The following is a 56,637-nucleotide window of genomic DNA, read 5'->3' as shown; positions in this document are numbered from 1 at the left end:
TCATGGTCGTCGGTGGGTTGCCTGCCGGGGACAAAGACATCGTCGCTGCCCGGCAGCGGGTAGCAGACCGACTTGGCGATCTCGTCCCCATTGCACGCGACCACGGGGTCCGTCTGGCACTCGAACCAATGCATCCACTGTTCACCGCGAACCGAGGAGTACTCACGACCTTGGAGCAATCCCTCGACATAGCGGCGCCGTTCTCCTCTGACGAAGTAGGGGTTGTCGTCGACACCTACCACGTCTGGTGGGATCCCAAAGCCCGCGAGTCCATCGCCCGAGCCGGCCGAGAGGGACGCATCTCCAGCTACCAGATCTGTGACTGGATCCTACCGCTGGCCGCCGAGACCCTGAACTCGCGCGGATTCCCCGGAGACGGGTACATCGATTTTCCGACCATCACCGAATGGGTTACCGAGGCTGGTTACACCGGCTCGGTCGAGGTCGAGATCTTCAACGAGGAGATCTGGGCGATGCCAACTCGTCAGATCGTCAAAAGACTTGCCACCAGGTACGAGGAACTCGTCCTACCCCACCTGTGAGACGAACGGCCCGGTCGCTTCCTACGACCGGGCCGTTTCCTGTCTGACTGTCTCACACCGTTCGGAGCCTCAGCTGAGCAGCCAGTTCACCTCATTGGAGAGGAATGCGCGACGCGACGGCGACGAGTACGACCTTGCGTCATGGCCCATACCGTCATAGATGACATTGTTGCCGTGGGCCCACCCCATCACCTGCCAATTTTCACTAAGTTCATGACGGATGAGAGGAGTGGAGTCCGCGTGGACGACTAGGTCGGAATACCTCTCGTCGTAGACGGTGACGACGTCGAGCCCCGCCCAGACCGGATGGCCCTCGGCCCCGGGAGCCTTCTCGAAGGTCGCAATGCACCGCTTGGGGTGCCAGCTCGTACCGCGCACCCACTGTCCGCCAAGCAGGTCGGGCCACTCAGGCCAGTCCGGGAAGGAGTTCGCCGCGGTGTGTACGGCGAGCACCCGCCCGCCGTCACGAATCCACTGTCCGAACTCGTGCTGGGCGGCGGCCCACTGGTCGTCACGTTCCAGCTCCACCTCGACGTTGCCGCCCAGGTTGACGACGACCAGGTCGAGGTCGTCATACCCCCTCAGACATGAGACGTCATCGTCACGAACCTCGACGCGGTGACCGTCCGCCTCCAGGATCTCGCGGATTGCCGCCGATCCCTCGGCGAAGGGATGCCATGGATCGGTGTATCGGCCATGGCCAGACAGAACTCTGATGGATGCCACGATGTCTCCTCATCGAGTGGGTGGTCAGCGGATATTGTGGTCGATCCGGTAGGTCTTCCAGACGTTCTCGAAAAACTCGTCCTCAGTCGGAATGGGACGCACCGGATCCCAGCGCGCGTGAATGTCCTCCCCTGCGGCGTCCACGGACACGCGCTGGGTGACGCCGTGGTGGGCCCTGGAGTCCAGACGGTGCCGGAAGATGTCCTCGACGTCGAGCTCGGCGCCGTCGTCCCACCAAGAGACAGGCAGATCACCGTCGGGGTCGGTATAGAGCACCGATCCTCGCGATCCCACCCCATGATCAAGATGGTCGAGCATGGCTGCCACGTAGACGGCCTGGGCGTCGAGGATGTCGCGGACCAGGAAAAGCCTATCGACGCTGCGTCTGCTCGTCGGGTCGACGACACATTCTTCGACGATCTGACGACGCCATTCAGCGACCTTCTTTGCCAGCTCCTCAAGCCCCTGACGGGACCGCACAAGCCCGGCGTTGTCGCTCATCGCGCGGGTCGACTCCGCCAACAGGTCGTCGACCTGGACGGCGTCACGGCGACCACAGGCAGTGTCGAGGAGGTCCCGAGCCTTCTGCAGCGCATCACCCGCCAACTCCTGCCAACCCTCATCAGTGCGAGCAGCACCATGCTCACGGGAGGCGATCCACTGGGCTGCCCTCGTTGCCCCGACTTGGGCCGAGTTGAGGGCGGCGCCACCCGGACGCGCCACTCCATGGGCTCCAGCGGCCTCTCCCACCGGGAACAGCCCAGCAATGGAGGATCGCCACCACAGGTCAACGTCTATCCCGCCATTGTTGTGCTGGGCGCACACCTCGATCTCAAGGCGATCGGTGGCCAGATCAATGCCCGGATTGCGGTTGAGGTAGAACTCGTATGCCGGCTGGTTCATGTGCCGCAGGCGCTCGATCGGCGTCTCCAAGCCGAGAACACCTACAGACTCCAGGTATCCGCGAGCCTCGCCGTCGAGCAGATTCGGATCCCAGCCCGGCTGATTGACGCGGAAGTCGAGGAAGACCCGACGCCCTCGCATCACCGTCTCGCGGTAGGTGAGAATGTCGATGAGGCTCGAGCCCTCATGGACCTTGTCGATGTCGAAGGGCCACTGGTAGCCCTTGCGGAAGATAAGGCTGGTGAGCGCGCAAGGATCGTCTATAACCTCGGCCAGAAAGTCGTGCTCGGTGCTGTCGGGGTCCACCGAGACGAACGCAGGCACCACCTGCATGTAGGACCCCGAGACATTCCAGCGAGGCCGCAGGGAGGCCATTCCGAACTGGAACTCAGGCAAGTTGTGGCCAACGGCACCTGCGCGCAGGGCGGCACCGGTCGCACCCCACTGACCGTGGGGCCACACCGAGTCAGCGAACATTCCGGCCGGTCCACCGGTGGCCAGGACGACATTGCGTGCGGCAACGAGGACTAACGGACATTCCTGGTCGGCAACGACGTCGCGTCGCAGGCCAAGGACACCGACACACCGAGGGGTTTCCCCGGATCGATCGACGAGGAGGTCAACAACCCGGACCCCATCGAGGATCTCGGTCCCCCGGGAGCGCACCCGTGCCTCGAGACAATCGACCATCGATTTCGAGGTGAAGGGCCCTACCGAGGTCGCTCGCTGCCGAGGATCGTGGTCGGTCTTGTAGCCGACGAACTGCCCATGACGGTCGCTGGGAAATTCGACCCCGGCCTCCACCAGGTTGTAGAAGCACCGTGCCGAGAGCGCCGCCTCTGTCAGGGCGATGTCGCCGTCCATTGCTCCCCCGTCGAAGAGGGTGCGGGCCATCTCGCCCACTGAGTCGGGACCGTCCCCGGCGAGGGTCAGTTTGTAATAGGTCTGCTTGTCAGACCCAGCATTGCGGGAGGCCCCGGCATGGATGGCGTCTGCAATGACGAGGACGTCATGCTGTCCAAACTGGGCTAGTCGGTCTGCCGCACAGTATCCGGCAGATCCGGTCCCGACGACGACGGTGTTGACGCTGGCGACCGGGACGTCGATCCCGGCCAAGTGCATGGTGGGCAGATCCATCTCACAACCTCGCGATGTGCATGCCACCGTCGACATTGATGACCTCGCCAACGGAGTACCTCATCGAACCGATGGCCAAGTTGACGACAGCTGCGGCGACATCCTCGGGACGTCCCCAGCGTGGCATCGGTGCGACCCCCTCGGCAAACTGACGGTCGTACTTCTCCTTGACCCCGACCGTCATGTCGGTGGCGATGACACCGGGACGCACCTCGTTGACGAGGATCCCCTCTGGAGCGAGTCTGGCGGCCCAGAGCTGGGTTGCCATCGAGACGCCGGCCTTGGAGATGCAGTACTCACCACGGTTGAGGCTGACCATTGTCGAGGAGCAGGAGGCCACATTGACGATGGCCCCGACGATCCCGCCAGTGGTATCAGTGGTTCCGTCTCCTCGCTGATCGATGAACTGGCGGGCGACGGCCTGAGTGAGGAAGTACGGCCCACGCAGGTTGATCCCCAGTACCCGGTCGAAGGACTCGACGGTGGCGTCAAGGATGTCGTCACGGCTCGTTGGTGCCACGCCGGCATTGTTGACGAGCACGTCGACACGACCCCAGCGGTTCAGTGCGTCACCGATGAACCGTTGATGGGCGGTCAGGTCGGAGACGTCGCCACGAGTGTGACTCACCTCGCCCATATCCTGCAGTTCCGTCAGTACCTCCGGTGCCAACTCGCTTCGCGACAGGATCTGCACCGCATACCCCTGCTGCAGCATGGCCTTGCTGATGGCCAGACCGATACCACGGTTTCCCCCGGTAATGAGCGCAACCTTTGTCATGCCGACTCCCTCGTCGTGTGTCCGTGGCGTTCATTATTCCCGTCCGGAACATCTTCGGCAAGCGCTTGCCGCTAGTATTTGAGCGGATCGAAGAGACTGCCACACCGTCACCGCGAGTCGACGGGAAACGGTGGCAAGACCTCGCCACCCCAGCCCCCTCGGGGACGACAATTGACGCAAACCCCCAACGTCGGAGATCACAAGTGAGCAACGAAGCACTCGACAAAGTCCTGACGAATCTCGTCATCCCGGTGGTCGTCATCCATGAGGCCGCCACCACCCCGGCCGTCACCGACGGTCTCGTCGACGGCGGGCTCCCCGTCGCCGAGGTGACCTTCCGCACCGACGCCGCACCCGCCGCCATCGAGTCGATGGCCGAGGACGGGCGCGTCATGGTCGGAGCCGGAACCGTTATCAATGCCCGTCAGGTCGACGAGGCGGTGAGCGCGGGAGCGACCTTCGTCGTCTCTCCCGGCCTGTCCCGTGAGGTCGTCGACCGCTGCCGACACCATGACATCCCGATCCTGCCGGGAGTCATCACCCCCGCTGAGATCATGGCCGGTGTCGACATGGGGCTGGACACCTTCAAGTTCTTCCCGGCCGGAAACTACGGCGGTGCTGCCACGATTTCTTCCCTGGGCGGCCCCTTCCCGAACCTACGTTTTGTCCCCACTGGCGGAGTCAAGCCGCACAACCTGGCGGACTTCCTCTCCCGCCCCAACATCCCTGCGGTCGGTGGCACCTGGCTCACCCCAGCCGACGCCGTCGCTGCCCGGGACAGTCAAACCATCGCCAACTTGGCACGCGAGGCCGCCCGCAGTGCCCACAGCATCCTCGAGGAGCAGTCATGAGCATCACACTTCGTTCCGCAGACCAGTGCCGTTACGACATCGTCTCTCTCGGCGAGGTGATGCTCCGCCTCGATCCGGGTGAGCGTCGCATCCGCACCGCCACGTCCTTCGATGTCTGGGAGGGCGGCGGCGAGTACAACGTCGGCCGTGGCCTGTCCCGGGTCTTCGGCAAGCGTGCCGCCGTCATCACCGGTCTCGTCGACGACCCGGTCGGCCACCTCGTTGGCGACCGCATCACCGCCGGCGGAGTCGACGACCAGTTCATCACTTGGGTGCCTTCCGACGGAGTCGGTCGCACGGTGCACACCGGGCTCAACTTCACCGAGCGTGGCTTCGGTGTTCGCGGGGCCGTCGGCGTCTCGGACCGCGGCCACACCGCTGCCAGCCAGCTGCGCGCCGAGGACATCGACCTCGACCGCCTCTTCGGGGAATTGGGAGTGCGCTGGCTGCACACCGGCGGCATCTACACCGCCCTGTCGGAGACCAGTGCCCAGACTGCCAAGGCCGTCATGGAGGCCGCCCACGCAAACGGGACGATCATCTCCTACGACCTCAACTACCGACCCAGCCTGTGGAAGTCGATCGGCGGTCAGGAGGAGGCCCGCCGCGTCAATCGCGAGCTGGCCAGCCTGGTCGACGTCATGATCGGCAACGAGGAGGACTTCACGGCCTGCCTCGGCTTCGAGGTCGAGGGGAACGACGAGAACCTCTCCAATCTCGACGTCGATTCCTACGCCAACATGATCGACAAGGTGGTCGAGGAGTTCTCGAACATCTCCGTCGTCGCCACCACTCTGCGTCAGGTGCGCACTGCCAGCCGCAACGACTGGTCGGCCATCGCGTGGTCGAAGGACACCGGCCTGGTGCGCTCGGTCGAACGTCCCGACTTGGAGATCCTCGACCGTGTTGGCGGCGGCGACTCTTTCGCTGCTGGCCTGGTGGCCGGAATCATGGAGACTGGAGACCTGCAGAAGGCCGTCGAGTGGGGGGCTGCCCACGGCGCTCTGGCCATGACCACCCCTGGCGACACCTCCATGGCCACCCGCTCCGAGGTGGAGAATCTCGCTGCCGGAGGTTCTGCCCGAGTGAAGCGCTGACTGGCACCGGACTCATATCGGACGGCGAGCCCGAAGGGCTCGCCGTTCTTTTTGGCCCCCAGCCACGAGCAGGTCCTGGGACGGGTAGATTCGTGCTCACCATCCCGTCATGACAGGAGCCATCCGTGAGTGAGCCCAGTGCCGTCGATCCCACAGCCCGCGACATCGCCGAGAAGCTGGCCCCGGCCTACCGCACCATGCTCAACGCGATCGCACAAGTTGAGCCCCGGATTGCGGAGGCCACCCGAGCCGAACTGACCGACCAGCGTCATTCCCTCAAGCTCATCGCCTCCGAGAACTACGCATCCCTGCCAGTCCTTGCGACCATGGGTACCTGGTTCTCCGACAAGTACGCCGAGGGCACCGCCGGTCACCGCTTCTACGCCGGCTGCCAGAACGTCGACACCGTTGAGGCGATTGCTGCCGAGCACGCCTGCACCCTCTTCGGCGCTGAGCATGCCTACGTGCAGCCGCACTCCGGTATTGACGCCAACCTCACTGCCTACTGGACGATCCTCGCCCATCACGTCGAGACCCCGGCCCTCGAGGAGTTCGGAGCGCGCACCGTCAACGACCTCACCCAGGCCGACTGGGACACCCTGCGCCACCGCTTCAACGACCAGCGCGCCATCGGCATGAGCCTGGACACCGGCGGCCACCTCACCCACGGTTTCCGTCCGAACATCTCGGGCAAGATGTTCGACCAGCGCTCCTACGGAACGGACCCGCAGACCGGTCTGCTCGATTACGACAAGGTCGCCGAGCTGGCCCGCGAGTTCAAGCCCCTCGTCGTCGTCGCCGGGTACTCCGCCTACCCTCGCCGGGTGAACTTCGCGAAGATGCGCGAGATCGCCGACGAGGTCGGAGCCGTCCTCATGGTCGACATGGCTCACTTCGCCGGCCTGGTGGCCGGCAAGGTCTTCACCGGTGACGAGGACCCGGTCCCCCACGCCCAAGTGGTGACGACGACGACTCACAAGTCCTTGCGCGGCCCGCGTGGCGGCATGGTGCTGACGACCAAGGAGTATGCCGCCGACGTCGATCGTGGCTGCCCGATGGTCCTCGGTGGCCCGCTCTCCCACGTCATGGCAGCCAAGGCCGTCGCCCTGGCCGAGGCTCGTACCCAGGCATTCCGCGACTACGCCCAACGTGTCGCCGACAATGCCAAGGCCCTGGCTGAGGGACTTATGAAGCGCGGCGTCAAACTCGTCACCGACGGCACTGACAACCACATCAACCTGCTCGACGTCACCACGAGCTTCGGACTGACCGGTCGGCAGGCCGAAGCTGCCCTGCTGGATTCCGGCGTCGTGACCAACCGCAACTCCATCCCGGCCGACCCGAATGGCGCCTGGTACACCTCGGGCGTGCGCATCGGCACCCCGGCCCTGACCTCGCGTGGGTTCGGGGCCGATGAATTCGATCAGGTTGCTGAGCTCATCGTCACCGCTCTGAAGGCCACCACCCCGGTGACGGCTTCCAGTGGCAAGCCGGGCAAGGCCAAGTACCAGATCGCCGACGGCGTGGCCCAGAAGGTCCATGATGCCGCCGACGAACTGCTCGGGAACTTCCCGCTCTATCCGGGGCTGGATCTGGCCTGAGGGTTTTGACCTCCTCTCACCGGAGTTTTGGGCAGAATTTTCCCCCAACGGAGTTGTCACACAATGTGATATCGATCTTTCGACGGCCCGTGTTCCACGAGAAGAACACGGGCCGTCGAGTTCTTGTCGATGCCTTCTGATGGAGCAAAAGACATCAGGACACTGGGTTCGTCGGAGATTGAAAGGACTCTCCGAAACTGCCCCCGTGTGGACCCATCCCCGGAGGACCGGGAGTACTTCTGAGGCGAGGTCTTACCACACGGTTACGTTGACTATTCCACCGCCCCATGCCTTTCTGACCCGTTGTGGAGCCACTTCTCCCCAGATGATGAGTCGCCCCGTCCCGGCGTTAACATTCCCGTACCGGACCAGACGGCCCCGTCACGAGGAGGTTCTTTATGCAGGAAGGTGATCCCAGCGCCAAGCCAACCGGCACCACCGTTGACATGGGTGACGCTGGCTACGACAAGGCCCTGAGGAACAGGCACCTGCAGATGATCGCCATCGGCGGTTCCATCGGCACCGGACTCTTCCTGGGAGCAGGTGGACGTCTGGCTCAGGGAGGTCCTGGGCTGGCCCTCAGCTACGCAGTGTGCGGCATCTTCGCCTTCCTCATGGTTCGGGCCCTGGGCGAGATGGCTATTCGGCGTCCATCCTCGGGCGCCTTCGTCTCATACGCCCGTGAATTCATGGGCGAGAAGGGCGCCTACGTCACCGGGTGGTTCTTCTTCCTCAACTGGTCGGTCACGGTCATGGCGGACATCACGGCCGTCGCCCTGTACCTGCACTATTGGAAGATGTTTCAGCCCATTCCACAATGGGTTCTCGCCCTCATCGCGTTGGCTGTTGTGTTCACCCTGAACATGCTCAGCGTCAAAATGTTCGGCGAGGCGGAATTCTGGTTTGCCGCCATCAAGGTGACGGCCATCGTCCTGTTCATGATCGCGGCGATCTGGGCCGTCGTCACCGAAGCGCCGGTCGGCCACGACACTGCAGGATTCCACAACATCTCCAGCCATGGCGGGTTCTTTCCCGGAGGCATGACGCCAGTCGTCGCCCTGACCCTTGGCGTGATCTTTGCTTTCGGCGGCACGGAGATGGTCGGCGTCGCCGCCGGCGAGACGAAGGACGCCGAAAAGATCTTGCCCAAGGCGATCAACTCGATGATCTTGCGAATCTTCGTCTTCTACGTTGGCTCGGTCGTCCTCATGGCCCTCGTCCTCCCCTACACCGCCTACTCGGCCAATGAGTCACCGTTCGTGACGTTCTTCACCGGGATCGGTATTCCCCACGCCGGCGACGTCATTCAGATCATCGTGCTCACCGCGGCCCTGAGTTCGCTCAACGCTGGCCTCTACTCCACCGGACGCACATTGCGGTCCCTCGCAATGGCTGGTGAGGCTCCGAAGATCGCCGCGAAACTCAACCGACATCAGGTTCCTGCCGGCGGGATCATCATTACGGCGTCGCTGGGTCTCATTGGCGTGGCTCTCAGCGCCTTCCTGCCTGAGAGCGCATTCGAAATCGTCATGAACCTGGCCGGCATCGGTATCGCCGGGACGTGGTGCATGGTGCTCCTCACCCATACCCGGTTCCTGCGCCTCGTCAAGAGGGGAGAAGAAGTGCGACCCGAGTACCACATGCCGGGTGCGCCAATGACGAATTACGTCTCCCTGGCCTTCCTCATCATCGTCGTCCTGTCGAACGTCACGTCGGAGTCGGGGCGCTGGACACTTCTTCTGTTCGCCCTCGTAGCGATAGCGATGGTCATAGGCTGGTATGCCGTGCGAAACGATGTTATGTCTGACAACGCTGTCAAGGACTCTCCAGGGGATTGAGCCATGCGTACCCACATCCTCTACACCGGGGGGACTCTCGGCATGGTCCCCACTCCGGACGGACTGGCACCGGGGGCCGACCTGACGGGATGGCTCGATCAGCTGCTCTCGGGCACAGAACTCGCCGGAACGTTTGAGACCCTGAGCTTTGAGCATCTCATCGACTCAGCCAATGCGACTCCGGCCGACTGGGGTCGAATCGTTGACAATCTGTGGGCACATCGGGAAGAGGCCGACTCCTTCGTCGTCCTGCACGGCACCGACACCCTGGCCTACACCTCAGCCGCCCTGTCCTACGCCCTGACAGATTTCGGCAAGCCGGTCGTCGTCACCGGGTCGCAATACTCGCTAGGAGTCGTCGGGACCGACGCCGCCCCCAACGTCACGGGCGCGCTGAGAGCTGTCACCAGCGGACGTCTCCACGGCGTGGCGGTGTTCTTCGGCCACAAACTGCTGCGCGGAAACCGCGTCACGAAGTCGTCCTCGTGGGCCTACAACGGCTTCGACTCCCCCGCTGCCCCCCAACTGGCACGCACCGGGGCTCCGTGGCAATGGATCGAGAATGACTCGACCGGCTGTGGTTGGCTGGATCCAAGACCGTACCGCCGCCATGACGTCCTCGTCGTCGACCTCTCCCCGGGCCTCAGCGCCGCACGCCTCCGGGCCGTCCTCGATCCGTTGCCTGAGGCCGTCATCCTGCGAGCCTTCGGCGTCGGGAACGTCCCCAGCGATGAGCCCGGCTTGGTCGACGTCATCCTTGACGTCATCTCCGCCGGCACCCCCGTCGTCGTCGCTTCCCAGTGCATGCAGGCCGACGTCCTGCTGGGGCATTACCAGTCGAGTCATGCCCTGGCCGAGGGGGGAGCCATCAGCGCCCATGACATGACCCTCGAAGCTCTCTATGCCAAACTCGTCTTCCTGCTGTCCCAGGGACTGCGTGGTAAGGAGTTGGGACGGTGGGTCGAGACGGACATCGCCGGGGAGATCAGTATGTGAACCGCACTTTCCCATCAACACCGCAGACGACTGCACGTTCGTCGCGAATTGATGTGAAATTTCACGCTGCGGCTGGCCAGTGCTCTCCCCCGTGAACAATGATGGATTCATCACAGGTGGTAGCGAAGGCATCGTTGCCCTCCACCACCACATTCCACAATGACTGACGAGGCGAACTCATCATCTACGCGAGGAGAGGTGTTGATGGTCATCAACAAGAAGGTTCTGGTCTGCTGCGGCACTGGCATCGCCACCTCCGTCCAGGTGGCCAACAAGTTGCAGCGGATGCTGCGTGATCGAGGCGTGGCCGCGACGATGAAGGAGTGCAAGACGGCCAACGTCCCGGCCCAGGTGGAGACCTTCCAGCCGGACGCCATCGTCGTCACCACTGCGATCAATCCCCCTGACGAGGGGGTCAAGGTATACCGAGGCACCCCTCTGCTGACCGGGGTAGGTGCCGACGAACTCGCCGACCAGATCGCCGACGACCTCAAGGGGCTGAATGACTGAGCCACGTCTCATCATCGCGAACTTGGGCGTCGAGACGTCCCACGAACTGTTCGCCGCTATCAGTTCCCGGCTTGCCGATGAAGGGCTTGTGAAGGCGTCATTCCTGTCCGCGGCCGAGGCCCGGGAGGCCACTTATCCCACTGGGTTGGATTTCGGGCACATACAGGTCGCGATCCCCCACGTCGACCCGGACCATGTCGTAGCTCCCGGTCTCCTCCTGTGCCGCAACGCTCACAAGACCGTGTTCCACGCCATGGACGACCCCGAACGAGCGCTCGACGCCCGGCTGAGCATCTGGCCTCTGGTGACCGCCCCGCACAACCAGGTCCGGATGCTCGGCGCTGTGATCGACCTGCTGCAGGAACCGTCGTACTGCCAGCTCCTCCTGGACGGCGACGAGGCCGATGTCAGATCTGCTCTGCAGAAGGTGTTGGACTCCATCGAGCCAGCCGACTGACGCTACGTCACCGACGCGCACTATGGTGGAAACATGACTGCAAAGCTCATCCTGCTCCGCCACGGCGAGAGCGAGTGGAACTCCAAGAACCTCTTCACCGGCTGGGTGGACGTCGATCTCAACGAGAAGGGCGAGGGCGAGGCCCGTCACGCCGCTGACCTGCTCAAGGAGGAGAACCTCCTTCCCAACGTCGTCCACACCTCTCTGCTGCGTCGCGCCATCCACACCGCCTACCTGGCCCTGGACGGCTGTGATCGTCACTGGATCCCGGTGCGTCGCTCCTGGCGCCTCAACGAGCGTCACTACGGCGCTCTGCAGGGCCTGAACAAGGCCGAGACCAAGGAGAAGTACGGCAACGACCAGTTCATGGCCTGGCGCCGTTCCTACGACGTCCGTCCGCCGAACCTCGAGCACGATGGCGAGTACAGCCAGTTCAATGACCCGCGCTATGCCGACATCCCGGAGGCCGAGCGGCCCGTCGCCGAGTGCCTCAAGGACGTCGTAGCCCGCATGGTGCCGTACTTCACCTCCGACATCGCTGCTGACCTCAAGGCCGGTAAGACAGTGCTGGTGGCTGCCCACGGCAACTCCCTGCGCGCCCTCGTCAAGCACCTCGACGAGATCAGCGACGAAGACATCGCCGGACTCAACATTCCAACCGGTATCCCGCTGCTCTACGAGCTTGACGACGACCTCAAGCCCGTCACCAAGGGTGGCCGCTACCTCGACCCTGAGGCTGCTGCCGCTGGCGCCAAGGCCGTCGCCAACCAGGGAAACAAGTGAGTTCGTGACGGCATCCAAGTCCTGGAACCACATGGAGCGGCGCCCCGGAGATGATCTCTGGGGCGCCGCTCCATGTGCAGATGAAGGTGGGATCAGGAGATCACACCGAACTCGTAGCCCTCGCTCTTGAGCCACTTGAGGATGGACGGCATGGCTTCGGCCGTCATCTGCTTTCCGTAGGTGTCGTGGTTGAGGATGACGACGACATTCGGGTCACCAGACTCGTTGATGGTCTTCTTGACCATCTTCAGGTAACCGTCGACGGTCTTGGGACGCTGGACGTCAGCGTCGCCGCTCATGGCGTTCCAGTCGATCCAGGCAACGCCGCGCTTGGCCAGAGCCTGGTCAGCCTGGGACAGCTTGGTCCAGGACATGTGACCGCCCGGGTAGCGGAAGGCCGAGGAGAAGTAGCTCGATCCCAGGATTGCCCGCGACTGGGCAGTGGCCCAGTCCCAGTCACAGCTGATGTGCTTGGCGCTGGCGGCGTGGCCGGGGTAGAGGTAATTGTAGTCGTGCGAGTAGGAGTGCACAGCTAGGGCGTTGCCCATCTTGAGCGAACGGCTGAGCATCTCCTTGTTCACGTCACGCAGCTGCGGGGCGATCATGAAGAAGGTCGCGCGGGCACCGGCCTTCTCAAGGTTGTCGAGCTGCTCACCGGTGAACTTGGCCGTCGGACCGTCGTCGAAGGTCACGAAGACGATCTTCTTGTTCTTCGGCTGGGTGGAGGGCTTCTTCAGCCACTGATTCACAACAGCAGCCGGGTAGGCGTACTTGTCGGCAGCCGTTCCATGGTTCGTGCCGGGCTCCAGACCGTCAATGTCCTTGACGACGGTGCCGGGGGCCTTGAGGGACGAGTAGCTCGACGGGGGCTCCGTGCAATCCGGCTTCGTCACAGCGGCACCGACGCCGTACTTGCCGGCAGGCACCGGACCACTCGGCATTCCCGCTGGCGCACTCGCGCCACTCGAGACGCTGGGCTTGGCCGCGGGAGACTTGGATGCCGGCGCCTTCGAGGACTGGGCCGCGCTGGCAGCCGACTTCGACGGGGAGTTGCCAGACTCCGGATCGTTCGTGGCACATCCGGCGATGGCCATCGAAACGGTGGTGACGAGAACGACAGCTCCAGCCATCGTTTTTCTGCGGAAGGCAAAAGCCATGTGACAAGACCTCACTGACAATAATCAGCCGTGTACCACGGCGAGTTGGGCCTCTCGATTGTACGTACTGAGTACAAGCGATCCCAATTCGAAACCCGACACCCCCATTTCGCCGACGGAACACACCGGCGTGGGGGTCGTGACGTGCCGATGTGATCAGTATGCGCTGGGCCAGTCCTCGCCAGCCGGCGCCTTGCCGGTGACGATGTAGATGACTCGGGAGCCGACGGCAACCGCGTGATCGGCGATGCGTTCGTAGTAGCGACCGAGCAACGCCGTGTCGACCGCGCTCTCGACGCCGTAGGTCCAGTCATCGCCCAGGAGCAGGCGGAACTGGTCGCGCCGCAACTCATCCATCTTGGAATCCTCGGACGCCAAGAGCTCCGCGGCCTGCGCGTCACGATCCGCCAGCGTCTTCTCGGCTTTCGCGATCATGGAATTCGCGATCCTCGACATCTCGACGAACTGATCGGCGACCTGCGGAGGCACCGCGACCTCGGGGAAGCGAAGACGGGCGATCTTCGCGACGTGGGCAGCAAGATCTCCCATGCGGGCCAGCTCGTAGCACATCCGCAGGACCGCGACGACCGTGCGCAGCTCGCCGGCGACCGGAGCCTGACGGGCAAGCAGGTCGAAGCAACGACGTTCGATCTCCTCGTTCAGGGCGTCGACCTTCGAGTCATCGGAGATGACGCGCTCAGCGGTGGTCAGGTCCGCACCAATGAGAGCCTCAGTGGCGTCCTTGACGGCAACCCGAACCAACTCGGCCATCGTCAAGATCCTGCCGCTGGTGGCATTGAGCTCGTCGTGGTAGCTCTCACGCATGCCGGTGTCCTTCCGTAGTGGGGTCTCGTCAAGCCTATCGACCCTATCGACCAGGACATTTCCCCCGAGTGGCAAGACAGTGAACCTTGGGTGAACGACCAGTGATCACGGCATCACTTTGTGACGTGCGGGTGACGAGGATGACGACCTTCCCCCTATTATGCAAAGCGTGGGCATGGTTCTGGCAGCGATCATTGGTGCAGTTGTCGGCGCCGGATTGACGGTCCTCATCATTCAAGCGGTGGAATCATCTCGTCACCCCGTTGACACCCTCGCCACCGACGTTGAGGCCCTTGAGGTCGATCCAACTCTCGCCCGAGCACTCGACCTGGCCACTGAAGCGGCCGTCATCGTCGGCCCCCATGACGAGGTGCTACACACCACCGTGGGCGCCCGGTCAATGGAACTCGTGCGCGGCTCACGAATCGCCGACGCCGCCCTCCTCAATTTGGTCCGCACCGCGCGACGAGAGGACCGCGACATTGTCGACACCATGGAGTTGAAGCGGGCATCCACCGGAGCCAACCTCATCCTCACCGTGCGCGTGGGACCTCTTGACGGGCACGGCAACGCGATCATCTCTGCGGAGGACAGCTCCCGACACATCAGGCTTGCCGAAACCCGCAGGGACTTCGTCGCCAACGTCTCTCATGAATTGAAGACCCCCATCGGCGCCGTCTCCATCCTCGCCGAAGCCATCGAGGGTGCCGCCGATGACCCCGATGCCGTCCGCCATTTCTCCCAGCGCCTGACCGCGGAGTCAACGAGGCTGTCCGCCCTCGTGACACAGATCATTGACTTGTCCCGATTGCAGGCGGACGAACCCCTGCTTCGCGCCGAACCAGTGCCCGTTGCCGACATCATCGACGAGGCCGTCTCTCGTCATCGTGAGCTCGCGACCACCCGGGAGGTCTCCCTGGTGGCCCGCTGCGACGACGACCTGTGGGTTCTCGGGGACCAGAGTCAGCTCACCGAGGCCATCGCCAATCTCGTTCAGAATGCGATCGTGTACTCCGAGCCGAAGGCGCGGGTGGCGGTCTCGGCCAGACGAGTCCATGACGTCGACACCGACGTCATCGAGATTGCGGTGGCCGACAACGGAATTGGCATCGGCGAGGCCGACCAGGAACGCATCTTCGAACGGTTTTACCGGGTTGACTACTCCCGATCCCGGGAAAACGGTGGAACCGGCCTGGGGTTGTCGCTGGTCAAGCACACCTGCCAGGCGCACGGGGGATCCGTCGACGTGTGGAGCAAACTGGGCCAGGGGTCCACGTTCACCCTTCGACTACCCACCCTTGACGCCGACCACTACAACGAATCCGATCAGGAGGAGTCATGACCCGCGTACTCATCATCGAGGACGAGGAGTCCTACCGCGAGGCCACCGCCTTCATGCTGCGCAAGGAGGGATTTGAGGTCGACACCGCGGCCAATGGTGCCGACGGACTGGAAAGCTACTCCCGCAATGGCGCCGACATCGTCCTGCTTGACCTCATGATGCCGGGAATCCCGGGGACCGAGGTCTGCCGGCAGCTGCGTCAGCGTGGCAACGTCGGGATCATCATGGTGACGGCCAGGGATTCCGAGATCGACAAGGTCGTCGGTCTGGAGCTGGGAGCTGACGACTACGTCACCAAACCCTTCAGTCACCGCGAGCTGGTAGCACGCATCCGCGCCGTCACTCGCCGAGGAGGCCCGGAGATCGAGGTCTCCCCCGACGTCCTTGAGGAGAACGGGGTGCGGATGGACGTCGAGCGCCACGAGGTCAGCGTCAACGGAAAGACCGTGCGCCTCGCCCTCAAGGAGTTCGACCTGCTCGAGGTGCTGCTGCGCAATGCCGGGCGTGTCATGACCCGCGCGTCCCTCATCGACCGAGTCTGGGGAGTCGACTACGTCGGCGACACCAAGACCCTAGACGTCCACGTCAAGAGGTTGCGCGCGAAGATCGAAGAGGATCCCTCGCATCCGGCGCGGATCATCACCGTGCGTGGACTCGGCTACAAGTTCCAGGCCTGACACGGTCTCCACGAAACGACAAGCGCGGCCCCCGGTTTTGACCGGGGGCCGCGTCGTATGTTCAAAGAACCCGTCAGGACTGGGCCGACGGGGACCCCGAGGGAGCATACTTCTCGAAATCCGGGTGGGTGGACGGCACGACCGGTGCATCCAGGGTGATCGGTGCAGAGTTCGCGAACTTGATCGTCACCTTGGCCAACAAGCCGTCCGAGAGTCCCTCGACGGGAGCCTGAAGATCGGACTTGGTGAGATTGACCGAGGCGTGAGCCGGAAGATCGACACCGACCGGAGTCACGGTGAAGGACTGCCCTGCCAGGGAGTTGTCCGACTTGAGCGGCTGACCAGTGATTCCGACAACCTTGTCGTTCTTGCTGGAAATGACGGCGGCGGAGACACGAGCCTGACCGTCACCATTGATGAGCAACAGGTTCTGCACCTTGACGGTGTCGGACTCGCCGCTGACACCGGCCGCAGGGGTGTAACTGGTGAGGACCTTGGGATCGGCGCCACAAGCCGCCAACCCAAGAACCCCGACGGCAGCAAGGGCAGCAGTCGTCCGGCGACGGTCGATCATCGTGGAATCTCCTCTTCCGGGGTGCATGATCGCTGCTGAGTTTAGCTGAACTGGCGTCACCGGGGGTGCCGATCGGTTCCAGCACAGTCGACGAGTGAGCAGACTTCTCGAAATCACTATTTCAGTCGACGGCGTCGAGGACCTCCTTGGAGAACACCCTAGAGACATTCAAGATCTCGGACATGAGAATGCGAATATTCTTGTCAATGTCAATATTGATCTCATGTGACAATTTTGTAATTCCGGTCGCTGTGGTGAATGCGTAGATCGCCTCGTCATTGCGAACATTTCCAGGGCAGGAGGGCCACGGCGTCAGCGATCGGGCGTTGGCCGGTCTCTTTTCCACGATCATCGCATCTCATCCCCACACGGCGAAGCGGGACCAGACCGTTCCCGCTTCCCAAGGCCAGATCCGAGGGACTTCCGCAATCCCGACGGCCCGACAGTGAGAGGCAGACCGTAGCACCATTTCGGACGCCCACGCGAATTAATAATTGACTTCAACAATTATTATGTGATAGAATTAATCCCCGAAAGGGGCCGCACAAATGACTTTCAACGTTGGTGAAACCGTTGTCTACCCGAATCATGGCGCTGCTGTGATCGAGGACGTCGAGACTCGCACTATCAAGGGCGAGGAAAAGCTCTACCTCGTTCTGAGAATTCTTGGACAGAACGATTTGGTTGTGCGAGTGCCAGCCAGCAATCTTGATCTTGTCGGCGTTCGTGACGTCGTCGACGACGAGGGCCTTGAGAAGGTTTTCGAGGTTCTTCGCAAGACCAACGTCGAGGAGCCGTCCAACTGGTCTCGTCGCTACAAGGCCAACCTCGAGAAGCTCCACTCCGGCAACGTCCTCAAGGTCGCCGAGGTTGTTCGCGACTTGTGGCGCCGCGAGCGCGACCGCGGCCTGTCGGCTGGCGAGAAGCGGATGCTCTCGAAGGCTCGTCAGATCTTGGTCTCCGAGCTTGCCCTCGCCAAGAAGGTGGAGGACGACAAGGCCGAAGAGATGCTCGACGAGGTTCTCGCCTCCTGAAGCTGTTCACCTTAATCGTGAAATGGGGGTGCACCAGAAATTTGGTGAACCCCCATTGCTCATGTCACGAAGTGTCACCGCAGGATCACGACGACTTCAGCGCGTCTGCAATCTCGTCAGCCAGCCGTCCTTCATCAACGCCGGTCAGGAATGCAACACCGCGAAACATCTTGACATTCTCGTTGGGCTGCTTCACTGCAGTCGTCGAGACGATTGCGTCAGGGGTGAATTCCTCGATGACCCTCGGCACTTCTGCGACGCGACAGTGCTCCATCTTGGCATTGACTCCACGCTCACGCAGCAGCCGCTGAAGCTTATTGGCGACCTGTACCGACGTCGCGATACCGGTGCCACAGCAGACGAGAATCTTCTTCTCGATCATGGTGACCACCCCTCCCTCAGGGAAACCTCATTGCCCTTGGATGTGGCCCACCAAGGGATTCCTCCACGATGTTAAACGTATCCCGTCCATGCCCCTTCGGTGGGGTGGGTCCCGTGGTGATCACGGGTCTTTGGGAGACTGGACGGGATGGTACCGTGCCGTCAAGGGCACAGCGCCCGTCTCGAGGAGGGTCCGCCATGGCGACTACGTCCAGCACACTGTGGAATGCCGTGGTGCTCCGCGCCGGCAAGGGAGCTCAGGACATGCTGGACACCGGCGTCATCGTCCTGTTCGGCGAACCTGTACCTGATGCTCTGTCCGACATCTGCGTGCTCCACAACCGCGGCGGCCGCTCCCCCATGACGCCCAAGCGCGAAATCGTTCCTGGCGACGTCCTCAACATCGCTGGTACCCGTTACACGATCGATGAGGTCGGAGAGTCAGCCACCTCAAACCTCGGTGACCTCGGCCATGTCGTGTTGTACTTCAACTCCCCCGACCAGTCGCTGCTCGCCGGAGCCATCAAGGTTTCCGGGCCGCAGCCGCAGCTGCCCAGCCAGGGCGCGATCCTCACGATCGAGCCTGCCGAGTGACAAGGGCTGACGCGATCGCTGCCACCCCTTCACCGCGGCCGGTGAATCCGAGATGATCGGTCGTCGTCGCGGACACTGACACTGGAGCACCGACGGTCTGCGTCAGCGTCGCTACCGCCTCAGCGCGCCGGGCCGCCATGCGCGGACGCTGCCCCACGATCTGCACCGCTGCGTTCTGGACCGCCCATCCCTCGGCAGTGACGAGCTCAACGACATGGCCCAGTAGCGCCACTCCGGCAGCTCCGGCCCATTGCGGGTCCGAGGTTCCGAAGACGGAGCCAACATCCCCCAGGCCGGTCGCGGAGAGCAAGGCGTCACAAATGGCGTGGCAGGCGACGTCACCGTCGGAATGGCCAGCCAAACCGACCTTCTCGTCGGGGAAGTGAAGGCCAGCAATGTGCATCGGCACGCCTTCACTCAGCTGATGGACATCGGCCCCAATACCGGTCCGGATCTCCATCATTCCTTGCCCCCGTGACCCAACTTGTCGGCGACGTTGCTCGGGGTGACAGCCCGCAACATCCGGCCAACTCGACGACCGGAGTGGTGACCGGCTCCAGCCGCAGCCTTGGCCAGGACCTCAGCAATGTCGAGATCGACCGGCTCGGTGATCTTGAGCGACATTCGGGATCCTTCCACCAAGGTGGCGCGATGGCCGTAACGCTCACAACACGAAATGTCATCGGTAACCGTCCCACCATCACGGGACAACTGCTCATGACACTCCGTGATGACGGCGCGATCAAACCCTTGCGGAGTCTGGACCGCGCGAAGAGCGGAACGGTCAATGACGCGGGAACCCTCACCGTCGATCTGCCGAATGGTGTCGGTGACCTCGACGACAGGTGTCACCGCGACAGCCCCGGCCTCTACCGCACCAATGACATCCTCGACGATGTATGCGGGAACCAACGGGCGGACGGCATCATGAATGAGAACAGTGGTGGCCTGACTGAGATGCTCATCGTCGGCGATGTATCGCAGCCCATTGCGCACCGAATCCTGACGAGTGTCCCCTCCGGTCACGAAGTGAACAGGGATGGGAGAGGCAGCCAAAGCCAGTTGCAGATGGTTGTGCATACCCTCCTTCACCACCACGACGGCCTCGTCGCAACCGCCTGCAGCTAGGGATTCCACCGCGACGGCGACGACGGCCTTTCCAGTCAGCGACGTCACCTGCTTGGGAACAGGACCGCCGAACCGTGTCCCCAGGCCGGCTGCGACGACAACGGCGACGACAGGCGGGGTGTGCTCATCAACCATGGTTTGCACTCTATCGGCCCAGACCCACCAGCTCGCGTCCTCCTATCATCGGATATCGTCGACCCTGACGTTTTCACCCCACCAAGGAGGCACACCATGCCGAGTCGCACCACCACCATTGCAGCCGAGAGTGGCCTGCACGCCCGTCCCGCCGCCATGTTCGTCCAGGCCGCCTCGAAGTCCGGCCTGGCCGTCAAGATCGGCCGCCCTGGCGAGGAGCCGGTGGATGCTCGCTCGATCCTGTCCGTGATGGGTCTTGGCGCCAAGCACGGCGAGACCGTCGAGCTCACCGCCGAGGGCGACAATGCCGATGAGGTGCTCGACGCCCTCGTCGCCAACCTGCAGATCGACCCGGAGGCCTGATACCTATGCGGACCCTCTCGGGGCTCGGGGTCTCGGCCGGAGTCGGACAAGCACATGCCCTTCTCGTCTCCCCCGCCCCAGGACTGCCCACTTCTGATCCCAGTCAGGGCACCGAGGCCGACATGGCCCGAATCGAGTCGGCGCTGAACAAGGTCGCCGATCGTCTCGACGAGCGCTCCCTGCACGCCGATCCATCGGCTCTCGCCGTCCTGCAGGCCACCGCGATGATGGCCCGCGACCCGGGACTGCTCACCAGCGTCAAGTCCCACCTGACTGACGGACATGGACCTGCCCACGCTCTCTGGGCCGCCTTCGACGACTTCTGCGCCCAACTGAGTGCTGCCGGCGGCTATCTCGCCGAGCGCGTCACCGACCTGCGCAACGTCCGTGACCGCGCCGTCGCGGTCATGCAAGGTTTGCCTGAGCCCGGCGTCCCGTCGTTTGACTCGCCCGTGATCCTCGTCGCCGAGGACCTCGCCCCGGCTGACACCGCGACGCTCAATCCTGATCTGGTCCGCGGTCTCATCACTGCCGCTGGCGGGCCGACGAGCCACACCGCGATCCTGGCCTCCCAGATCGGCATCCCAGCCGTCGTCCGCTGCAGCGATGCTCGCGAGATCGAGGACGGCACCCCGCTGGCCCTCGACGGAGTCACCGGAACCGTCCTTGTCGAGCCCGACGAGGCCGCCGTCGCCGAGCTGACCTCACGGGCGAATCGTCGCGCTGAGATACTTGCATCCGCTCCTGAGGGCGACGCCACGCTATCCGACGGTGAGCGCGTCCTGGTCCTGGCCAACATCGGCAACCCGTCCGATGCCCCCACGGCAAAGAAGAAGGGCGCCGAGGGAGTTGGTCTGTTCCGCACCGAGTTCCTCTTCCTCGACCGTCAAGATGCTCCGACCGTCAACGAACAGACGGAGGCCTATGCCACCGTGCTCAAGACCTTCGACGAGGGAGCCAAGGTTGTCTTCCGCACCCTCGACGCTGGCGCCGACAAGCCGCTGGCCTTCGCCGACCTCGGCCCGGAGGAGAACCCGGCCTTGGGACGCCGTGGTCTACGCCTGTCCCAGGTGCGCACCGACCTCATCGACGCACAGCTCGAGGCTCTGGCCAAGGCTGCTGAGCAGACTGGTCGTGATCCCTACGTCATGGCTCCGATGGTCGCCACGAAGGCTGAGGCCGAGTGGTTCTCCTCGCGTGCCCGCGCCGCCGGGATCAAGACGGTCGGCATCATGGTCGAGGTACCCTCGACGGCCCTGCGTTCGGCCCAGGTGCTGGAGACGGTGGACTTCGCGTCCATCGGCACCAATGACCTCACCCAGTACGCCATGGCGGCTGACCGCCTGCAGGGCGAGTTGGCCGAGCTCCTGACGCCGTGGCAGCCTGCCGTCATCCAGTTGGTCAAGGCCACTTGTGATGGAGCGGGCGAGCGTCTCATCGGAGTGTGCGGTGAGGCTGCCGGCGATCCCCTGTTGGCTCTGGTTCTCGTCGGTGTTGGCGTGCGTTCGTTGTCGATGGCCGCCGGCAAGATCACCGCTGTCAAGGCCACCCTGTCACGCCACAGCCTGGATCAGTGCCGCCAGATCGCCGAGGCCGCGCTGGCTGCGTCCAGCCCCGAGGAGGCCCGCAAGGCTGCTCTGGAGCTGGCAGACCCGAGCGTCGAGGTCCTCGTCAGCTGACGTTGTCTGTTGTCGTAAAGCGCCTGTCCCGTTGAACTTGTCCTCCAGAAGTTGGACTGAGGAGTCAATTCCTTCTTCTGAGGAACAGTTCACGGTGGACAGGGGCTTTCACATCCCCTTGACCTGCAGGACAATGGGGCCATGACAAAGACTGCAGTGGTCACAGGAGCAAGTTCGGGAATCGGCGCGGCCACGGCACGCGCCTTGGCCAAGGATCGCTGGCATGTCATCTGTGCGGCTCGCCGCGTCGAACGCATCGAGACCCTTGCCGCCGAGATCGGCGGAAAGGCAGTGGTCTGCGATGTCACCAGCGACGAGTCGGTCGCCAATCTCCTCGAGACCATTGGCGGCAAGCTCGACCTCCTCGTTAACAATGCCGGAGGCGCCGTCGGACAGGAGCCGGTCACCGAGGCCGACCTCGACGCCTGGATGACGATGTATCAAACCAACGTGCTGGGCATGGGACGGGTCACCAAGGCTCTTCTACCGGCTCTCGAGGTCGCTGAGGGAACCATCGTCACGATTACCTCCACCGCTGCTGAGTGGGGCTATGAGGGTGGCGCCGGATACTGTGCAGCGAAGTCCGGTGAGCGCGCCGTCGTCGAGGCGCTACGGCTGGAGCTGTGTGGCCACCCGGTGCGGGTATGCGAGGTGAGCCCCGGCATGGTACGCACCGAGGAATTCTCCCTCGTCCGTTTCCACGGCGATCAGGCCATGGCCGACAAGGTCTACCAAGGCGTCGACTCTCCCCTGAGGGCCGAGGACATTGCCGAGTGCGTGCGGTGGATTTCCGGGCTTCCCAGCCACGTCAACATCGACCGCATGATCGTCCGGCCTCGCGCTCAGGCTGCCCAGTACAAGGTTGCCCGCAAGTCCTGATTCGGGGGGAAGCATTCCCTGCCCGTCAGTCGAGCTGCTGAACCTCGGCGGGCAGGTGAATGTTCTCGTCCGGCTCGGCCGTCTCGTCAACGCCTCGCGAGGACACCTTGTCGAAGAGGATCTTGATCGTCTGGATCATGATCTTGATGTCAAGGATGAGTGAGTACTGCTTGATGTAGATGAGATCGAAGTTGAGCTTGGCGGCGAAGTCCGAGGCGTACTTGCCGTAGACCTGCGCGTACCCCGTAATGCCGGCACGCACGTTGTGGCGCAACTTGTAGTGGGCGTTCTGCTCCTGGAACTGATCGACGAAGAAAGGGCGCTCCGGGCGCGGTCCGACGATCGACATGTCGCCGATGAGCACGTTGATGAGCTGCGGGATCTCGTCGATACGCAGGCTGCGCAGGTACTTGCCGACCGGGGTGACGCGTGGGTCATCGGAGGTGGCCAGCATCGGGCCGGACTCCTTCTCGGCCGTCACCCCCATGGAGCGGAACTTGAGGATCTTGAATTCCTTGCCGTCCTTGGTGATACGGGTCTGACGGTAGAACACCGGGCCGGGAGAGCCGGCCTTCACCAGGATCGCCGTGATGAGCATGAGGGGAGAGAGGATCACCAGGGCGATCAGCGACAGAATGATGTCGAAGAACCGCTTGACGATATCCATTTCTGCCGGGATCTTGAACGGACTGGCAGCAATAATCGTCTCGTCCTCGATCGACATGATCGTCGGATTGATGAGCATCATGTGCTCGAACGAGGTCGACATGAAGATCTCTTTGTCCTCGCTCAGCAGCAAGTCGTAAATGGCAACTCGCTCGGAAGCAGGAATGTCATCGGAGACATGGGCGGTGTCGAATTCATCAATATGAGTCCGAATCTGCCCCAGGTAGTGACCACGCACCACATGGGTGAGGCGATGACGGGTCGCCTTGTTGGCCATGTAGTTCATGACGGCCCGATTGAGCATCTCCGGCGGACCGAGCAGCATCACCCGTTTAGCCCCTCGCAAGCGGCGATAGGCAACAAACTCGATGCTGCGCCACAGGAACAGCAGAACTATCCCGACCAGCAGGTTGATGAGGAGGACCGAGCGCGGGAAGGCGAACCAGCGCCCGAAGAAGGTCAGCGCCATGATGATGATCGTCACCATGACCTGGTCCACGACAGTGATGATCCCAATGTCAAGGAGCGTCTTGTTGTACAGAACATAAACGCCAGACAGAACGTTGACAATAAGGAATGCGATCACCGACGCCATCAGTGCAGCTTTTCCGTCGTCCAAATTACGCTGCGGAATAACCATCCCGAAACGCATCCAGAACGACAGGAAAATTCCAGCCACGAAGACGATGACATCAACAAGGACCGTCACCAATTTCTGCGTGCGGTTGAAATAATCCGTCTTCACGTATTTCCTCCTCGACCCTGCTGATTACAGGGGCACGGGCTCACACTACCGGGCGAACATGCAAGCCGACCTCCGGGTCTACAAGTGGTTCCTGACCAGCAGCGATCCCGTCAATCTCCATATCCAGGCTCACGTCGACTCCGCGACGCACCAGGGCAAGGCCAATGGGGCCGTCAACATGATGAGTTGCAGACGATCCCATGACACCGACACGACGCCCACCGGCGTGGACCTCAGAGCCGATGGCCGGAAGCTCGGCGCGGGAGCCGTCAAGCTGCAGCAAGGTCAGCCGCCGCGGCGGACGTCCCAGGTTGTACACCCGGGCGACGGTCTCCTGACCGCGGTAACACCCCTTGTCGAGATGGGTACCGTACAGGCCGATCTCGTTGGGGATGGTGCGCTCGTCCGTGTCGATGCCGATACGAGGAATCCCAGCGGCGATGCGCAGCGCCTCCCATGCCAGCACACCGACCTGTTCGACCTCGTCGGGGGCGGGAGTATCAGACGGGAGGATGACTTCGTGTCCACCAGCCACCTCGGAATCAAGGATGACGGCATCCGTCGGCGTCGTAACCCGCGAGGCGAACCAGCGAACGGTCATGTCCGGTCGCAGAGCCACCTCGACGCGCATCATGAAACGCATCGAGTCCAGCCAGGCGACCAGATCGGCTCCCCGTCCAGGCTCGGTCCAACCCCAGAAGGTTTCGCCGTCGTCAACACCGTGCATGACATGCTCAACGTGACCGGTCGGTGACAGCACCAGACTCGTCGTCGTGAGCCCAGGCTCCAGACCGTCGAGGTATTGGGAGGTCAACGAGTGCAACCATCCCAGTCGGTCAGCTCCAGTGACCGTGAATACCTCACGGTTGGACAGCTCCAACCATCCGCCACCGTCAGTCATCAACCGCTGCTCGGCGACTGGATTGGCAACGTGAGAGACCAGACCGGCGTCGGGTCCGTCGGTCAGCAGCACGGGGGCAGCCATCTCAGGCCCTCTTGAGGCGAGCCCACATGTAGGGCTGCAGCGGGGCTTCCGTGGTCGCACGATCGAAGGTCCACAGCAGGTCTCCCTCGACCTGGCCGTAGAGACGCTGACCACCGGTGTAGGGCACCAGGGCGTCCTCGGTGCGGGCGACGGCGTCGGTGACGAGCTCGATCTTGGCTCCGTCGATGTTTCCGGTCCAGACCTCGGCCCAGCCCTCCGGGGCGACCATCAGGACGTCAATCTTGCGGGTGTCGACGTTGGGACGCCAGAAACCGGTCTCCATACGCAGCGGAGCAGCCGGGGTGCCGTCGGGGTTCATGGTGAAGGTCTGGCAGATGTAGTGCAGGTAATCCCCGCCGTTCTCGGTGAAGTCGACCTGACACCCGAAGCTGAACTCACCGTCCTCGGGGGTGCTGCCGTGTCCTTCACCTTCCCAGTGGCCGATCATCCAGGCCACGGGCATGAGATCACGATTCAGGTCGTCAGGAATCTGGAAGGGCATGGGTCCTCGTGTCGGGGTAGGAGTTTCGTCAGGAACTGAAAGCTGCGGATTCAGCCGCGCCAGACTGCAACGAGAACTCGCGTCACAGCAACGAGCGGCAACACGGCGCCTATCACGGCGACAGTCACCAGAACCACGAGATCAGCTACAGCCACACACTGATTCTACGAGGTTCGCTCCGTAGACTCGATTCCGTGCGAGTCGTCATTCAGAGAGCAAACAGTGCAGAGGTCACCGTCGAGGGTCAAGCGGTCGGAGCCCTGCCCAGTCCCGGACTCGTCGTGCTGGTGGGAGTGACCGGCACCGACACCGCTGCCGACGCCGAGAAACTCGCCGAGAAGATCTGGGGTCTGCGCATCCTTGATGACGAGAAGTCAGCCAGCGACATCGATGCTCCGGTCCTTGTCGTCAGCCAGTTCACCCTCTATGCAAGCACGCGGAAGGGGCGTCGGCCGTCGTGGAACGCGGCCGCGCCCGGCCCCGTCTCGGAGCCTCTGATCGACCACTTCGTTTCCCACTTGCGCGGGCTGGGTGCGCATGTCGAGACCGGTGTTTTCGGCGCCGACATGAAGGTCAACCTGGTCAACGACGGCCCGATGACGATCCTCATCGACACCGACGACTGGCGCTGAACCTGCCTGTCAGCCCTCCTCGTAAACCTGGACTGAGGAGATGAGGACGGAGTCGCGAGTTGGCTCCCCAAGCAGCCCCGGCTCGGTCGTGGCAATGATGGTCAGAGTGATGTCCCCCTTGACGGCGTGTGGGGGGATCATGACCTTCTGGATCGACTCATCGTCATCGGTGAAATCCTGGTCGAACCACGTGCCGTCCGGCAGCTTCCAGCGCACCGTCCGCACCCGCCGGTACTGCGGATACAGGTTGACGTCGCCGTAGACCTTGGCATAGCCGTTGATCAATCCGACCCCCACTATCCGGGACGGCCGCGGCATGGTCAGGGTGATCTGTTGACCCTCGCCGGATCCATTGCATCGCCAGGCCGTCTGCGGTTTGTCGTCGACCACGTACTCGGAGTCGTACCTCACCAGGTGATGTTCGGAGTCGACGGCCGGATCGGACACGCACGAGGCCGTCGCCTTGAGACCACGAATGGGCCTGACCGGACCCTGGTAGGGCATCGCTGCCGAGATCGTCGCCGCAGGCGAGGACTGGGTCGTCGCCGCCTTGACCGCGCCGGTACCGTCGCGGGACTGGGTGATGAAGGTGCCCAGCACCAAACCGACGACGAGGGCTGCCGCGACCATCAATGTCCAGACGGGGAACCGATGCCGCCGTACAGCTGCGGCCGCTCCGGTGACGCGGGCGTGACCGACGACGACGCTTGGTCCAGTGTCATCGTTGATGACACGAACCGACCCACTTGTCGTCGTGCTGGCAGAACTGTCCCCTGTGGCAGCGTGCCGCGGGGCTGAATCTGACGACTCGGACGACGGTTCGGACTCGTCCGCACGGCGAGGCTCATCCGGTCCGGACTTCTCCTCGTCCGGACGGAACCACTCGTCAGGCATCCTCGTCACTCCAGCTATGGTAGTGCTGACATCATGAGACGGCCTAGATGGCCGTGGGATGATGGGGTGCATCACGGCTCTGGCTCTTAGACGACATGGAGGGCATCCGGATGGCACGACTGTCCCTGCTTGGTCCCCTGGACGCCCCGCTTCCCCAGGCCCTGGAACTGCTTCCACACAGCATCATCCGCTACGACGACATACAGGAATGTCTGTCCCATCTGGAGGGAGTCGACATCGTCCTGGTCGACTGCCATGACGAACCTGCCAAGGCCCGGGAGGCGTGCCTGCGGCTGTCATGTCATGAGAGACGAGTCCCGATCCTCTTGCTGGCTGCCCCGGACACCCTGTCGGTCATCAGTCCCGACTGGGGGATGGACGATTTCCTCTGTGACTCGGCCACCCCACTCGAGGCAGAGACCCGACTGCGCTGCCTGTTCACCGTCCAGGTGACCAACCAGCTTGTCGCGGGACCGTTCACCGTTGACGAGGACGGTTACACCGCCACCGTCGGAGGCAAGGATCTCGACCTCACCTATACCGAGTTCGAGCTCTTGAAATACCTCGTCGGTCACCCCGGGAGAGTGCTCACTCGCGACATCTTGCTGTCGGACGTGTGGGGATACGACTATTACGGCGGCACCCGAACTGTTGACGTACACATCCGTCGTCTGCGAGCCAAGGTCGGCCCGGAGTACGAGGGACACATCCAGACGGTGCGATCTGTCGGGTACCGATTCCAGGCTGAACGCTGAGTTCATTCGCATGTTCTCGGAGCGGACGCCGGGTTGCATCCGCCGTGGACAGCTATCGTCAGATAGATTGTGTCCTGCTACGCCCACCACGTCGCGGGCGGACAGGTCTCCAAGGAGTGTGTCCATGGCCAAGAAGTCCAACCCCGGAGTGTCCCCGACTCCTACCGACGAGCTGCCGGAGGATCGCTACAGCGATCGCGAGCTGTCATGGCTCGCCTTCAACGAGCGGGTGCTGGATCTTGCCCGAGATGCCGAGCGCATTCCACTGCTGGAACGGGCGAAGTTCCTGGCCATCTTCTCGTCCAATCTTGACGAGTTCTTCATGGTGCGCGTCGCTGGCCTCAAACGCCGTATCGACGCCGGGGTCGCCGTCCCATCAGTTGCCGGTCTGCTGCCGCGCGAACTCCATGACGCGATCCTCGCTCGGACCCACGAGCTTGTCGCTGAGCAATCCCGCGTCTTCGCCGAGGAAGTCCGTCCAGGCCTGGCCGCCGAGGGCATCGAGATCCTGCGCTGGTCGGAGCTGACCGACGACGAGAAGGGCCGGATGCGCACCCTCTTCTCGGAGCGGATCTTCCCGATTCTCACCCCGCTGGCCGTCGATCCGTCGCACCCCTTCCCCTACATCCGCGGCCTGTCGATCAACCTGGCCGTCATGCTGGCCAACCCCATCACCGGGGCCGAGCAGTTCGCCCGGGTCAAGGTGCCGTCGGTGCTACCTCGTCTGGTCAACCTGGGTGCAGGACGATTCCTCCCCCTCGAGGAGATCATCAGCCGTCACCTGGACCAGTTGTTCACCGGCATGCATGTGCTGCAGCACACCACCTTCCGCGTCACACGCAACGAGGACCTCGAGGTCGAGGAGGACGACGCCGAAAACCTGCTCTTCGCCCTCGAGAAGGAGCTGCTGCGCCGCAAGGTGGGACGTCCCCCGGTACGCCTCGAGGTGCAGGACGACATCACCGACGAGATGCTCACCCTGCTCACCCGTGAGCTCGACATCAAGGACAAGGAGGTCTTCCGGCTTCCTTCCCCACTCGATCTCACCGGCCTGTTCTCCCTGGCCGACGTCGACCGTGACGACCTGTCCTACCCGAACTTCCTGCCCATCACCCATCCGCACCTGGCCGAGGTCGAGACAGCTCGCCCGGCAGACATGTTTGCGGCCATTCGTCGTCGTGACGTCCTGGTGCACCACCCGTACGACTCCTTCGCCACCAGCGTGCAGAGGTTCATCGAGCAGGCCGCCCACGATCCTCAGGTCTTGGCCATCAAGCAGACCCTGTACCGCACCTCTGGCGACTCCCCCATCATCGACGCCCTCGTTGACGCCGCTGAGGCCGGCAAGCAGGTGTTGGCCGTCGTGGAGATCAAGGCCAGATTCGACGAGCAGGCCAACATCACCTGGGCGCGGGTACTGGAACGTGCCGGAGTCCACGTCGTCTACGGCATGGTCGGCCTCAAGACCCATTGCAAGCTGGCTATGGCCATCCGTGACGAGGGCGAGGGACTGCGTCGTTACGCCCACATCGGCACTGGCAACTACAACCCCAAGACCGCTCGTCAGTACGAGGACCTGGGACTGCTGACGTCCAATCCGATCATTACCGAGGACGTCGCGAGGCTCTTCAACCACCTGTCCGGGATGACCGCCGAGAAGCGTTACCGCCGACTGCTGGTGGCCCCCGAGAGCATCCGCAGCGGCATCATCGACGCCATCGAGCACGAAATCGAGAACAAGAAGGCTGGTCTGCCTGCCGGTGTGAAGATCAAGGTCAACTCGATCGTCGACGAGCGCGTCATTGACGCCCTCTACCGGGCCTCTCGCGCCGGGGTGCCGGTGGACCTGTGGGTACGCGGCATCTGCGCCATCCGTCCTGGGGTGCCCGGTTTGAGCGAGAACATTCGCGTCGTCTCGGTGTTGGGACGGTTCCTCGAACACTCTCGTGTCTTCTGGTTCGCCAACGGTGGTCGTCCGATGGTCGCCATTGGGTCGGCCGATCTCATGCACCGCAACCTCGACCGCCGCGTGGAAGCCCTCGTCGGGTTGTCGAACAAGCAACACGTGGCAGAGGTCGAAGAGTTGTTCGAGAGGGCCTTCGACCCGGGGACGGTGTCCTGGCACCTGCAGGACCGCACCTGGACCGAGGTCTCCCGCGGGCCCGACGGCACGGTGCTGGCCGACCTTCAGGAAGAACTCATCCGACGAACCCGCGACAGGAGGCGATGAGCCGAGATGGGAGGACACAAGGGGCCTATCCAGGCCGCTGGTGCCGTCGTGTTTCGTGACATCGACGGCACCGAGGGCGCCCGCGAGGTGCTCGTCGTCCATCGTCCCGACTATGACGACCTCTCCCTGCCCAAGGGAAAGGTCGAACGGGGAGAGGATCTCCCCATCACCGCCGTCCGCGAGGTGGCCGAGGAAACCGGAATCGACATTCGGTTGTCGATGCCCCTGCAACCCACCGAGTACACCGTCAAGTACTCCACCGCCAGCGGCAAACCGAAGAGACGCGCAAAGGTGGTGTCATGGTGGCTTGGGGTTGCCGTCGGCGGATCAATCGAGGAAGCAACCGCCAGCCCGGAAGAGATTGACGGTGCTTTTTGGATGCCCACGGACCAAGCTCTGGAACAACTCAGTTATCCCACTGACGTCCAAGTCCTCGAGGAAGCCCTCGAGCTACCGTCGACCTCGACGATCATCCTGGTGCGCCATGGCAAGGCCGTGTCGCGCAAGGAATGGAGTTCTCGCAAGAAGAAGACGGCCACGGACGCCAAGCGTCCGTTGGAAAGGCGTGGCCGTCGTCAGGCCAGGGCGTTGATTGACCTGCTCGGCGCCTTTGGGGTGTCTCACCTTGTCAGCTCGTCGTCCACTCGATGCATGCAAACCCTCAAGCCGTACGCCGAGAACATTGGGGCCGACATCGTCGCGATCGACGCGCTGAGCGAGGAGGCTCACGCGGCCGATTCAGCCAAGACCGTGTCCGCCATGAGAAAAATCGCTGGTCGTGCCCTCTCCGACCCGTCACGTCCAGTCGCGGTGTGCGGCCACCGACCAGTCCTACCGACCATGCGGGACGCCCTCGGTGGGGCGAATCACCCCATGTCAACCGCAGAATGCCTGATCGTTCACCTGGATGAGGCGGGACACACAATCAGCCAGGAGTGGTACTCCTCAAAATACTGACACAGGAGGTCACCTTCGGGCCCCTGAGTGACTCCCTTCAATCGGGATGCCGCCGGTATTCATCTTGCGTTCACCTTGACGCGGTTGTTGCGACATTTTCAAACCCTAGCGTCATCCCTGTACCAAGGACCGCAACGGCGGCTCTAGGAGATCACTCGAAAAGGATGTGCCGTGACGAACCGTCTCGCCAAAATCACTGCCCTGGCTGCTATTGGCGCCATCTCCCTCACCGCTTGTGGCGCCAACGGCGACAAGGGCTCCAGCTCCGCCTCGTCATCCGAGGCCACTTCGGCTGCTGCTTCCTCCGCCAGCTCGGCGAACAACGCTGACGCCGCCTCGTTCAAGCCGGCCTGCCCCGGTGGCAACATTTCCGGCGCTGGCTCCTCGGCTCAGCTGAACGCCATCAACCAGGTCATCTCTGACTACAAGGCCGCTTGCTCCTCGGCCACCATCAACTACTCCCCCACCGGCTCCGGCGCCGGTGTGAAGTCCTTCATCGGCAAGCAGACCGACTGGGCCGGCTCCGACTCCGTCCTCAACAAGGACAAGGGCGAGCCTGACAAGGCCAAGCAGCGCTGCAACGCCGATCCGTGGCACCTCCCGATGGCTGCCGGCCCAATTGCCGTGGTCTACAACGTTGACGGGGTCAAGGATCTGACCCTCTCGACCCCGACCCTCGCCAAGATCTTCTCCGGCGCCATCAAGAAGTGGGACGACCCGGCCATCAAGAAGGAGAATCCCTCCGCCAAGCTGCCGTCCGCCCAAATCGAGGTCTTCTACCGCAAGGACGAGTCGGGCACCACTGACAACTTCACCAAGTTCCTCAACAAGGCCGCTGGTGACATCTGGACCGAGAAGCACTCCAAGACCTGGAAGGGCGCTGGCAAGGGTGCTGACAAGTCGGCCGGCATCGCTCAGGCTGTCAAGGAGACCAAGAACTCGATCTCCTACGACGAGTGGTCCTACGCCACCAAGAACAAGCTCGACATGGCTGCCATCGACAACGGCAACGGCCCGGTCAAGCTGACCGGTGAGTCCGCTGGTAAGGCCATCTCGGCCGCCAAGGTCGCTGGCCAGGGCAACGACCTGCAGCTCGAGCTCCAGTACAAGGACACCCCGGCTGGCGTGTACCCCGCCGTTCTGGTGACCTACGAGATCGCTTGCTCCAAGGGCCAGGATGCCGGAAAGACCGCCCTCCTGAAGGACTTCCTCTCCTTCTACGCTTCCGAGAAGGAGCAGAAGAAGATCCAGGACCTCGGTTACGCTCCGCTACCTTCCGATGTTGCCTCGAAGGTTCTGACCGCCGCTCAGGCTCTCTCCTGATCGACTTCGCCGGGTAATTTGGTCCCGGTGCTCTGGGGCGGGAGGACGCACGACGCCCTCCCGCCCCAACCCACGAAAACAACCATGAACGCGACGAAGGAAGCCCATGGCTGAAACCACATCGACGGCGCAGCGGAAGCCAACAGCCGCGTCTCGCATGAAGCCGGTGTCCAGGGTCGGGGACAGGATTTTCGCCGGCGCCTCGTCGGTCATCGCCATTGCGCTGGCCATCATCGTCATCCTGATGTTCATCTTCCTCATCAAGACGGCGGCACCGACCCTGTCGGCCAACACCGACAACTTCTTCACCTCTCGTGCCTGGACGACCGACCGGAATCCGCCGGCCTTTGGTATTCAGGCCCTGCTGTGGACGACGGTCATCTCGTCCCTGCTCGCACTGCTCATTGCTGTTCCCCTCTCGGTGGGCATCGCCCTGTTCATCACCCAGCTGGCGCCCAAGAAGCTCGCCAGCCCCGTCGCCTTCGTCGTCGATCTGCTGGCCGCTGTGCCCTCGATCGTCTTCGGCCTGTGGGGCGGCATCGTCTTCGGGTCATCGGGCATCGTCAATGGTCTGCGTCACGCCATCATCGCAGTACTCGGCTGGATCCCGATCTTCTCGGAGGACCCGGCCTGGTCCTCCTCCACCGGCACGGTCTACCTCGCCAGCCTGGTGCTGGCCATCATGATCCTGCCGATCATCACCGCCGTCAGCCGCGACGTCATGGCCCAGACCCCGCACGATCAGATCGAGGCTGCGCTGGCCCTGGGGTCGACGCGCTGGGAAGTCATCAAGCTCGCAGTGCTCCCCCACTCCCGCTCCGGAATCATCTCTGGAGCCATGCTCGGTCTGGGACGTGCCCTCGGCGAGACACTGGCCGTCACCCTGATCCTGCAGACAATCAGCCCCATGGCCCTCAAGCAGAAGCTCAACCTGTCGATCTTCGTCGGCGGCGAGACCTTCGCCTCGAAGATCGCCGGTAACTTCTCCGAGGCCATCAGCGACCCCACCTCGTTGGGTGCCCTGGTGGCGTCGGCCCTGGCCCTGTTCGTCATCACCTTCGTGGTCAACGCGGCTGCCCGCCTGATCGCGGCGAAGGGAGTCAAGCGATGAGCGCCACCACCCCTGATCACATCCCCGCACACTCCGAGGGGGTGCCCGAGGTCGGCAAGCTGGACCTCTCCCGTCCGTCCGGCAAGCGGACCACGAAGAGCGGTTGCGCCTCGGTCTTCATGATCGTCGCCACCCTGCTTGCCGTCATCCCGCTGGTCTGGTTGTTGTTCGCGGCCGTCCGACGCGGTATCGGCTCCCTCTTCCATGCCTCCTGGTGGACCCACTCGATGGACCCGGCCTGGGACCTCGTCGAGCAGGGGGCCATCCACGCCCTCGTCGGAACCATCGAGATCGGTCTCATCACCTCGATCATCTCCGTGCCGATCGCTCTGCTGACCGCCATCTTCCTGGTGGAGTACGCGCGGGGCACCAAGATCGCCAAGGTCGTCAGCTTCGCCGTCGACGTCCTGACGGGTGTACCGTCCATCGTCGCGGCCCTGTTCATCTTCGCCATGGTCGTCACCACCCTCGGCGGAACTCAGTCGGCCTGGGCATCCTCCCTGGCCCTCATGATCCTCATGGTGCCGACGGTGCTGCGATCCACCGAGGAGATGCTCAAGCTGGTGCCGGACTCGTTGCGCGAGGCCTCCTTCGCCCTGGGCGTCTCCAAGTGGAAGACGATCATGAAGGTCGTTCTGCCGACCTCGATGACCGGCATTCTTACCGGCGTCGTGCTCGGCCTGGCCCGAGTCATGGGAGAGACGGCACCGCTCATCGTGTTGCTGCAGTTCAACACTGAGTTGACCTTCAACCCGTCGACCCCGAACTTCGCAACCCTGCCAACCGTCATCACGAACGCCTACACCCAGGGCGGCGTGGACACCCCGGTCGTATGGGGCGCTGCGATCACCCTGATCATCCTCGTCATGGGACTCAACCTCATTGCCCGTGGCATCTCCCGCCGCTACATGCGTCGCATGGGCAAGTGACACGAAAGAGAGCTGAATATGGCAAAGCGGATCGAGGTCAAGGACCTCAACATCTACTACGGCTCCTTCCACGCCGTTGAGTCGGTGAACCTGACCGTCGAGCCCCGTACCGTGACGGCTTTCATCGGCCCGTCCGGTTGTGGCAAGTCGACCGTGCTGCGGACCCTCAACCGCATGCACGAGGTCATCCCCGGTGCCTACTGCACCGGCAAGGTGGAGCTCGACGGCGTCGATCTCTACGGCAAGGGCGTCGACCCGGTGGCCGTGCGACGCAATATCGGCATGGTTTTCCAGCGAGCGAACCCGTTCCCGGCGATGTCAATTCGCGACAACGTCGTGGCCGGTCTGAAGCTCAATGGCGTACGCGACAACAAGCTGCTCGACGAGGCCTGCGAGAAGTCACTGCGCGGCGCCAACCTGTGGGACGAGGTCAAGGATCGCCTGGAGCGCTCCGGTGCCTCCCTGTCTGGTGGTCAGCAGCAGCGTCTGTGCATCGCCCGCGCCATCGCCGTCGAGCCGGAGGTTCTACTCATGGACGAGCCCTGCTCGGCCCTGGACCCGATCTCGACCCTGGCCATCGAGGACCTTGTCGGAGAGCTCAAGGAGCGCTTCACCGTGGTCATCGTGACCCACAACATGCAGCAGGCCGCTCGTGTCTCCGACCAGACCGCCTTCTTCAACCTCAAGGCCCAGGGAGAACCTGGCCGCCTCGTCGAGATCGACCGCACCGACAAGATCTTCTCCAACCCGAAGGAGAAGGCCACCGAGGATTACATCTCCGGTCGTTTCGGCTGAGTCGACCCACCCGTCATCTCGAAGCCCCGAGGCAACACGCCCCGGGGCTTCGTCGTCTTCCTCCTGCTGGCAAGGGGTTGTACGCCCAATGACACATGGTCCTTACGTTGCTGGATTTTCCTTCTCAGGGTTGACTAACCTAACAAGGCATTGTCACGGTACCAAGGAGAATTCATGTTCCCGTCCCCCATATCGAGGCGCACCATCCTCGCATCGTCTCTCGGCCTCGGTGCCGCCGCAGCTCTGGCCGGTTGTAGCAAGGACACTGACACCTCGCCCAGTGGCGCGAACCAGCACTCGTCAGCCACCAAGGGGTTCCCGGTGAGGATCAAGCATGCCTGGGGCGAGACTGTGGTGAAGTCTCCTGCAACCCGCATTGCCACCACTGGGTGGGCTGGTCAGGATGCCGTCCTGGCCATCGGACTGGTTCCCGTCGGCATGCCGAAAGCCACTTATGGCGATCCCTCCGGAAAGGGGATGCACACATGGGTGGCTGATGCCCTGGCCAAGCTCAATGCGACCGGCGACAAGGCGCCCAAGCTCTACGACGAGACCAGCGACACCGACGCCGCCGCCATCGCAGCGACCCAACCTGATCTCGTCAGCGGCCTCAACTCCGGGATGACCAAGGAGCAGTACGACAAGCTCTCCAAGATCGCCCCCACCCTTCCCTACCTCGAAAAGGCGTGGAGCATCGACTGGCGTACCCACCTGCGCACCATCGCCGAGGTCGTCGGAAAGGCCGACAAGGCCGAAGAGGTCATCATGTCCTGCGAGAAGTCGATCGCTGACGCCTTGGCTGCGCACCCCGACGTCAAGGGACTCACCGCTGGAATGTTCTATTTCGACGTCAAGAAGCTCTCGGAGATCTCGGTTTACACCAAGGGCGACTCTCGTGCTGACTACCTCACCGACCTCGGCTTCAAGGCGCCGTCATCAATCCAGAAGCTGTCGGCGGAGTCGAAGCAGTTCTACACCACGGCTTCGGCGGAGAAGGCCGACATGTTCAATGACGTCGACCTCATCGTCTGCTACGGAGATCCCAAAACCCTTCCCGGTCTGCTCGCCAAGCACCCGTTGCTCTCGAAGATCACCGCTGTGCGCAAGGGAGCAGTGGCCGTTCTCGAGGACAACTCCCCGCTCGCGGCATCGATGTCTGCCAGTGCCTTGTCCATCCCCGGTCAGGTGGGACCGCTCGTCGAGCGACTGGCCGAAGCGGCCACGAAGGCGAAGGCGTGACACCACGGAGGGGATGGACCCTGCTCGTCGTCACCGTCCTGCTCGCCTGTCTGTGCGCGGCCTCGGTGATGGTGGGTTCACGATCCATCCCGCTCCATGATCTGTGGACGACCCTGAGACAGCCGTCCGCTGACCCCTTTGTCGCCGAGGTCATCCGCTCACGCGTTCCACGCACGGTTCTCGGCCTGGTGTCCGGAGCCGCCCTCGCACTCTCCGGCGCCCTCATGCAGGCGCTGACCCGCAATCCCCTGGCCGATCCAGGAATTCTCGGCATCAACTCCGGGGCCGCTCTCGCTGTCCTCGTCGGTATCGCCCACCTGGGCCTGACGGCACCAATCCAGTACGTCTGGCTGGCCGTTGCCGGGGCTACCGCAGCTGCCGCCCTGGTCTGGCTCATCGGAGCCGGAAGCCGCAGCCGGCCAACTCCCGTCCGACTGGCACTGGCCGGAGCCATCGTCACCGCCGTCCTCACCGGTTTCATTCAGATGGTGTTGTTACCTCACCCGAACCTGCTGCAATCCTTCCGAACCTGGCAGGCAGGATCCCTCAGCGGACCCAATCTGGGACAGATCGCGACGGTGTCTCCTCTGCTCCTCGTCGGAGTGGTGCTGGCTGCCATCAGCGCCCCAGGCCTGAACACCCTCGCGCTGGGAGAAGACCTGGCAGCGGGCCTGGGGACGCGAGTGACTGTCGTCCGGGTGACGTCATCGGTGGCCGCCGTCCTGCTGGCAGCTGGAACCACGGCGCTGACGGGTCCCATCGGGTTCGTGGGGCTCATCGCCCCTCACGCCGTGCGGGCCGTCGTCGGCCCGGACAATCGGCGGGTGCTGGCATGGTGTGCCATCTGCGGACCCGTTCTGGTGCTGGCGTCCGACGTCCTGGGACGCGTCATCACTCGGCCTGCCGACGTCGCGGTGGGAATCGTCACCGCAATCATCGGAGCTCCGGTGTTCATCGCCCTGATCCGTTGCCGGGAGGTGAGACAACGATGAGCGCGCTTGCTCTCGTGCGGCAGGGGCGACGGCACCGCCGCCTGCGTCGTGGTCTGGTCGTGACCATCTTGTCGGTGGCAACTGTCGCCGCTTTCATTGCCAGCCTGTGCCTTGGCGAGCAGATGTACTCGCCGTCACAAGTCGTCGACGCTCTCCGCGGGCAGGTCGGCCCGGCATCCTTCATCATCGGTGACCTCCGTCTCCCACGCACCATTGCCGGACTTCTCTGTGGCGCTGCATTTGGCCTTGTCGGAGCATTGTTCCAGGCCCTGCTGCGCAACACGTTGGCAAGCCCTGACGTCATCGGGATCACGGCCGGGGCCAACACTGCCGCGGTAGCTGGAATCATCGTGCTCGGATGGTCCGGCCTGCAGCTGACGTGTCTGGCCGTCGCGGGAGCGATCGTAACGGCCGGCATCGTCGTCGGGCTTGCGCGCCACGACACATCAGGTGGCGAGCGGCTCATCCTCATGGGCATTGCGACGGGGGCTATGGCGACCGCAGGGACGATGTGGCTGATGGTCCGCGCCGATCCCAATGATGCGGCTGGGGCTGCTCGTTGGCTCGCGGGCAACCTTGCCGTGGCTTCCGCTGACCAATCCGCCACTCTCGCCGTCGTCCTTGTCATCGGCCTACCGGTGCTGCTGGCCAACTCTCGCCACCTCGGGACCATGGACGTGGGGGATGACCTGGCCACCGGGCTGGGGGTACACGTGGAGCGGACTCGTGCTCTGCTCATGATCGTCGGGGTCATCGTGCTGGCCTGCGCCACTGCCGTTGCAGGACCGATCGCCTTCGTGTCGCTGATGTGCGGACCGATTGCATTTCGACTGTGTGGCCCAGGAGATGCCCCACTCATGGCCTCCGCGCTCACTGGATCGGTCCTGGTACTGGTGTGCGACTTCGTCGGCGCCAACCTCATGTCACACACCTATCCGGTGGGGCTGGTCACCGGGATTCTGGGCGGGGTGTACCTGCTCATCGTCATGGCTCGTCAGTCTCGAAAGGAGAGTGCGTGAGAACCAGTCATCATCTGAAGGCCGACGCGGTATCGGTTGGGTACGGAGACCGCGCCGTCCTGGACCACCTCGACCTCAGCATCCCGACCGGAAGGATCGGGGCAATCATTGGCCCGAACGGTTGTGGCAAATCCACCCTGTTACGGACGATGACACGCTTGATCCGCCCCAGCAGCGGTCAGGTCGTCCTGGACGGTCAGGAGCTCCCCACTGTGCCGACCCGGCAACTCGCCCGTGTCGTCGGGTTGTTGCCGCAGTCCCCGACAGCTCCGACGACGATCACCGTCGCAGATCTGGTGGCGCGCGGACGCGCTCCTCACCAAGGAATTTTCGGACGATGGACCACCGCCGATGAGCAGGCGGTGGCGTCGGCGCTGGAACGCACTGGAATCGTCGAGCTGGCCCGACGACCGGTTGACGAGCTGTCCGGAGGTCAGCGCCAGCGAGTGTGGATCGCCATGGCCTTGGCCCAGAACACCGACGTGCTCTTCCTCGACGAACCGACGACCTACCTTGATCTGGCCCATCAGATCGACGTTCTCAGCTTGTTGCGTGACCTCAACCGCCGTGACGGGGTGACGATCGTCATGGTGCTCCATGACATCAACATGGCGGCGCGCTACTGCGACTGGTTAGTGGCCATGCGTGACGGGGAGATTCGAGCGAACGGAACCCCCACCGAGGTCATCACCGCCGACGTCATGCGAGAAGTCTTTGGCCTGCACACGCACATCATCCATGCCCCGGATGTCGGGACGCCCATCGTCATCCCGATCGACACCGTGGGGGTCGATGACGGCTGACTCGCGAGAAGCCCTCCATGGTGCGTCACTGACGTCGGGCCCTCGCCGATGGGTATGGCATCGACCGTCGCCACATCGCCTTCATGAGGTACTGGAGACAGGACAACGCTGCGATGTGAGGGTAACCGAATTCCATTTGTGAGGCACGGCTAAGATGACTGCGTCCGGCGTAGGGAACCCCGTGTGAATCGGGGGCTGACGCGCAGCGGTAAGGCGGACGAACGGGCAGACAAGCCACTGGGAAACCGGGAAGGCGCCCGTTCGGTTGAGGCCAAGTCCGAAAACCTCCTGGACCGTATCTGACCGACGGCCGCGCGATTCGGCCCTGACGAGGACGGCTTTCCCTTGGCTCGACTCCTTCACCGCCGTACCCCGGCTCACTTCTTCCTACTCGTGACTCTCCTCGTGCTCACGCCGGTACTCTCGATTGCCTTTGGTGCCGCACCGGTACCCATCGGTCAGGTCTTGGGGGTACTCGCCGACCATTGTGGCATTCCCATTCACGTGACCTGGGACTCCATTACCGACGCGATCGTCTGGCAGAACCGCATGCCTCGCATCGTCACCGGGCTCGGCGTCGGCGCGACCCTCGGTGTCGCCGGAGTCGCCCTCCAAGCCGTGGTTCGCAACCCCCTCGCTGAGCCCTACGTACTTGGTGTGAGCGCGGGAGCCTCCTCGGGAGCTGCCGCGGCGATCATCATCGTCGGCGTCACCTCATCATTCGCAGTAGCCGGCATGGCCTTCCTGGGAGCGCTGCTGTCGACCGCGATCGTGCTGTTCATGGGCGGCGGCCGGAACTCGTCGACGCTGCGTCTCGTCCTCGCCGGTCTCGCGGTGGGATTCATCTTTCAAGCCGTCACCAATTTCATCATCTTCTCCTCCGACTCGGCCGAGACTGCACGCGCGGTGATGTTCTGGACCCTCGGTGACCTGTCTCGAGCCAGCTGGGGGCAGGGATGGACGAACGTTGTCGTCGCGATCGTTCTGACTGTACTGCTGTGGGCATGTGCCCCATGGCTCGACGCGTTGGCGTCTGGGGATTCCACGGCCACCGCGGTCGGGATCGACCCGACCGTCATCCGTGTGCTGCTTCTCGTCCCCGTATCGGCTGGGGTGGCCACGGCGGTGGCTATCTCCGGCGGCATCGGTTTCGTCGGACTGGTCATCCCCCACCTCATGCGATCCTTCATCGGTCATGGCCACCGTCGGTTGGTGGTCTCCTCAGCGATAGCCGGAGCCATCTTCCTGATGTGGGCCGACACCTTCTCACGCACCGTGTTCAGCCCAGCCGAACTGCCCATCGGAGTCATCACGGGTCTGCTCGGCGCGCCGTTCCTCCTCGTGTTGGTGCGACGGGAGGCGATGGCATGATCACCGCTTCCGACTTAGTCATTCACCGAGGACAGCGGGTTGTCCTCGACGGCGTCGATCTTTCAGCGGATCAGGGCGTGACCATCGGGGTCGTCGGCTCCAATGGCGCAGGAAAGTCAACCTTGTTGTCTGCGCTGTACCGCAACGTCGCGATTGCCTCCGGACGAGTCACCGTCAGCGACCATGATCTCTCAGCCATGAATCGCCGCGAGATTGCGCGCGAGGTCGCCGTCGTCTCTCAGATTCCCGATCAAGCCCTGCCGCTGACGGTTCGCGACACCGTCTCCCTGGGACGACTCCCCCACCGATCGCTCATGGGATACGGGGATGCGACCGATCGTGACATCGTCGACAATGCCCTGACGAGAACGGACCTGACAGGTCTCGCGGATCGACTCGTCACCCAGTTGTCCGGCGGGGAACGTCAGAGGGTTCTCGTCGCCCGAGCCATCGCCCAGCAGGCCGGCCATCTGCTGCTCGACGAGCCCACCAATCACCTCGACATCGGCCATCAGTTCGCCCTGCTCGACCTCGTCAAAACCATTGACGCCACCACCGTGATCGTGCTCCATGACCTCAACCTGGCAGCTCGAGCATGCGACCGACTGGTGTTGCTTGATCAAGGCCGCCTCGTCGCCTCCGGCCCTTGTGAGGAGGTCCTGCAACCCGATCTGCTGTCGCGAATCTACCGGGTCGACGTGGACCGCATTTCCCACGACGGACACATCCATCTTCTGTTCAACCCACCACGATGAAGGAGAACACCATGTCAGCCCTCCGCACCCGCCGCACGACTCGCGCAGCGGCGGCAACCCTCGCGGGACTGTGCGCCCTGTCCATGAGCGCCTGCGCTGGTTCCTCAACCGATAAGTCCTCTCCGTCGGCCTCGGCGTCCTCGGCACTGCCCAGGACGGTCTTGAGCTGCACCGAGAAGCTCAGCTTCACCGATTCCCCCAAGCGGGTCATCATGCTGGGAGACATCGATGCCTCGACCATGGCTGCCCTCGGCGTACTTGACCACGTCATTGGTCGCGCCGGGCAGATCAAGGAAGACGCCTTTGACGCCGGCACGCTTGCCAAGATCAAGGCCATTCCGCAGATCGCCTCCCAGGAGCTCGACACCGGCGGCGCGAAGGTGTCCACCGAGACCATCCTCAACCAGCATGCGGATCTGGTCATCGGCTACGACACCGGCGTCGACCGCGCAGCTCTGCGCAAGGCCGGAGTCAAGACGTACAGCCCTGACGCCATGTGTCCTGACAAGGCTCCCGCATCACCGGCCACCTTCTCCCTCGTCACCCAGGAGGTGACGAAAATCGGAAACATCTTCAACGTCGCGGACAAGGCCAAGGAGGTCAACAAAAACCTCGAGGGCAAGATCAAGAAGATCGAGTCCCAGGCAGGATCGGGTACCAAGGACGGTGCAGCTGCCCTGTACATCACTCCTGGTAGCACCGAGTTCTACACCTACGGATCGTCCAGCATGGTTCAGCCCATTCTGGACGCGAACGGATTGAAGAACCTCTACGGCAACAACTCCAAACGCGTCTTCGACGCCTCCATGGAGGACGTGTTGCACAAGAACCCGAAATGGATAGTGCTACTTGCCGGTACCGGAGATGCCTCGAAGGTTGAGTCAACATTCCTCGGCTTCAAGGGAGCCAAGGAACTCGACGCCGTCAAGAATGGTCACGTTGTCGTGCTGCCGTTCTCTCTGATTGATCCACCGTCCCCGTCGTCCATCACGGGCGTCGAGAAGCTGCACGAGCTCATGGCGGAAAAGTGACCTCACTGACACCACGACAACTTCTACAGGCATGGGACGCCCAGCAGAAGATGTACATCGAGTTCCGCGAGAATCGCACCCGCTGCATGATGGACATCCTGGCCGGGCTGGCCAAGAAACTCGACCACCCATTGCGCGTCCTCGACGTGTGCTGTGGACCTGGATCCTTGTCAAACGCCGTCACACAGAGATTTGGTGACGCCAGCTGTGTGGGGATCGATCGCGACCCGGTGCTCATGCGGTTGTTCCGCGAGACGACGCCACACCCGGATCGAATTGAGATCGTCGATGTCGACCTACGGGAGCCCGGATGGGCGGCCCGGTGGGCTGAGGAACCCTTTGATGCCGCTGTCAGCGCGACGGCCCTGCACTGGTTCGAGCCCGATGAGTTGACGAGGGTGCACCAGGACATCGCCTCGGTGCTGACCCCTGGCGGGATCCTGCTCAATGCCGATCATCTCTTCTTCGACAAGGCCACTGAGCCTTTCCTGGCTGAATTGGCCCCGGCAGAACGAGACCGCACCGAGGCTCAGATGCGAGACGACGGGGCAATGTCCTGGCAGGAATGGTGGGACGCAGCCTTGGCCATGCCTGGATGGGAGTCCGAGGCCGAGGAGTTCCGACGCCGTTGGGCGGACAAGGACATCTCTCGGAAGGTCAGCGCCGAGTTCCATCTCGCCTCGATGCGCGCGGCCGGATTCACCGAGACTGCTCAGGTCTGGCAGTGGTTCGACGACCGGATCCTGATGGGACGGATGCCGATGTGACGCTGGAGATGGGCGGGGGTACCCCCCGCCCACCGTTCTGCTCTGATCAAGGGTTACTGTCGCCCTCGCTCCCATCCCAGGGTTGACCAAGAACCGCCCCCAATGTCACCCCAGCATCACTCGATTCGGTCAAACTCCTCGTCAAGGCCAAGCAGGGCGTTCTCCACGACCTCAGGCAGTGCCGGGTGTATCCAGTACTGTCCCCGCGCCATCTCCCCGACCGTCTGGCCGGCGCTCATCCCCTGAATGCAGGTCTGGATGAGGGTCGATGCCTGCGGACCGATGATGTGGGCGCCCAGCAGCGTCCTCGTCCCCGGGTCACCCAACAGCTTGACACAGTGTCCCTCGTCCTCCATCGCCCAGCCATAGGCGACGTCCGCGTACTCCTGGACGTACTTGGTGTACGGGATCTCGGACTGCAACAGACTCTGTTCGCTCGCACCCACCGAGGCGACCTGCGGGTTCGAGAACACCGCATGAGGCACGAATCGATGATCAGAACTGGCCAGGTCATCAGGGTGTAGCAGATTGTGGCGCACCACTCGGGCCTCGTGGTTGGCGACGTGCTTGAGCTCCCAGTGCGAGCAGACGTCGCCGAGGGCCCAGATGTGTTCGATATTGGTCCGCTGGTGCTCATCGACGACCACGAATCCATCGTCATCGACGTCAACCCCGGCAGCCGGAAGGTTGAGACGGTCACCGTTGGGCACCCGACCCATGGCATTGAGGACGACGTCGGCCGGATAGTCGTAGTCGACCCCGTCACCGTCAACCGTCAAGACCACGAGGTGACCACCCGGATCACGATCGATGCCCACCAAGCCCTCGGACATCCGCAGCCTCACGCGGTGACCAATCTGATCGGTGAACCGCTGCGAGATCTCCTGGTCCTCATGACGCAGCATCCTCCCGGACCGATTGATGACAGTGACGCTGGATCCCAGCGCGGAGAAGATGTGGGCGAACTCGGCGGCAATGAATCCACCACCGAGAATCACCAGACGGTGGGGCAACTCCTCCAACCTCATGATGGTGTCGGAGGTGTGGATCGACCCCGCCAGGCTCGGGTCGTCGAGACCGAGGACATCAGGGACACGCGGGCGCGACCCTGCCGCCAGGACGATCTGGTCCGCAGTGATGCGAGTGTCCCCGACCTCGATGGTGTGGGGATCGACGAACTTCGCCTCGTCGGTGTAGACGTCGATGTTCTCCAGCCCCTGGCGGTACTCAAGCCCACTTCGAGAAATGGGATCAATGCGTCCGAAGATTCGGTCACGAATGGAGGTGAAGGATGCCCCGCGGAACTGCAGCCTGACCCCCAGCTTGGCTGCCTCGGACGGCGAGGTCGCAAGGTCCGCCGGGAGCACGAACATCTTCGTCGGTATGCAGCCGACATTGAGGCAGGTACCCCCGAAAGTGCCCGAGTCGATGATGGCGGCGCGTCGGTCGGCAAATTCCTCGTCCAGGATCGTGTTTCCTGAGCCCGAACCAATGACGACGATGTCGTAGTGCTCCATACCCCCAGTCTGTCATCCCGAGCTATGACAGATCGCCTCAACCCGCCGCCGGCGTCACATGACAACCTTACGGATCCCTGATTCTCGCATCTGGCATGTATGGTGATCGCCAGACCGCACCCAGGATCCGCCGGATTCACCGGACCATCCCCCGCGGTCCCGTCCCCTCGGGGACATGTTCGTAGAACCCACCCCGGGGCTGCCCACTGACTCCCCTGCGGGTCCGGTGACATGCCGCGATTCGGCACGATGCCGGATCCCAACCCAGGAGCGGAATGTTCACCCTCACCTCAACGCCCATCACCTTCGTCGGGCTTCTCATCCTCTTTGCATGGTCACTCGTGTGGTCGGTGCGGGACGCTATCAAGGCGCCCACCGTCGTCACGAAGATCTCCACATGGGTCCACGTCGTGATGGCGGTCACCATGATCCTCATGGTGCCCAAGTCATGGTGGAAACCCCTCGTCTCCGCCATTGGCGGACCAACCACCCCGGTCGTCATCTTCGCCATCTGTACGGCCTGGATGGTCTTCATGGCCGCCTGGCGGTCCTCGTGGTCGTCATGGGGTCATGCCGCCATGTTCGCCGCGATGGCCTGGCACCTCGCCGCGATGCGCAAGATGTCCTCCGTCATGACGGCGTCCAAGCACTCCGGCATGGGAACCATGAATCACGGCGGAATGGATCACGGCATGAACCATGGCGGCATGGGCCACGGTATGAACGGCAGCATGGACCATGGAATGCAGACGGCCATGAATACCGCGATGCATGACTTCGCCGTCGTCGGGATCCCTCTCATGGTCGCCCTGCTGGCCCTGGCCATTGCCGGCCTGTGTCGAGCCATCAGCGGCAAGGCCGAGAATCCACGCAAGGTTCCCACCTGCCATGTGGTGGCCACCGAGCCACTGGCGATTCGCCTCTCCGGCCTGGCTGATTTCGCGATGGCCTTCGGTATGTTCTGGATGAGCACCGGTCTGCTCACACCGATCATGCCGTTCATGGCGCACCTGCACCCCTGAGCAGCGTCTCAGGATATGGGCCGGCGTTTCATCTTTCTGATCACTGCTAGCGTCACACCCATGATGAACGGTTGGAGTCTCATTACCCGGCGCGCGGTCTGACCACGCACCGGAATCCAACCGCGCGCCCTCCTTCCACTTCCGGATGGAGGGCGCCGTCATGTGTACGCAATTGCCGAGGGGGAACACGATGCCCACGCTGAGATCCGCCACCAGCACCACCGGACGCGCCATGGCCGGAGCCCGCGCTCTCTGGCGTGCCACCGGTACCAAGGACGATGAATTCGGACATCCCATCGTGGCGATCGCGAACTCCTTCACCCAGTTCGTCCCCGGACACGTCGGACTGCGTGACGTCGGCAAGATCGTCGCCGAGCAGGTCCGCGCCGCCGGTGGCGTCCCCAAGGAGTTCAACACCATTGCCGTCGACGACGGCATCGCCATGGGCCACGACGGCATGCTCTACTCCCTGCCCAGCCGTGAGCTCATCGCCGACTCCGTGGAGTACATGGTCAACGCTCACTGTGCCGACGCCCTCGTGTGCATCTCCAACTGCGACAAGATCACCCCCGGCATGTTGATGGCCGCCATGCGCCTCAACATCCCGACCATCTTCGTCTCCGGTGGCCCGATGGAGGCTGGGAAGGCGACTTTGACCGACGGGGAGCACAAGCTCGACCTCATCGACGCCATGATCGCCGCCGGTGACGAGACCGCGGCCGACTCCGACGTCGAGATCATGGAGGCCAATGCCTGCCCGACCTGCGGGTCGTGTTCGGGCATGTTCACCGCCAACTCGATGAACTGCCTGACGGAGGCCCTCGGCCTCTCCCTGCCCGGCAACGGTTCCCTGTTGGCCACCCACTCGGATCGTCGCAAACTCTTCAAGACAGCCGGACGCACCGTCGTCTCCCTGGCCAAGCGCTGGTACGACGAGGACGACGCCTCCGTCCTCCCACGCTCCATCGCCACCAAGGCGGCGTTCAACAACGCCATGAGCCTTGACATCGCGATGGGAGGTTCGACGAACACCGTCCTGCACCTGCTGGCCGCCGCCCAGGAGGGCGAGGTCGACTTCACCATGGCTGACATCGACTCCCTGTCACGCAAGGTTCCCCACCTGTGCAAGGTGGCGCCGTCGACCACCGTGTTCCACGTGGAGGACGTCCACCGCGCCGGCGGTGTGCTCAGCATCCTCGCCGAGCTGGATCGTGGCGGCCTGCTCGACACCGCCACCTCGACGGTGTGGTCCCCCGACGGCAGCCCGACGACGATGGCCGTCGAGATTGCCAGTCACGACCTCATGTCCGCCCCCGGCGAGGACGTCCGCACGCTCTATGCGGCCGCCCCGGGCGGGGTGCGCACCACCGAGATGTTCTCCCAGTCCTCGCGCTGGGAGAGCCTCGACACCGACCGTACGAACGGCTGCATCCGCGACATCGCGCACGCCTACTCCGCCGACGGCGGCCTGGCAGTGCTGTTCGGCAACATCGCCGAGCGCGGCTGCATCGTCAAGACCGCCGGCGTCGACGAGTCAATCCTCACCTTCTCGGGGCCTGCCGTCGTCTACGAGTCCCAAGACGACGCCGTCACCGGCATCCTGGGCAAGGAGGTCAGGGCCGGGGACGTCGTCATCATCCGCCACGAGGGCCCCAAGGGTGGCCCCGGTATGCAGGAGATGTTGTACCCGACGAGCTACCTGAAGTCGATGCACCTAGGCAGGGAATGCGCCCTGCTCACCGACGGCCGGTTCTCCGGTGGCACGTCGGGCCTGTCAATCAGTCACGTCTCCCCCGAGGCCGCCTCCGGTGGTCTCATCGGCCTGGCCCGCGACGGGGACACCATCAGCATCGACATCCCCAACCGCACCATCAGCCTTGACGTCGATGACTCCGAGCTGGCCCGTCGTCGCGAGGAGGAGGAAGCCCGCGGAATCGACGCTTGGACGCCACACGCTCCCCGTTCGCGTCACGTTTCCACCGCCCTGCGCGCCTACGGGATGCTTGCCTCCTCCGCCGATCGCGGTGGAGTACGCGACCTGTCCCAGGTCCGTCCGGTGGCTGGCTGAGGGGATCGCCAGTGTCCGTCAGGAGTGACCAGGAATATCTGCGAGCCGTCCTGCGAGCACCGGTCTACGAGGTGGCCGAGAAGACCCCGCTCGAACCGATGCCCAGCGTCTCCAAACGCCTCGACAATACCGTGCTGGTGAAGAGGGAGGACCGTCAGGCAGTCCACTCCTTCAAGATCCGCGGCGCCTACAACCGGATGCGCAACCTCACCGAGGAGGAGCGTCGCGCTGGGGTGGTGACGGCGTCGGCCGGCAACCACGCCCAGGGCGTCGCCCTCTCGAGTGCCCGGCTCGCAGTCAAGGCCAAGATCGTCATGCCGAGACCCACTCCGACGATCAAGGTTGACGCGGTGCGCCAGCTCGGCGGCGAGGTGGTCCTGGCCGGGGATTCCTTCGACGAAGCCAAGGCTCATGCCCTCGAACTGGCCGAGAACGAGGGACTGACCTACGTCGCCCCCTTCGACGACCCGATGGTCATCGCTGGTCAGGGAACCATCGGCCTGGAGCTCATCCAGGACGCAGCGGACGTCAACCGGATCTTCGTACCGGTCGGTGGTGGTGGTCTTGCCGCAGGGATCGCCGTCCTCGTCAAGCAGCTCATGCCCCAAGTCAAGATCATCGGTGTGGAGCCAGCTGAGTCGGCTTGTCTGGCAGCCGCAATGGAGGCCGGTGAACCCGTCACCCTGGATCGGGTCTCGCTGTTCGCCGAGGGTGTTGCCGTTGCCCGGATCGGTGACGAGACTTTCCGCATCCTCAAGGACCATCTCGACGACGTCGTCACCGTCGACTCCGACGAGATCAGTGCTGCCGTCAAGGATCTCTTCGACGACGTGCGTGCCGTCGCCGAGCCGGCCGGTGCCGTCGCGCTGGCCGGGCTCAAGAAGTACGTCCGCGCCCACGACATCCACGGAGAGCAGCTCGCCGCCGTCCTCAGCGGTGCGAACCTCAACTTCGGGTCGCTGCGTCACATCGCAGAACGCGCCGAGATCGGTGGGCGTCGCGAAGGGATGTTCGGAGTCATCATCGACGAGCGTCCGGGAGCCTTCCTGGACTTCTGCCGACTGTTAGGTGGCCGCATGGTCACCGAGTTCAATTATCGACTTGCTGACGACGACTCCGCGGCCATCTTCGTCGGCGTGCAGTTAGCCCATCGCAACGAACGTTCCGAGATCGTCGAGATCCTGAGCAGTGCCGGACACCGAGTCGTCGATCTGTCCGACGACGAGGCGGCCAAGACCCATGTCCGTTACATGGTCGGTGGGCACCCGTCACGTTCCGTCGGGGAGAAGGTCGTCTCCTTCGTCTTCCCCGAGTCGCCAGGAGCACTGACCCACTTCCTCACCACCCTGGGCACCCGGTGGAACATCTCCCTGTTCCACTACCGTTCCTTCGCAATGGACACCGGTCGCGTGCTGGCCGGGTTCGAGGGTGCGGCTGACGACCCGGACCTGTCGTCTCACCTCGACGACATCGGGTACCCGTGGAGTGACGTCTCGGACTCCCCCTCGTATCAGATGTTCCTCCGGGAGCGTTGAGAGCTACGTGGAAGACTTGTGACATGACTGAGAAGGATGCGACTCGCGACGAACGCCCGTGGGCACTGGTGAGCGGGGCCAGTGGTGGTCTGGGGCAGGCATTCAGCCGTCACCTGGCCAGCTGCGGAGCCAACCTCGTCCTGACCGGACGCCGTCAAGACGCCCTCGACGACCTTGCCACCAAACTCACCACCCGATACGGGATCCGCACCATCGTCCGTCCCTGCGACATCGCCTCGGCATCCGAGCGGTTGACCCTGGTGGAGGACATCGCCGGGCGCGGCATCATCGTCGACACCCTCATCAACAACGCTGGGTTCGGTGCAGCTGGCCGGATCGCCGAGACCGACCCGGTTCGTCAGACCTCTCAGGTGGAGGTCAACTGTGAGGCCGTCGTCCATCTGTGCGGTCTGCTGCTGCCGGGCATGATCGCGGCCAAGCAGGGGTCGATCATCAATGTCGCCTCCACCGCTGCCTTCCAGCCCATCCCCCAGTTCGCCACCTATGCGGCATCGAAGTCTTTCGTGCTGTCCTTCACGAAGGCGCTGTGGGCCGAGACCAACGGCACCGGGGTGCGAGTCACGGCGGTCTGTCCTGGCCCGACTGAGACCGGATTCTTCGACGTCGCCGGTGTGCCGAGGATGGGAGCTGGAATGCGTCGTCAGCCCGACGATGTGGTGCGTACTGCCTTCGACGCTCTGGCCCGTCATCGTCCCTACGCCATCGACGGATTCATCAACCGCGCCGTCGCACGGTTGGCTCCACACCTGCCACCGCGTCTGGTGATGACTGAGGCGGAGAAGTACCTCAAGATCTGACGGCTACTTCGCCGTCACAACCTTCTCGTCAGCGATGCGGTTCCCTTCCCGGATCACCACGTCATATTCCCCCTTGGGCATGATGACGGTGGCGCTCCACGGGCGCCAGTTGTCACCGTCGGTGGCGGAGATGTTGATCTGCCCGCTGGTGACCATGTGACCGCCCTTGGGAGATCTCACTTCGTATGTCATGACGGAAACCGTCGGCTGGGCGAAACCACTGATGGTCATCTTGCCCGACGACACATCGGCACCGGCCTGTGGCGTGTCGACCCACACCCGGGCGCACTGAGCAAGACCTTCGTCGACAAAATCCGTGGCGGGCTTGCCAATGATCGGCAGGTTCGGCGAACCATCAACGAGGATGCGCACCGACTTGTCACCGGTGCGGTCACCGACGGCCGCCGTGGCGGTCACGACGAGCTGCTGGATGGCCCTTTGCACCTGTTCGCCATTCTTGAACTGGCTGAAGGCGGATGCCGACAGGTCGATGGTGATGCGTTTTCCTTTGACCGATGCCCGGTTCACCTGGCCAGCTGCCCACCCGGATGTGTAATTCGGGTCGAGGGGCGCGACGTTGAGAACCGCCCCAACTGCCGTTCCCAACAGGTCGCCGAGGGTCGGCAGGTCACGCAGCTCACGGTGGATGAGCCCGTCGTCACGGCCCAGGTAGAAGACATCCAACCCAGTCTGAACGGTCGGCAGGGACTGGTCGCTGGCCTGCGGGGTTCGGGCAGCCGGTGCCGCCTCCGAATCACTCGTCGTCGAATTGTGATTCGAGCCCAGCAGGGGAGACAGAATGCCAAGTCCCAGTGCCACCAGACAGGCCAGGGCGACGATCCAGTTGGCGGGAAGGCCACGACGCGGTTTCCGGGAAATCTGAGAGGTGATGGCGTCATAGCCGGAGTTCGGACGGATCGACTCCATGATGGTTTCCAGGGCCGAGCGCACGACCGCCTCGACCCTGGGATCGGCGTGGCCGGGGTTCGTGTGGGAACCAGGCCGCAGCGTCTCACCGATGGCAGTCAGACCCTTCGTCTCGTTGTTGTGAACGCCATTGACGCTCATGCCCAGGGTCTCGGCGATCTCGTCGTCTGACAGATCTGCTGTCGCGAATTTGAGGACCAGCACCTCACGCTGTCGGGCCGGCAGCCCCCGCAGACACCAGTACGCCAACTCGTCGGGGGCTTGGGGAGGAGTTGTGTCTCGTTCTGCCGGTTGTCGACCCCTAGCCTTGTTCACGACGGCGGTGCGCAGATACGACACGGCATGCTGGTGGGAATGCAACCGCGGATCGCGCCGGTAACTGGTGACAAAGGCTGCGATGACGGCAGCCTCGGCCACCCGCTGGTCTGCCAGCAACAGGGTGGCCAACCTGACGAAGGCGTCCCACTTCTCTTGGTAGAGCTGGGGAAGCCAATCATCGTGGGATTCGGAGAAGGAACCCTTCATGTCAGATGCCGGCATACGAATGCAAGCCGTTGAAGATCAGGTTGACACCGATGAAGTTGAACCAGAAACAGGCCACACCGATGATCGCGATGACGGCAGCCGGGCGTCCGCGCCATCCGGCTGTGGAGCGGGCGTGCATGTAGGCCGCGTAGACCACCCAGGTCACCAGGGACCAGGTCTCCTTGGGATCCCATCCCCAGAACCGACCCCATGCGTAGTCAGCCCAGATTGAGCCGGCCGCGATGGTGAAGGTCCAGATCGGAAAGCCGATGGCATGTGCACGGTAGGCCAGGGTGTCCATGGACTCCGGGGAAGGAAGCTTGGCGAGCAATCCCCTGACGGGAATTCCAGTCCGCTCAGCCTTCGCCCGGGCGTTCATCGAGATGAGATACATGATCGAGGCAATGGCACCGACGTTGAGCGCAGCAGCAGCAATACAAGCCGCGACAATGTGGATGACGAACCACACCGAATGCAGGGCCGGGACCAGCGGCGCGACAGCCACGTAGAACACGGTGGCTGCCAGGCCGTTACCAACAGCCAGCAACAGGGTGACGGCAATGCCCATCCACCTAACCTGACGGACGGCGACGAGGACGAGGTACGCGATGACGACGAAGAGCAGCGCCGAGGTGACGAACTCGTACATGTTGCCCCAGGGCAACCGATGTGCCGCGATACCACGGCAGACGACGCCGATGGTCGCGCAGATGGCACCCAGGACGGTGAGGTTGAGGCCCATCCTCCCCCACGTCTCGGATCGCAACCGCGCCTTGTGGCTGGGGTGCTCGACCCCGCGCACACTGGCCCATTCCACGACGTGAGCCAGGAAGGCAAGCATGTAGAGCACCGCCGCGGTGACGATACCGACGGCCGACAGATTCTCCACACTCACGACTGGGCCTCCTTGATGTCGCCTGACATGCTATCTCCGTGTACCGCAGCCAGCAGAGAGTTTACATCGTCCACCGCACCGGATCGGGAGTCACTGCGGTCCAGGCCACCGATTTCCACCTTCAAGCCCTCCTCGACGGGCGTCATTCTCATCCACACCCGTCGCGACCGTGAGAACAGACTCAAGCACAGACCGGCCACTGAGAGCAGCACGGACAGGAAGGTCAGCGGTAGACCAGGGGTCTGGGACACCTGGATCTTGGCCCAGCGCTGCCAGCCGTTGAACTGGATCGATCCTCTGCCGTCGGGCAGCTTGTATCCCTGCCCCGGCGACAGCACGAATCGGGACTTCTCCTTGCCGTTCGTCACCTGGGTCATGCCGGTCGTGTCGAGGGTGTAGATGTTCGACGGAACACCCGTCTCGCCTGCCGGTTTGCCGTACCAGGCGGTCAGGTACAGCTGCGGGTTGAGGGCGTCTGGGAAGAGGGAGGTCGGGCCACCAGCCGTGATCGTGCCCGTCGGTAGGAAGAATCCCTGGAAGGCCAGACGATCCGGGCGGGCGTCGGGAGCCTTGATGACACCGACGGACTTGAAGTTGCCGTCCTGAGGCAGGAAGACCACAGGACCCGAATAGGCGACCTTGCCATTTCCGTCGCGGACGAGAACGTCTGCGGCGTAGCCATGGCCCAGCAGATGGACCTTGGTCGAGCCGATCCGCAGCGGGTGATTGACCTGCAAGTCTCGAGTCTCGGTCGTGCCGTCCACGGTGAAGTCGACGGTGGCGTCGAAGCTGCGAGCAGCACCACGCTGAACCGTGCCGGTCTCGAAGGATGCTGTGAACTTGCGCAGCTTCATGGAGAACGGGGCCAGATCGTCGGTGTCGACCATCGACCCTGCCTTGAACTCGTCGTACTGGGTGATGTTGTTGGAGAATCCCTGACCCTCGACGACGACCGAGGTCCCCTTGAATCCCCACAGGGTATTCCAGCCGACACCAACGAGCAGCAGAACCAGGAAGCCGTGGAAGATCAGGTTGCCCGTCTCGCGGTGGCGGCCGGCCTCGGCACGAATGGAGCCATCGTCGTCAACGACGAACCGGTAACGTCGGGCCTTCAACCACTCCCGGGCTCGCTTGTCGACCTCCTCGGCCGAATCAGAGGTGGTCGTCGAGGCATGGGCTGCCAACCGGTCCAGCCTGGCGGGGACGCGAGGAGGCTGCCGGCGCAAGGCCTTCACGTGACTGATGATGCGCGGAATGATGCAGCCGATGAGGCTGATGAACAGCAGCAGGTAGATCGCCGAGAACCACACCGAGGTGTAGACGTGGTACATCCCCAGCGGCCGGTAGATACGATCCAGGGCGGGGTGGTTGGCGGCAAAGTCGGAGACCTTGATCGCGCTGTTTGCGGTCTGCGGCACCATCGACCCCGGGATGGATGCCAAGGCCAGCAGGAACAGCAGGATGAGGGCCGTCCTCATGCTCGTCAGCTGACCCCACAACCACCGCATGGATGCGCCGAAACCGAGTCCGCCGCTCCCACGAGCCGAGGTCGAGCTCCTCGAGTCCGTCACTTTCGCGTCCTTCACGGAATCACCCATCAGATCACCGCCCCGAACTTGGCCGCCCAGGTTCTCAGCATCGCCATTATCGACTCCCACCACCCGGTGACCAACAGCACGCCTATGGCCATCATGAGCACTCCTCCGACACGCTGCACGGCATGTTGGTGGGCACGCACCGCGTCGACCGTGCGACCAATCCACACCAGAGCCGCAGCGGCAGCGATGAACGGGATACCCAGCCCCAACGAATAACAAGTGGCCAGTACTGCCCCACGAACAGCGGATCCTTGGGTCAATGACAGTCCGTAGACCACCGAGAGGGCCGGCCCGATGCACGGGGTCCAACCCAGCCCGAAGACGATTCCCAGGATCGGCGCAGCAGCCAGTCCCGCTCGGGGAAGGCGATGGATCCGCAGTTCGCGTCGTCCCAGCGGTACAAGGCCGGCGAACATGGCGCCAAGCAGGATCGTCAAAGCTCCGACGATGATCTCAATGGTTCGCCGATGACCCATGAGTGTCCGACCGAGGGTACCGATGACCGTGCCGGTCGCGACGAAGACAACGGTGAAACCGATGACGAAGAGGATCGTGCCCACCACGGTGCGGGCGCGATGCCGTCCCTCGATGACGTCAGCCGCGCCCAAACCCGTCACATAGCTGAGGTAGCCAGGGACGAGGGGCAGGACACACGGTGAGAAGAAGGACAACACACCGGCGAAGACCGCCACCGGGATCGCTCCGGCCATTGATCCCGTCAGTGCTTCAGCGGCCCAGGACCCCAGGTCAAGGGGCGTCACTGACTCTCCTTGGCAACGTCATTGATCGCCTGGACGAGGGTGGCGGTGCTCACTTCTCCCAGGAATCGAGCGGCTGAACGGCCCTTGCGGTCGATGACGAGGGTGGACGGGATGGCCTTGGGAGGCAGCTCGCTGAACTTGAGAAGCATCGCCCCGTCCGGGTCGTAGAAGCTCGGGTACGTGACGTCGAAGGCTCGGGAGAAGGCCTGAGCCGGACCTGGATCCAGGTCTCGGGTGTTGATGCCGTAAAAGACGGCGACATCCTTGGTGCGACCGGCGGCCTTCACCAGGGCTGGGGCCTCGTGACGGCAAGGGGCGCACCATGATCCCCACACATTGAGGACGATGACCTTGCCCTTGGCGTCAGCGGTGCTGATCTCCTTGCCGTCCAGGTCCTTGCCGGTGAGGACGGGGGCAGGCTCACGTTTGTCGGCCGGAACCCTCGACCAGGATCCGTCACCGGCCGCAAATCCCTTGTCGTCACTGGCTGAGGTCGACGAGCACGCCGAGACCCCGGTCACCATGAGGGTTGTCGCCGCGAGGACGGTGATGAGCCGAGTCCTCACTCCCGTGCACCACCTGCGGAGATGTTGGCCCGACGATCCTTGGCCGGGATGAGGTCGCGAGCCGGTTCGCAGTAATCGACGCGCACGATGCGACCGTCGAGCACACCGAAACTCGTCACGGAGGCGAGGGTGCACTGACGGGAACGCGGATCGTGGGGAAGACGTCGCCCCTCGGCTGCGCAACGGGCAATCCAGATCGGCAGCTGATGGGAGACGATGAGGGCCTGTCCGCCCTCAGGAATCTCCTCGGCGGCACGCATGATCGCCCGGGTCATTCGCTCGGCGATCTCGACGTAGGGCTCTCCCCAGCTTGGGGTGAACGGGTTCGACAGATGACGCCAGTTACGAGGATTGCGCAAAGCCTTGTTGCCCTTGCCGAAGACCTGCCCCTCGAAGACATTGGCCGCCTCGATGACGTCGGAATCGACACGCACCTCGAGCTCTGGGTGCACAGCGGCGATGGGGGCCATCGTCTCCCGGGCGCGCTCCAGCGGGGAGCTCACCAGGGCGGACAACTCAACACCAGCGAAATGCTCGGCAGCGCGGGCGGCCATTCGTCGTCCCAGTGGTGACAGGTGGTATCCGGGCATACACCCGTACAAGACCCCGGTCGGGTTGTCGACCTCACCGTGGCGCAGCAGGTGGACGGTCGTCGTGGCGCCCATCGTCTCCCCTTCCGATACCTCGCGGGTCGCAGAGCCCGCCTCTGCCCATGACCCTACGTCATAGGGCTGTGTCAGCGTCAGCGTGATGGGTGACGGCCCCGACGCTTGCGCTGGGAAGGCCGAACGACCGGCAGGCCCTTGGCGACCATGTCGTCACGACGCTTCGCGGCGAAATCGGCGAGGGCGTCAGCAAGGCTCAACGCAGTCGGTTCCGGGGCGATGACGTCGACCGTCAGACCGTGCTCCCGGCAG

General features: G+C 63.4%; 58 protein-coding genes, 1 pseudogene and 1 riboswitch (2 of these 60 running past the window's edge). Of the genes and pseudogenes, 37 read left to right on the top strand and 22 right to left on the bottom strand.

Annotation, left to right across the window (positions count from 1 at the left end; genetic code table 11):
- Positions 1–542: the 3' portion of a sugar phosphate isomerase/epimerase family protein gene (locus tag ACP8ML_RS02015; RefSeq protein WP_117188887.1), read on the top strand. It extends 298 nt beyond the left edge of the window; 542 of the gene's 840 nt are visible here — the last part of the coding sequence; the start codon falls outside the window, past its left edge; it ends in the stop codon at positions 540–542.
- Between the two features lie 69 nt (positions 543–611).
- Here the strand turns inward: ACP8ML_RS02015 and ACP8ML_RS02010 are convergent, their stop codons facing one another.
- Genes ACP8ML_RS02010 through ACP8ML_RS02000 form a run of 3 tightly spaced genes read right to left on the bottom strand, consistent with a single transcriptional unit; the run spans position 612 to position 4,086 of the window.
- Positions 612–1,268 (bottom strand): ThuA domain-containing protein, encoded by a 657-nt coding sequence (locus ACP8ML_RS02010; RefSeq protein ID WP_117188889.1) that lies wholly within the window; start codon positions 1,266–1,268, stop codon positions 612–614.
- Positions 1,269–1,292: 24 nt separating this feature from the next.
- Positions 1,293–3,308 carry an FAD-binding protein gene (locus tag ACP8ML_RS02005; protein ID WP_117188891.1) on the bottom strand — a complete coding sequence of 672 codons (2,016 nt, stop codon included), beginning with the start codon at positions 3,306–3,308 and terminating at the stop codon, positions 1,293–1,295.
- Between the two features lies 1 nt (position 3,309).
- Positions 3,310–4,086 carry a 3-ketoacyl-ACP reductase gene (locus ACP8ML_RS02000; RefSeq protein ID WP_117188893.1) on the bottom strand — a complete coding sequence of 259 codons (777 nt, stop codon included), beginning with the start codon at positions 4,084–4,086 and terminating at the stop codon, positions 3,310–3,312.
- Positions 4,087–4,289: 203 nt separating this feature from the next.
- Between ACP8ML_RS02000 and eda the strand changes: the two genes are divergently transcribed.
- The 8 genes from eda (at position 4,290) to ACP8ML_RS01960 (ending at position 12,219) form a co-directional block, all read left to right on the top strand.
- Positions 4,290–4,937 (top strand): bifunctional 4-hydroxy-2-oxoglutarate aldolase/2-dehydro-3-deoxy-phosphogluconate aldolase, encoded by a 648-nt coding sequence (gene eda, locus ACP8ML_RS01995; RefSeq protein WP_117188895.1) that lies wholly within the window; start codon positions 4,290–4,292, stop codon positions 4,935–4,937.
- The gene (locus tag ACP8ML_RS01990) at positions 4,934–6,034 is read left to right on the top strand and encodes a sugar kinase (RefSeq protein WP_117188897.1); all 1,101 of its coding nucleotides are present in this window, start codon (positions 4,934–4,936) and stop codon (positions 6,032–6,034) included. Before eda ends, ACP8ML_RS01990 begins: the two co-directional genes overlap by 4 nt.
- 125 nt (positions 6,035–6,159) lie before the next feature.
- Complete coding sequence (locus ACP8ML_RS01985; protein WP_065674305.1) at positions 6,160–7,635, top strand: glycine hydroxymethyltransferase; 1,476 nt, start codon at positions 6,160–6,162, stop codon at positions 7,633–7,635.
- 398 nt (positions 7,636–8,033) lie between these two features.
- Positions 8,034–9,473, top strand: a complete 1,440-nt coding sequence (locus ACP8ML_RS01980; protein ID WP_486703015.1) for an amino acid permease — start codon at positions 8,034–8,036, stop codon at positions 9,471–9,473.
- A 3-nt stretch (positions 9,474–9,476) separates the two neighbouring features.
- A complete protein-coding gene (locus ACP8ML_RS01975) occupies positions 9,477–10,469 on the top strand; it encodes an asparaginase (protein ID WP_065674303.1) in 993 nt (330 codons plus the stop codon).
- A 204-nt stretch (positions 10,470–10,673) separates the two neighbouring features.
- Positions 10,674–10,979 carry a PTS sugar transporter subunit IIB gene (locus ACP8ML_RS01970; protein WP_065674302.1) on the top strand — a complete coding sequence of 102 codons (306 nt, stop codon included), beginning with the start codon at positions 10,674–10,676 and terminating at the stop codon, positions 10,977–10,979.
- Complete coding sequence (locus tag ACP8ML_RS01965; RefSeq protein ID WP_016666987.1) at positions 10,972–11,436, top strand: PTS sugar transporter subunit IIA; 465 nt, start codon at positions 10,972–10,974, stop codon at positions 11,434–11,436. The genes ACP8ML_RS01970 and ACP8ML_RS01965 overlap by 8 nt, the downstream gene beginning before the upstream one ends.
- Positions 11,437–11,469: 33 nt before the next feature.
- The gene (locus tag ACP8ML_RS01960) at positions 11,470–12,219 is read left to right on the top strand and encodes a phosphoglyceromutase (RefSeq protein ID WP_065674301.1); all 750 of its coding nucleotides are present in this window, start codon (positions 11,470–11,472) and stop codon (positions 12,217–12,219) included.
- 92 nt (positions 12,220–12,311) lie between these two features.
- Here ACP8ML_RS01960 and ACP8ML_RS01955 read toward each other — a convergent pair whose 3' ends face one another.
- Entirely contained in the window at positions 12,312–13,145 is an 834-nt protein-coding gene (locus ACP8ML_RS01955; RefSeq protein WP_486703014.1) for a polysaccharide deacetylase family protein, read from the bottom strand.
- 46 nt (positions 13,146–13,191) lie between these two features.
- On the opposite strand from ACP8ML_RS01955, the gene ACP8ML_RS01950 reads away from it, so the two are divergent.
- Positions 13,192–13,380, top strand: a complete 189-nt coding sequence (locus tag ACP8ML_RS01950; protein WP_221269213.1) for a hypothetical protein — start codon at positions 13,192–13,194, stop codon at positions 13,378–13,380.
- Between the two features lie 152 nt (positions 13,381–13,532).
- Here the strand turns inward: ACP8ML_RS01950 and phoU are convergent, their stop codons facing one another.
- Positions 13,533–14,201: a phosphate signaling complex protein PhoU gene (gene phoU, locus ACP8ML_RS01945; RefSeq protein WP_065674300.1), complete on the bottom strand. Its 669-nt coding sequence runs from the start codon at positions 14,199–14,201 to the stop codon at positions 13,533–13,535.
- A gap of 160 nt (positions 14,202–14,361) precedes the next feature.
- Here phoU and ACP8ML_RS01940 point away from each other — a divergent pair, with 160 nt between their 5' ends.
- Together ACP8ML_RS01940 and ACP8ML_RS01935 are read left to right on the top strand one after the other, a co-directional pair.
- Positions 14,362–15,543: a sensor histidine kinase gene (locus tag ACP8ML_RS01940; RefSeq protein WP_117188905.1), complete on the top strand. Its 1,182-nt coding sequence runs from the start codon at positions 14,362–14,364 to the stop codon at positions 15,541–15,543.
- Positions 15,540–16,220, top strand: coding sequence for a response regulator transcription factor (locus tag ACP8ML_RS01935; protein WP_016666983.1), 681 nt, complete (start codon positions 15,540–15,542; stop codon positions 16,218–16,220). The genes ACP8ML_RS01940 and ACP8ML_RS01935 overlap by 4 nt, the downstream gene beginning before the upstream one ends.
- A 73-nt stretch (positions 16,221–16,293) precedes the next feature.
- On the opposite strand, the pseudogene ACP8ML_RS01930 reads toward ACP8ML_RS01935, so the two are convergent.
- Positions 16,294–16,879, bottom strand: a pseudogene (locus ACP8ML_RS01930) (hypothetical protein).
- A 36-nt stretch (positions 16,880–16,915) separates the two neighbouring features.
- Positions 16,916–17,146 carry a hypothetical protein gene (locus ACP8ML_RS01925; RefSeq protein WP_117188907.1) on the bottom strand — a complete coding sequence of 77 codons (231 nt, stop codon included), beginning with the start codon at positions 17,144–17,146 and terminating at the stop codon, positions 16,916–16,918.
- 196 nt (positions 17,147–17,342) lie between these two features.
- Here ACP8ML_RS01925 and ACP8ML_RS01920 point away from each other — a divergent pair, with 196 nt between their 5' ends.
- Positions 17,343–17,828, top strand: a complete 486-nt coding sequence (locus ACP8ML_RS01920; protein ID WP_004810600.1) for a CarD family transcriptional regulator — start codon at positions 17,343–17,345, stop codon at positions 17,826–17,828.
- Positions 17,829–17,913: 85 nt separating this feature from the next.
- Here the strand turns inward: ACP8ML_RS01920 and ACP8ML_RS01915 are convergent, their stop codons facing one another.
- Positions 17,914–18,210, bottom strand: coding sequence for a PTS sugar transporter subunit IIB (locus tag ACP8ML_RS01915; protein WP_065674346.1), 297 nt, complete (start codon positions 18,208–18,210; stop codon positions 17,914–17,916).
- Between the two features lie 197 nt (positions 18,211–18,407).
- Between ACP8ML_RS01915 and ACP8ML_RS01910 the strand changes: the two genes are divergently transcribed.
- Positions 18,408–18,803 carry a PTS glucitol/sorbitol transporter subunit IIA gene (locus ACP8ML_RS01910; protein ID WP_069101895.1) on the top strand — a complete coding sequence of 132 codons (396 nt, stop codon included), beginning with the start codon at positions 18,408–18,410 and terminating at the stop codon, positions 18,801–18,803.
- Here the strand turns inward: ACP8ML_RS01910 and ispF are convergent.
- A complete protein-coding gene (gene ispF, locus ACP8ML_RS01905) occupies positions 18,781–19,263 on the bottom strand; it encodes a 2-C-methyl-D-erythritol 2,4-cyclodiphosphate synthase (protein WP_015583259.1) in 483 nt (160 codons plus the stop codon). The genes ACP8ML_RS01910 and ispF overlap by 23 nt on opposite strands.
- The gene (gene ispD / locus ACP8ML_RS01900) at positions 19,263–20,066 is read right to left on the bottom strand and encodes a 2-C-methyl-D-erythritol 4-phosphate cytidylyltransferase (protein WP_069102905.1); all 804 of its coding nucleotides are present in this window, start codon (positions 20,064–20,066) and stop codon (positions 19,263–19,265) included. The genes ispF and ispD overlap by 1 nt, the downstream gene beginning before the upstream one ends.
- A gap of 96 nt (positions 20,067–20,162) precedes the next feature.
- Here ispD and ACP8ML_RS01895 point away from each other — a divergent pair, with 96 nt between their 5' ends.
- From ACP8ML_RS01895 to ACP8ML_RS01885, 3 genes are all read left to right on the top strand, one after another.
- Positions 20,163–20,429, top strand: coding sequence for an HPr family phosphocarrier protein (locus ACP8ML_RS01895; RefSeq protein WP_004810592.1), 267 nt, complete (start codon positions 20,163–20,165; stop codon positions 20,427–20,429).
- Positions 20,430–20,434: 5 nt separating this feature from the next.
- Complete coding sequence (gene ptsP / locus ACP8ML_RS01890; protein WP_486703013.1) at positions 20,435–22,108, top strand: phosphoenolpyruvate--protein phosphotransferase; 1,674 nt, start codon at positions 20,435–20,437, stop codon at positions 22,106–22,108.
- A gap of 141 nt (positions 22,109–22,249) precedes the next feature.
- The gene (locus ACP8ML_RS01885) at positions 22,250–22,987 is read left to right on the top strand and encodes an SDR family NAD(P)-dependent oxidoreductase (protein ID WP_065674294.1); all 738 of its coding nucleotides are present in this window, start codon (positions 22,250–22,252) and stop codon (positions 22,985–22,987) included.
- A 25-nt stretch (positions 22,988–23,012) separates the two neighbouring features.
- Here ACP8ML_RS01885 and ACP8ML_RS01880 read toward each other — a convergent pair whose 3' ends face one another.
- The 3 genes from ACP8ML_RS01880 to ACP8ML_RS01870 are packed head-to-tail and all read right to left on the bottom strand — an operon-like array spanning position 23,013 to position 25,885.
- Positions 23,013–24,398: a sugar transferase gene (locus ACP8ML_RS01880; protein WP_065674282.1), complete on the bottom strand. Its 1,386-nt coding sequence runs from the start codon at positions 24,396–24,398 to the stop codon at positions 23,013–23,015.
- A gap of 40 nt (positions 24,399–24,438) precedes the next feature.
- Positions 24,439–25,383 (bottom strand): CAF17-like 4Fe-4S cluster assembly/insertion protein YgfZ, encoded by a 945-nt coding sequence (ygfZ, locus tag ACP8ML_RS01875; RefSeq protein ID WP_486703012.1) that lies wholly within the window; start codon positions 25,381–25,383, stop codon positions 24,439–24,441.
- Position 25,384: 1 nt separating this feature from the next.
- The gene (locus ACP8ML_RS01870; protein ID WP_270236783.1) at positions 25,385–25,885 is read right to left on the bottom strand and encodes a nitrobindin family protein; all 501 of its coding nucleotides are present in this window, start codon (positions 25,883–25,885) and stop codon (positions 25,385–25,387) included.
- Positions 25,886–26,079: 194 nt separating this feature from the next.
- Between ACP8ML_RS01870 and dtd the strand changes: the two genes are divergently transcribed.
- Positions 26,080–26,517: a D-aminoacyl-tRNA deacylase gene (gene dtd / locus ACP8ML_RS01865; protein ID WP_016666962.1), complete on the top strand. Its 438-nt coding sequence runs from the start codon at positions 26,080–26,082 to the stop codon at positions 26,515–26,517.
- Positions 26,518–26,526: 9 nt separating this feature from the next.
- On the opposite strand, the gene ACP8ML_RS01860 is transcribed toward dtd, so the two are convergent.
- Positions 26,527–27,420: an NADase-type glycan-binding domain-containing protein gene (locus tag ACP8ML_RS01860; protein ID WP_486703011.1), complete on the bottom strand. Its 894-nt coding sequence runs from the start codon at positions 27,418–27,420 to the stop codon at positions 26,527–26,529.
- 101 nt (positions 27,421–27,521) lie between these two features.
- Here ACP8ML_RS01860 and ACP8ML_RS01855 point away from each other — a divergent pair, with 101 nt between their 5' ends.
- From ACP8ML_RS01855 to ACP8ML_RS01785, 15 genes are all read left to right on the top strand, one after another.
- A complete protein-coding gene (locus tag ACP8ML_RS01855; RefSeq protein WP_249361252.1) occupies positions 27,522–28,166 on the top strand; it encodes a winged helix-turn-helix transcriptional regulator in 645 nt (214 codons plus the stop codon).
- A 124-nt stretch (positions 28,167–28,290) separates the two neighbouring features.
- Positions 28,291–30,396 carry an RNA degradosome polyphosphate kinase gene (locus ACP8ML_RS01850; protein WP_065674278.1) on the top strand — a complete coding sequence of 702 codons (2,106 nt, stop codon included), beginning with the start codon at positions 28,291–28,293 and terminating at the stop codon, positions 30,394–30,396.
- Positions 30,397–30,402: 6 nt separating this feature from the next.
- Positions 30,403–31,353 (top strand): NUDIX hydrolase, encoded by a 951-nt coding sequence (locus ACP8ML_RS01845; protein ID WP_117188917.1) that lies wholly within the window; start codon positions 30,403–30,405, stop codon positions 31,351–31,353.
- Between the two features lie 171 nt (positions 31,354–31,524).
- Positions 31,525–32,676, top strand: a complete 1,152-nt coding sequence (gene pstS / locus ACP8ML_RS01840) for a phosphate ABC transporter substrate-binding protein PstS (protein WP_063279217.1) — start codon at positions 31,525–31,527, stop codon at positions 32,674–32,676.
- Between the two features lie 106 nt (positions 32,677–32,782).
- Positions 32,783–33,787, top strand: coding sequence for a phosphate ABC transporter permease subunit PstC (pstC, locus tag ACP8ML_RS01835; RefSeq protein WP_117188921.1), 1,005 nt, complete (start codon positions 32,783–32,785; stop codon positions 33,785–33,787).
- On the top strand, positions 33,784–34,716 hold the full coding sequence (gene pstA / locus ACP8ML_RS01830; protein ID WP_016666955.1) for a phosphate ABC transporter permease PstA: 933 nt from the start codon (positions 33,784–33,786) through the stop codon (positions 34,714–34,716). Before pstC ends, pstA begins: the two co-directional genes overlap by 4 nt.
- 18 nt (positions 34,717–34,734) lie before the next feature.
- Positions 34,735–35,511 carry a phosphate ABC transporter ATP-binding protein PstB gene (gene pstB, locus ACP8ML_RS01825; RefSeq protein ID WP_016666954.1) on the top strand — a complete coding sequence of 259 codons (777 nt, stop codon included), beginning with the start codon at positions 34,735–34,737 and terminating at the stop codon, positions 35,509–35,511.
- 174 nt (positions 35,512–35,685) lie between these two features.
- Positions 35,686–36,750, top strand: coding sequence for an ABC transporter substrate-binding protein (locus ACP8ML_RS01820; RefSeq protein WP_117189018.1), 1,065 nt, complete (start codon positions 35,686–35,688; stop codon positions 36,748–36,750).
- Complete coding sequence (locus ACP8ML_RS01815) at positions 36,747–37,742, top strand: FecCD family ABC transporter permease (protein WP_065674274.1); 996 nt, start codon at positions 36,747–36,749, stop codon at positions 37,740–37,742. Before ACP8ML_RS01820 ends, ACP8ML_RS01815 begins: the two co-directional genes overlap by 4 nt.
- On the top strand, positions 37,739–38,761 hold the full coding sequence (locus ACP8ML_RS01810) for a FecCD family ABC transporter permease (protein ID WP_065674273.1): 1,023 nt from the start codon (positions 37,739–37,741) through the stop codon (positions 38,759–38,761). Before ACP8ML_RS01815 ends, ACP8ML_RS01810 begins: the two co-directional genes overlap by 4 nt.
- Positions 38,758–39,564, top strand: a complete 807-nt coding sequence (locus tag ACP8ML_RS01805; RefSeq protein WP_016666950.1) for an ABC transporter ATP-binding protein — start codon at positions 38,758–38,760, stop codon at positions 39,562–39,564. Before ACP8ML_RS01810 ends, ACP8ML_RS01805 begins: the two co-directional genes overlap by 4 nt.
- A gap of 148 nt (positions 39,565–39,712) precedes the next feature.
- Positions 39,713–39,871: riboswitch (cobalamin riboswitch) on the top strand.
- A 38-nt stretch (positions 39,872–39,909) separates the two neighbouring features.
- The gene (locus ACP8ML_RS01800; RefSeq protein ID WP_138237467.1) at positions 39,910–40,935 is read left to right on the top strand and encodes a FecCD family ABC transporter permease; all 1,026 of its coding nucleotides are present in this window, start codon (positions 39,910–39,912) and stop codon (positions 40,933–40,935) included.
- A complete protein-coding gene (locus ACP8ML_RS01795; protein WP_486703010.1) occupies positions 40,932–41,690 on the top strand; it encodes an ABC transporter ATP-binding protein in 759 nt (252 codons plus the stop codon). Before ACP8ML_RS01800 ends, ACP8ML_RS01795 begins: the two co-directional genes overlap by 4 nt.
- Before the next feature lie 11 nt (positions 41,691–41,701).
- Entirely contained in the window at positions 41,702–42,721 is a 1,020-nt protein-coding gene (locus ACP8ML_RS01790) for an ABC transporter substrate-binding protein (protein ID WP_455768623.1), read from the top strand.
- A complete protein-coding gene (locus tag ACP8ML_RS01785) occupies positions 42,718–43,488 on the top strand; it encodes a class I SAM-dependent methyltransferase (protein ID WP_016666947.1) in 771 nt (256 codons plus the stop codon). The genes ACP8ML_RS01790 and ACP8ML_RS01785 overlap by 4 nt, the downstream gene beginning before the upstream one ends.
- Positions 43,489–43,604: 116 nt before the next feature.
- On the opposite strand, the gene ACP8ML_RS01780 is transcribed toward ACP8ML_RS01785, so the two are convergent.
- Complete coding sequence (locus ACP8ML_RS01780; protein ID WP_138237469.1) at positions 43,605–45,005, bottom strand: mycothione reductase; 1,401 nt, start codon at positions 45,003–45,005, stop codon at positions 43,605–43,607.
- A gap of 578 nt (positions 45,006–45,583) precedes the next feature.
- On the opposite strand from ACP8ML_RS01780, the gene ACP8ML_RS01775 reads away from it, so the two are divergent.
- The 4 genes from ACP8ML_RS01775 (at position 45,584) to ACP8ML_RS01760 (ending at position 50,448) form a co-directional block, all read left to right on the top strand.
- On the top strand, positions 45,584–46,027 hold the full coding sequence (locus ACP8ML_RS01775; RefSeq protein WP_065674292.1) for a hypothetical protein: 444 nt from the start codon (positions 45,584–45,586) through the stop codon (positions 46,025–46,027).
- Positions 46,028–46,217: 190 nt separating this feature from the next.
- Entirely contained in the window at positions 46,218–48,095 is a 1,878-nt protein-coding gene (ilvD, locus tag ACP8ML_RS01770; RefSeq protein ID WP_486703009.1) for a dihydroxy-acid dehydratase, read from the top strand.
- Positions 48,096–48,106: 11 nt separating this feature from the next.
- Positions 48,107–49,630 carry a threonine ammonia-lyase, biosynthetic gene (ilvA, locus tag ACP8ML_RS01765; RefSeq protein WP_486703008.1) on the top strand — a complete coding sequence of 508 codons (1,524 nt, stop codon included), beginning with the start codon at positions 48,107–48,109 and terminating at the stop codon, positions 49,628–49,630.
- A gap of 23 nt (positions 49,631–49,653) precedes the next feature.
- On the top strand, positions 49,654–50,448 hold the full coding sequence (locus tag ACP8ML_RS01760; protein ID WP_252908285.1) for an SDR family NAD(P)-dependent oxidoreductase: 795 nt from the start codon (positions 49,654–49,656) through the stop codon (positions 50,446–50,448).
- Positions 50,449–50,451: 3 nt separating this feature from the next.
- Here ACP8ML_RS01760 and ACP8ML_RS01755 read toward each other — a convergent pair whose 3' ends face one another.
- The 7 genes from ACP8ML_RS01755 to ACP8ML_RS01725 all read right to left on the bottom strand — a co-directional run.
- Positions 50,452–51,915 carry a GerMN domain-containing protein gene (locus ACP8ML_RS01755; protein WP_284950732.1) on the bottom strand — a complete coding sequence of 488 codons (1,464 nt, stop codon included), beginning with the start codon at positions 51,913–51,915 and terminating at the stop codon, positions 50,452–50,454.
- Positions 51,902–52,795, bottom strand: a complete 894-nt coding sequence (gene ccsB, locus ACP8ML_RS01750; protein WP_063279224.1) for a c-type cytochrome biogenesis protein CcsB — start codon at positions 52,793–52,795, stop codon at positions 51,902–51,904. Before ccsB ends, ACP8ML_RS01755 begins: the two co-directional genes overlap by 14 nt.
- Positions 52,792–54,393, bottom strand: coding sequence for a cytochrome c biogenesis protein ResB (resB, locus tag ACP8ML_RS01745; RefSeq protein WP_486703007.1), 1,602 nt, complete (start codon positions 54,391–54,393; stop codon positions 52,792–52,794). The genes ccsB and resB overlap by 4 nt, the downstream gene beginning before the upstream one ends.
- Positions 54,393–55,103, bottom strand: a complete 711-nt coding sequence (locus tag ACP8ML_RS01740) for a cytochrome c biogenesis CcdA family protein (RefSeq protein WP_065674291.1) — start codon at positions 55,101–55,103, stop codon at positions 54,393–54,395. The genes resB and ACP8ML_RS01740 overlap by 1 nt, the downstream gene beginning before the upstream one ends.
- 47 nt (positions 55,104–55,150) lie before the next feature.
- On the bottom strand, positions 55,151–55,720 hold the full coding sequence (locus ACP8ML_RS01735) for a TlpA family protein disulfide reductase (RefSeq protein WP_065674264.1): 570 nt from the start codon (positions 55,718–55,720) through the stop codon (positions 55,151–55,153).
- Complete coding sequence (locus ACP8ML_RS01730; RefSeq protein ID WP_065674263.1) at positions 55,717–56,385, bottom strand: histidine phosphatase family protein; 669 nt, start codon at positions 56,383–56,385, stop codon at positions 55,717–55,719. The genes ACP8ML_RS01735 and ACP8ML_RS01730 overlap by 4 nt, the downstream gene beginning before the upstream one ends.
- Before the next feature lie 77 nt (positions 56,386–56,462).
- Positions 56,463–56,637, bottom strand: the 3' portion of a protein-coding gene (locus ACP8ML_RS01725) for a bifunctional uroporphyrinogen-III C-methyltransferase/uroporphyrinogen-III synthase (protein ID WP_065674262.1). The gene runs 1,541 nt beyond the window's last position; only the last 175 of its 1,716 coding nucleotides appear in the window; its start codon lies off the right edge, out of view; it ends in the stop codon at positions 56,463–56,465.

The organism is Cutibacterium sp. LaCa_255, from assembly GCF_057458005.1.
This window is presented reverse-complemented; position numbering and strand designations above follow the sequence as displayed.

Coding starts and splice junctions, on each gene's coding strand:
- ACP8ML_RS01920 (WP_004810600.1), top strand. CDS start 17,343: ATGACTTTCAACGTTGGTGAAACCGTTGTCTACCCGAATCATGGCGCT.
- ygfZ (WP_486703012.1), bottom strand. CDS start 25,383: ATGGCTGCCCCCGTGCTGCTGACCGACGGACCCGACGCCGGTCTGGTC.
- ilvD (WP_486703009.1), top strand. CDS start 46,218: ATGCCCACGCTGAGATCCGCCACCAGCACCACCGGACGCGCCATGGCC.
- ACP8ML_RS01820 (WP_117189018.1), top strand. CDS start 35,686: ATGTTCCCGTCCCCCATATCGAGGCGCACCATCCTCGCATCGTCTCTC.
- ACP8ML_RS01965 (WP_016666987.1), top strand. CDS start 10,972: ATGACTGAGCCACGTCTCATCATCGCGAACTTGGGCGTCGAGACGTCC.
- ACP8ML_RS01935 (WP_016666983.1), top strand. CDS start 15,540: ATGACCCGCGTACTCATCATCGAGGACGAGGAGTCCTACCGCGAGGCC.
- ACP8ML_RS01795 (WP_486703010.1), top strand. CDS start 40,932: ATGATCACCGCTTCCGACTTAGTCATTCACCGAGGACAGCGGGTTGTC.
- ACP8ML_RS02000 (WP_117188893.1), bottom strand. CDS start 4,086: ATGACAAAGGTTGCGCTCATTACCGGGGGAAACCGTGGTATCGGTCTG.
- pstA (WP_016666955.1), top strand. CDS start 33,784: ATGAGCGCCACCACCCCTGATCACATCCCCGCACACTCCGAGGGGGTG.
- ACP8ML_RS01790 (WP_455768623.1), top strand. CDS start 41,702: ATGTCAGCCCTCCGCACCCGCCGCACGACTCGCGCAGCGGCGGCAACC.
- ACP8ML_RS01895 (WP_004810592.1), top strand. CDS start 20,163: ATGCCGAGTCGCACCACCACCATTGCAGCCGAGAGTGGCCTGCACGCC.
- ACP8ML_RS01940 (WP_117188905.1), top strand. CDS start 14,362: ATGCAAAGCGTGGGCATGGTTCTGGCAGCGATCATTGGTGCAGTTGTC.
- ACP8ML_RS02005 (WP_117188891.1), bottom strand. CDS start 3,308: ATGGATCTGCCCACCATGCACTTGGCCGGGATCGACGTCCCGGTCGCC.
- ACP8ML_RS01755 (WP_284950732.1), bottom strand. CDS start 51,915: ATGCCGGCATCTGACATGAAGGGTTCCTTCTCCGAATCCCACGATGAT.
- pstB (WP_016666954.1), top strand. CDS start 34,735: ATGGCAAAGCGGATCGAGGTCAAGGACCTCAACATCTACTACGGCTCC.
- ACP8ML_RS01910 (WP_069101895.1), top strand. CDS start 18,408: ATGGCGACTACGTCCAGCACACTGTGGAATGCCGTGGTGCTCCGCGCC.
- ACP8ML_RS01810 (WP_065674273.1), top strand. CDS start 37,739: ATGAGCGCGCTTGCTCTCGTGCGGCAGGGGCGACGGCACCGCCGCCTG.
- ACP8ML_RS01775 (WP_065674292.1), top strand. CDS start 45,584: ATGTTCGCCGCGATGGCCTGGCACCTCGCCGCGATGCGCAAGATGTCC.
- ACP8ML_RS01850 (WP_065674278.1), top strand. CDS start 28,291: ATGGCCAAGAAGTCCAACCCCGGAGTGTCCCCGACTCCTACCGACGAG.
- ACP8ML_RS01970 (WP_065674302.1), top strand. CDS start 10,674: ATGGTCATCAACAAGAAGGTTCTGGTCTGCTGCGGCACTGGCATCGCC.
- ACP8ML_RS01870 (WP_270236783.1), bottom strand. CDS start 25,885: ATGCCCTTCCAGATTCCTGACGACCTGAATCGTGATCTCATGCCCGTG.
- ACP8ML_RS01980 (WP_486703015.1), top strand. CDS start 8,034: ATGCAGGAAGGTGATCCCAGCGCCAAGCCAACCGGCACCACCGTTGAC.
- ACP8ML_RS01975 (WP_065674303.1), top strand. CDS start 9,477: ATGCGTACCCACATCCTCTACACCGGGGGGACTCTCGGCATGGTCCCC.
- ACP8ML_RS01740 (WP_065674291.1), bottom strand. CDS start 55,103: ATGGCCGGAGCGATCCCGGTGGCGGTCTTCGCCGGTGTGTTGTCCTTC.
- pstC (WP_117188921.1), top strand. CDS start 32,783: ATGGCTGAAACCACATCGACGGCGCAGCGGAAGCCAACAGCCGCGTCT.
- ptsP (WP_486703013.1), top strand. CDS start 20,435: ATGCGGACCCTCTCGGGGCTCGGGGTCTCGGCCGGAGTCGGACAAGCA.
- ACP8ML_RS01960 (WP_065674301.1), top strand. CDS start 11,470: ATGACTGCAAAGCTCATCCTGCTCCGCCACGGCGAGAGCGAGTGGAAC.
- ACP8ML_RS01990 (WP_117188897.1), top strand. CDS start 4,934: ATGAGCATCACACTTCGTTCCGCAGACCAGTGCCGTTACGACATCGTC.
- ACP8ML_RS01730 (WP_065674263.1), bottom strand. CDS start 56,385: ATGGGCGCCACGACGACCGTCCACCTGCTGCGCCACGGTGAGGTCGAC.
- ACP8ML_RS01780 (WP_138237469.1), bottom strand. CDS start 45,005: ATGGAGCACTACGACATCGTCGTCATTGGTTCGGGCTCAGGAAACACG.
- ACP8ML_RS01760 (WP_252908285.1), top strand. CDS start 49,654: ATGACTGAGAAGGATGCGACTCGCGACGAACGCCCGTGGGCACTGGTG.
- ispD (WP_069102905.1), bottom strand. CDS start 20,066: ATGGTTGATGAGCACACCCCGCCTGTCGTCGCCGTTGTCGTCGCAGCC.
- phoU (WP_065674300.1), bottom strand. CDS start 14,201: ATGCGTGAGAGCTACCACGACGAGCTCAATGCCACCAGCGGCAGGATC.
- ACP8ML_RS01915 (WP_065674346.1), bottom strand. CDS start 18,210: ATGATCGAGAAGAAGATTCTCGTCTGCTGTGGCACCGGTATCGCGACG.
- ACP8ML_RS01845 (WP_117188917.1), top strand. CDS start 30,403: ATGGGAGGACACAAGGGGCCTATCCAGGCCGCTGGTGCCGTCGTGTTT.
- ispF (WP_015583259.1), bottom strand. CDS start 19,263: ATGGAGATCCGGACCGGTATTGGGGCCGATGTCCATCAGCTGAGTGAA.
- ACP8ML_RS01925 (WP_117188907.1), bottom strand. CDS start 17,146: ATGATCGTGGAAAAGAGACCGGCCAACGCCCGATCGCTGACGCCGTGG.
- resB (WP_486703007.1), bottom strand. CDS start 54,393: ATGGGTGATTCCGTGAAGGACGCGAAAGTGACGGACTCGAGGAGCTCG.
- ACP8ML_RS01885 (WP_065674294.1), top strand. CDS start 22,250: ATGACAAAGACTGCAGTGGTCACAGGAGCAAGTTCGGGAATCGGCGCG.
- ACP8ML_RS01855 (WP_249361252.1), top strand. CDS start 27,522: ATGGCACGACTGTCCCTGCTTGGTCCCCTGGACGCCCCGCTTCCCCAG.